The organism is Parafrankia colletiae (genome assembly GCF_001854655.1).
Classification (GTDB): Bacteria; Actinomycetota; Actinomycetes; order Frankiales; family Frankiaceae; genus Parafrankia; species Parafrankia colletiae.
The window spans coordinates 1-57,671 of the sequence record NZ_MBLM01000139.1; the positions used below are offsets into that span (position 1 = coordinate 1).

Sequence of the window (57,671 nt, forward strand, 5' to 3'; positions counted from 1 at the left end):
GTTGCCGGTCGAGGTGACAACGGTGTCTGAAACGGTCCCGCTGTGGGTCGGGCGGCCAGAGGGACGTCGGGGCGGCCGGTCCGGGAGGGCGTCCGGGGTGTGGCGGCCGGGTGGGTGGACGCCGGTGGGGTGGGTCGGGTGATGGGGGCAGGCCTGGGCGGTCCTGCGACGCCGGCGCCGGTGGAGGGTGCGGGTGCGTCAGACCGGTGACCAGGGCTTCTGGTGTCTCCGCCGGGCGCGGAGAGGGTCCCCTCGGGGGCYGGGGTGGCGGATGGTGTCTCTTCGGGTCCGCTGTCTGTGAAGGCTTGCGAGACCCTCGTCGCCTCGATCCGTCAAGGGGTCGGCGGCAACGGACACGAGTGGCCCTTTAGCCGCGGGAACGCAACACACGACCTCGCGGCGAGAAACCGGCCACGGTGTCAGATCCCCGGGCGCGACCCGTGGGAACCAGGCCGAGATCGGGCCCACCCGRCGACAGCATCCAGCCGCTGATCATTGTGACAGTCCCGCCTCGGACTCCGGTCCGAGCACCAGGTGTTCCTTCCAGCCGTCCCGCTCCCGCTCGCGTTCGGCGAGGACAGCGAAGCCAGGACTCGGCTGTGGGAGCGAGCCTTCCGCGAACAGCCCTGCCAACCGTTTTCTGGATCAGGTCATCCAGCTGCGCGGGCCGAAGGTCTGCACGGAGCGGGCGGCGACCCGGGACGCCTCGCCGAGCGATCCGACCAGCTCGTCGGTCGCGAGCGCACCGTGGGCCATCAGCCAGGCGAACGCGCCGTGGAACACGTCGCCAGCGCCCAGGGTGTCGCGGGCGGTCACCACCGGAGGCAGGACGTAGCCGCGCCGGTCGGTGGTCGCCCAGCGGATCGGCCCCGGCCCGTCGGTCATCGCGACGAAGAACGGTCCGTACCGCAGCAACAGGTCCAGAATGTCCGCGGCCGGGTCGAAACCCGGTGGCCGGAAGGCGGTGGAGCAGATCACCACGTCGACGAACGGCAGGATCTGCTCGGTGCCCGGCTTCCAGCTGCCGCCGTCGAGCAGGACCGGGGGGCCACCGCCGCGCAGTGTCCGCAGCAGGCCGACCGCGGCGTCCACCTGGTGGCCGTCCACGAGCACCACGTCGGCGTCGGCGACGGCCGCCGCCGCGGCGGTGTTCGCCGTGCACCGCGGCACCATGCCGTGGGTGGACGTCACGGCCCGCTCCCCGGTCACGGATGTCACCATCACCGCCGACATGGGCAGCGCGTAGGACATCGGGGACGCCCCGGTCGGGTGGGCCGCGGCCAGCTTCGACCCGGCGGGCCCGCTTCCGGCGGGCGCGCCCGCCGCCACGCTGTGCCCGCCCGCACCGCCGTGCCCGTTCACGCCGCCAGGGCCGCCAGGGCCGCCGTACCCCGGGTGCCCGCCGTACCCCGGGTGCGCGCCGTGCCCGGCACCGTTGTGCCCGGCACCGCCGGGCCCGCCCATGCCGCTGTGCCCGAGGGTGCCGCCATGGCCGACCGGGCCGAGGGGAGCACCGCCGGGTGCCACCGGTCCTGTCGGGCCCCGGCTGGAGCGGATGCCGCTGGCCCTGACCACCGATGGCTTGTGTAGCCGGCCGCTGCGCGGCCCGCCGCCGGCCGCGCCCGGCGCGGCGAGCGCCCCGTAGGCACCTGCCGCCGGGTCGGCCCCGGCCCCGGCACCGCCCGGTTCCGGCACCAGTTCGATGTGCCGGACCCCGGAGCGGGCGAGATCGTCGTGCACGAGCGCCGCGGCCGGCGAGGTGCCGATCGCGCTCACCAGACAGGCCCGTCCGCCGAGGTAGGCGAACGTGACCGCCGCGTTCGTCGCCGGCCCGCCCGCGTTCATCACGAAATCCCGGGCCACACACTTCTCGTCGGCACCCGGAAGCTGGTCCACCAGGTAGATGGAATCCAGCGTCGTCAGGCCGACGAACACGCCTTTCATGGGCCCATTATCCGGCCTGGGCGGGAGTGGGCGGCCTGTTCAGGCGGGGGTGTCGAAACCGGCGAACAGGTCGCGAGGCCGCAGGACACGGGCCGCTTCCGTGATGGATCCGGACAAGGAGGGATAGATCGAGAAGGTGTGTGCGACCTGGTCCACTGTCAGACCGTTCTCTACTGCGAGTGAAATTGAGAGGATCAGTTCACTTGCACGCGGAGCAACGATGACGCCACCGAGGACGCTGCCACTTCCGGGCCTACAGAACAACTTCACGAAACCATCCGTAATCCCCATCATCTTCGCGCGGGGATTGCGGGCCAGTGGCACCGTCGTGACCTCGGCGGCGATCGCGCCGGAATCCTTCATCCGCTGGGTCACACCGACGGTGGCGATCTCGGGTTCGGTGAAGATGTTCGACGAGACGGTGCCGAGGCGCAGCGGGGTGACGGCCTCGCCGAGCGCGTGCCACATGGCGATGCGCCCCTGCATCGCCGCGACCGACGCCAGCGGCAGCACCCCGGTGCAGTCACCGGCCGCGTACACGCCCGGCACCGATGTCCGGGACATGCGGTCGACCACGATGTGGCCCCCCGAGCCGAGGCGGACGCCGACCTCGGTGAGGCCGAGGCCCTTTGTGCGCGGCACCGAACCCACCGCCATCAGGGCGTGGCTGCCGGTCACCGTCCGGCCGTCGGTCAGCTCGACGAGCACACCGTCGCCGATCCGGCGGACGGACGCCGCCCGGGACCGGTTGAGCACCTGGATGCCGCGGCGGACGAAGACGTCCTCGATCACCCGGGCGGCGTCGGAGTCCTCACCAGGCAGCACCCGCTCGCGGGACGAGACGAGGGTCACCTCCGCACCGAGCGCCCGGTAGGCGCTGGCGAACTCGGCGCCGGTGACCCCGGACCCCACGACCACCAGGTGCTCGGGGATCTCCTTCAGGTCGTAGAGGTGCCGCCAGGTGAGGATCCGCTCGCCGTCCGGCTCGCACCCCGGCACCTCACGGGGGGACGCCCCGGTGGCGACCAGGACCACGTCACCGACGAAGGTCTCACCGTCCGCGGTCTCCACGGCGTGCGGGCCGACCAGCCGCCCCGCGCCGTGCACCACCTTGACCTGCTCGCGCTCCAGATGGCGCTGGATGTCGGAGGACTGGGCCAGGGCCAGCGCGCGGACCCGCTCGTTGACCTGCTCCGGGTCGACCGAGACCACATCCGGCGGGGTCAGGTGGCCGCGCGCGGTGGACTCCCAGCTGCCCGCCTCGACCGCCGGGTCGCCGTGCGGGCGCACGCCGAGCGCCGGCGCCATCGCGAAGTTCGTCATCGTCTCGGACGTGGCGATCAGCGCCTTGGACGGCACACAGTCCGTCAGGACGCAGGCGCCGCCGATCCCGTCCGAGTCGATCACGGTCACGGCCGCGCCCAGGGAGGCTGCGACCAGCGCCGCCTCGTAGCCGCCCGGCCCGCCGCCGAGGATGACGATGCGCGTCACGTGTGGTCCTCCCAATGCTCGTGGTACCCCTCTAGTCTGCCCCTCTTCCGACGTCCCTCTCGTTCCGGTCCGGGCGGCTCCGTAGTATCTGCACCGACGTCGGACGACCTGGAGTGACGTCGTTCATCCCGTGACCCATCCTCGCGACCCAGTCCCCGCGCGCCGGCGGCCGCTCCCGGCGTGGCAGCCACCCCGCGCAGCAGCACCGAGCGGGGAGATCGGAAGATCCCGACGATGACGAAGTACGCCGCCTACGCGAGCAACCTCGWTCCGGCGCACATGAAGGAACGTGCGCCGCACTCCCCGGTGATCGGTACCGGCTGGATCCGAGGCTGGCGCCTGACCTTCGGCGGTGAGAACGTGGGCTGGGACGGGGCGCTCTCGACCATCGTCGAATCCCCCGGCTCGCACGTGTATGTGCTGCTCTACGACCTCGACCGCTACGACCTGGAGCGTCTCGACGTCTGGGAGGGCGCCGACACCGGCCTGTACACCCGCATCCGGGTGCGCGTGTCCACGCTCGACGGCGAGAGCCTGGCCTGGACCTACATCCTCAACGCCTACGAGGGCGGGCTGCCGTCGCGCAACCACGTGGAGATGATCGCGGACGCGGCGGAGAAGGCCGGGGCGCCGTCCGAGTACGTCCAGGAGCTGCGGGGCCGCCCGAACGCCTGAGCGCCCGCCCCGGGCCGGCGTCCCCGTCCCCAGGCGGCGTCCGTCTCAGGGGTGGCGTCCGTCTCAGACGGCGTCCGGGCCCGGCCCGGCGGGGTCCGCGTAGCGGTCGAGCAGCTCGCAGGCCGCGGCGGAGAGAAAACGCACACCGACCCCGATGGCCCGCTCGTCGACGTCGAAGGTGCCCTGATGCAGGTCGAAGGTGGTGCCACCGGGGGTGCGGGTGCCCAGCCGGGCCAGGCCACCCGGCACGTGCGTCAGGTACCAGCCGAAGTCCTCGCCGCCCAGCGACTGGGCGACGGTCGTCGACGCCCCGTGCCCGAGCACGGTGTCGACGGCCGCGCCGAAGGCGTCGACGACCTCGGCGGTGTTGACCACCGGTGGCACCCCTCGCACGTAGTCGACGGCGATCTCCGCGCCGTAGGGCGCGACGATCTGCTCCGCCAGCCGCTCGACCAGCTCCGGCGCCGTCTCCCAGGTCTCCCGGGAGAGGGTGCGGATCGTCCCGCGCAGCTTCCCCGTCCGCGGGATGGCGTTCGTGACCGTGCCCGCCTGGACCTGGCCCCAGACCAGCGACAGCGCCGATCGGGGGTCGACCCGGCGGGACAGCGCCGCCGGCAGGTCGACGGCGAGCCGGGCCAGCGCGTAGACCAGGTCCACCGTGTTCTGCGGGCGGGAGGTGTGCCCGCCCGGCCCGGCCAGTGTGATCTCCACCGCGTCGGCGGCGGAGGTGATCGGGCCGGAGCGCAGGCCGATGGTGCCGACGTCGAGTGCCGGGTCGCAGTGCACGGTGATCGCGGCCGTCACGGGCTTGAGTACCCCGGCGTCGATCACGTCCAGGGCGCCGCCGGGCATGGTCTCCTCCGCCGGCTGGAAGAGCAGCCGGACGGTCCCGGACAGCGGGTGGAGCCGGGCGTGCGCGGCGAGGGCGAGGCCGGCGCCGAGCGCCACTGTGGTGTGCACGTCATGCCCGCAGGCGTGCGTCACCCCGGGCACCGTCGAGCGGTACGGGACGTCCTTGAGGTCGGCGAGCGGCAGCGCGTCCAGGTCGGCACGGAGCATCACCACCGGGGCCTCGGCGTCGACGCCCGGCCCCGCGTCGACGCCTGCCCCGATGTCGCACCACAGGCCCGGCACGTCGGGGAACCGCTGCGGGCTCAGCCCGGCGGCGAGCAGTCGGGCCTCGATGGCAGCTGTGGTGCGGTGCTCCTGGCGGCCGAGCTCGGGGTGGGCGTGCAGGTCACGCCGCAGCGCGATCAGCTCGCCCTCGTGCTCCGCCAGCCAGGCAGCCGCGGTCGGCGCCATCGCCGCGGCGGTCCTGTGTGCCATGTCCGCTGTGTCCGCTGTCATCTACCGGGCCGGGCCCTCCGCCGAAATGTTCCGGCCGGCTACCCGGGGGTAACCGGCCGGCCCACGTTCATCTCACTCAGCAGCGTATCGACCACGGCGGTGAGGTCACCGCCGGCCCGCCGCGCGGCCTCCTCCTGACGCGTGTGGCTGGCGCCCGCGTGCAGGATGCGGTGGACGTCACCCAGCTCCCTGGCACAGCCGAGCCGGCGGGCCACCGGAAGCAGGTCCTCGACCAGATCCTCGATGTCGGCGCGGACCGGGCGCAGCCCGCCGTGGCCGTCCACCACGATCTCGGCGTCCAGCCCGTGGCGGGCGGCGCGCCACTTGTTCTCCTGCACCACCCACCGGGGCGGCGCGGGCAGGGTGTACCCCCGGTCGAGCTGGGTGTTCATCCGGTCGACGAGGCACTGCGCGAGCGCCGCGACCGCGCCGATCTCCATCAGCGTCGGCAGCCCGTCGCACATCCGCAGTTCCACCGTGCCGAAGTTCGGGTGCGGGCGGATATCCCACCACACTTCCCGAATGGTCTCGATGGTGCCGGCGGCGATCAGGGTCTCCATGAACCCCTCGAACGCGGCCCAGTCGTCGAGCGTGTAAGGGAGTCCGGCGGTCGGCAGGCATTCGAAGATCTGCGACCGCGAGGACGCCAGTCCGGTGTGCGCGCCCTTCCAGTAGGGCGACGACGCGGAGAGTGCCAGGAAATGCGGAATGTACGCCATCAGCGCGTTCATGATCGGCATTGCCTTGTCCGGCGAGCGCACCCCGACATGCACGTGCACCCCGAAGATGAGCAGGCGACGGGCCAGCCACTGCATCTGCCCCACCAGGCGCTCGTAGCGCTCGTCCGCGGTGATGCGCTGCGTCGCGTAGTCGCTGGTCGGGTGGGTGCCGGAGCACATCAGCCCGAGACCGCGCCGGTCAGCGAGGTCGCGCAGCAGGTCGACGGTGCCGCGCAGGTCGTCGAGCGCCTCCGGCACCGTCGAGCAGACTCCGGTGATCACCTCGATCGTCGACTCGAACAGTTYGTGCTTGGCCTTTGCCGCGCCTTCGTCGCCGACCTTCGCGCGCAGGTCGTCAAGGATCTCGGACGCGCCACAGCGCAGGTCGCGACTGCGGAGATCGACGAGTTCGAGCTCCCACTCGATTCCCAGGCTAGAACTCGGCGACGACGAGAAGGGAATGTGCACCGCGGCTCCTCCGGGTGAGCGGGCACGCCCCAGGGCGGACCCGGAACTCGGGCAGCGAGCTCTCCGGGCTGGTTACCCAGATCGCGCGGTCGTACCCCCCGACGGATGCCGACAACTGGCCACTTCGTGACCAMGCTCACGGCATCCCGCGGCCGCCGTTCCCGGAGCTGCCCCGCTGAGAGCGATATTAAGGTCACATTTCGTGCGGGTAGCCGGGAACGCCGGAACGGCGGACTTTTTACCCGGCGGGACGACCTACGGCGCCGGCTTCGCGGGCGCGGCGGCCGGGACGACCGGCGCGCCCGGCGCGACCACGCGGATGCCGAGCTCGCGAAGCTGCCGGTCGTCGACGGTGGTCGGTGCGCCTGTCATCGGGTCGAGCCCGGACTGGGTCTTGGGGAAGGCGATGACCTCGCGGATGTTGTCCTCACCGGCGAGGATCGCAACCAGCCGGTCGATACCGAACGCGAAACCGCCATGCGGCGRCGCGCCGTACCCGAACGGGGTCAGGAAGAACCCGAAACGGGCCTTCGCCTCCTCCGGTGAGACGCCCAGCAGCCCGAAGATCCGCTGCTGCAGGTCGCTCTCATGGATYCGGATCGACCCCGAACCCAGCTCCCACCCGTTCAGGACCAGGTCGTACGCCAGGCTGCGCACAGCCAGCGGGTCGGACTCCATCTTCTCGACGTCGCTGGGATGCGGCCGTGTGAACGGGTGGTGCCCCGGCTTGGGCCGCCCGGTGGTCGCGTCGACCCCGACGAACAGYGGAAAGTCGACGACCCAGGCGAAACGCAGATCACCCTCGCCGGCCGGCGGGCGGCCCAGGTCGTTGCGGAGCTGGCCGAGCACCTCGCAGGCGGTCTCCCACTCGTCCGCGACGAGAAGCAGCAGGTCACCCTCGCGCGCCTCGGTGGCCGTGACGATCGCGGTGAGCTCCTCGGGGGAGAGGAACTTCGCCACCGGTGACTCGAGCGCCCCGGCGGCGGCGACCCGCATCCACACCAGGCCCTTCGCCCCCAGCTTCTTCGCGCGGTCGGTGAGGGTGTCCAGCGCCTTGCGGTTGTGGCTGGCGGAACCACCCGGCACCCGGATGCCCTTGACCGCCGGCGCACCGGAGAACGCCTTGAAACCACTGTTGCCGAAGATCGCGGTGAGCTCGACCAGCTCCATGCCGAACCGCAGGTCCGGCTTGTCGACGCCGAACCGGTTCATCGCCTCGTGCCAGGTCAGCCGCTCGATCTCGGGCACCGCCCGGCCGGAGCCCGCGACGGCCGCCCCCGCCGCGGTGAGAACCGCCGCGGAGACCACGCCGAGGACGTCGTCGACGTCCACGAAGCTCATCTCCAGGTCGAGCTGGGTGAACTCGTACTGGCGGTCGGCCCGCAGGTCCTCGTCCCGCAGACAGCGGGCGAGCTGGAAGTACCGGTCGACCCCGCCGACCATCAGCAGCTGCTTGAACAGCTGCGGCGACTGCGGCAGGGCGTAGAAGCTGCCCGGGAACTGCCGGGACGGCACCACGAACTCCCGTGCGCCCTCCGGCGTCGACGGCATGAGCAGCGGAGTCTCCACCTCGACGAACCCGTTGCCGGCGAACGCGGCCCGCAGCGCACCGAGGACCGACGAGCGGGTGCGCAGGTTGCGCTGCATCCGCTCGCGGCGCAGGTCCAGATAACGGTAGGCGAGCCGGGTGCTCTCCTCCACGGAGTCGGCGCGGTCGTCCAGCGGGAAGGGCGGCGGCGTGGCCACGGAGAGGACCTCGACCGAACAGTCCGTCAGCTCGACGGCACCGGTCGCCAGCGCCGGGTTCGCGGTGCCCTCCGGGCGGGCGGAGACCGTGCCGGTGATCCGCAGGACGTACTCCGAGCGGGCGTCCACCGAGCCGTCGACGACGCACTGCAGCAGACCCGAATGGTCGCGCAGGTCGACGAACATCAGGGACTGGCCGTGCTGGCGCCGGTGGGCGACCCAGCCGCAGACCGTCACCCGCTGGCCGGCATTGTCGGCCCTCAGATCACCGCACAGGTGGGTACGCATCGCGGTGCTGTGCGTTCCGGGCGTGCTGGCGGCCGCCGACATTGCCATCTGTGTTGCCATCCGTCCTGTGTCACCGCTGTTCGAGCCTGTGCCACCGCTGTTCGAGGTCACCGCTGTTCGAGATGACTGCTGTTCGAGGTGACCGAGCCGCGCTCCCCGACGATGTCACCGAGCTGGACGTCGTCGAGCCGCGCTCATCGCCGACCCTATCGGACGGTGCAACCGATGATCGCCGCCTCCGAACCCGGCCCGCCGGCGGAAGGGTGCGGGTGCCGCGACGGGAGGTGAGCGGGAGCCGGCTTCGCGTCCCTGGTCAGCGGCGCAGGGCGCGGATGAAACGTGCGGCCTCCGACCGCAGGCGGTTCGGAATGCGCAGGATCTGGCGGCCGCTGGGCGTCGTCAGCTCCACCACGATCACCTCGCCGTGGCGGAGGCCACGAGAGGCAGACACGTCCCGCCGGTCGAAGGACACGTCGAACCAGTCGCCCTCGCGGGGGAACGGCGCGACGACGAGCAGCCGACGGGTCGTCAGCAGAATCCAGCGCGACATGCCCAGCCGGTGGCCGACGAAGCGCTCCGCCTTCGCCATCGCGCGCCCGCCGCCGCCGGGGTCGGTCATCCGGCCACGGAGCACGACCTCGATGAACTCGCCCTCTTCCAGAGGGACCCGCGGCGGCTTGCGCACGGACGGCACGAGGGACACACCCACAGTGTGCTCCGTGGATGCCGCCCCGTGCCGTGCCGTGCCGCACCCCGGCGTGGTCGGACCGTGCCCGTACAGTCGCCTGGTGGCGGAACGCGGCCGCGCCGGCGGCTCCCCCGGAGGACACAGTCACGCCAGCGGCCTGCCTGAACGCGCTGACGGACCTGGCAGCGCGGTGACGCAGGCGCAGGGCCCGGGCCCGGGGCCGGGGCCCGAGGCGGAGTCCGCCGCGGCGAGACTGGCCGAGATCACCGGAGTGGCACGCCACGAGGTGGCGATCGTGCTGGGGTCGGGCTGGCGGCCCGCGGCGGAGATGATCAGCGGCGCCGGCGGGGAGACCGTCGACGTCCCGTTCGCCGAACTGGGTGGTTTCCCCCCGACGGACGTGTCCGGGCACACCCCGGCCGCCCGCTCCGTCCTGCTCGGCGGGCGCCGGGCGCTGCTGTTCCTCGGCCGGGTGCATCCCTACGAGGGCCATGACCTGTCGCGGGTCGTGCACAACGTCCGCACCGCCCGCGCGGCCGGGGCGCACACGGTGATCCTCACCAACGCGGCCGGCGGCCTGCGGTCGGACATGTACGTCGGCCAGCCGGTCCTGATCGCCGACCATCTCAACCTGACCGGCCGCTCGCCGCTGGTCGGCCCGCTGTTCACCGACCTCACCGACGCCTACTCGCCCCGACTGCGCTCGCTGGCCCGCAGCATCGAACCCGGCCTGACCGAAGGGGTCTACGCGGCCATGCCCGGCCCGAACTACGAGACGCCGGCCGAGATCCGGATGCTGCGCGGCCTCGGCGCCGACCTCGTCGGCATGTCGACGGTGCACGAGACGATCGCCGCCCGCACGCTCGGGATGGAGGTGCTCGCCGTGTCGCTGGTGTCGAACCTGGCGGCGGGCATGACCAGCAAGCCGCTGAACCACGCCGAGGTGCTCGCCGCGGGTGCCGCCGCGGCCGGCCGAGTCGGCGAGATCCTGGCGAAGCTCGTCACAGCGCTGTGACCGGCTCCGGCTCCACCCGGCCAGAACGCCGGCCGGAACGTCTGCCGGAGCCCCTGGCGGCGCGGGTCGCGGCCTGGCTCGCCGCCGACCCCGACCCGCAGGACCGGGCGGAGCTGACCCGCCTCGCCGCCGCCGGGGACGTCCAGGCTGTCTCGGAGCGGTTCGCCGGCCCGCTGACCTTCGGCACTGCCGGTCTGCGCGGGCCGTTACGGGCCGGGCCCGCCGGTATGAACACCGCCGTCGTGCGGCGGACCACCGCCGGCCTCGCGGTCTGGCTGCGCCGCTCCACTCCACGCCCCGTCGTCGTGATCGGCTATGACGCCCGGCGACGCAGTGACCGGTTCGCCCTCGACGCCGCCAGGGTCCTCACGGGCGCGGGGGCGCGCGCCCTCCTGCTGCCGGCCCCCACGCCCACCCCCGTGGTGGCCTTCGCCGTCCGCCATCTCGACGCGGACGCCGGCATCGTGATCACTGCCAGTCACAACCCGGCCGCCGACAACGGCTACAAGGTGTACCTGGGCGGCCGGGGGGAGGACGCCGGTCGCGGGGCCCAGCTGGTGACGCCGGCCGACGGGGAGATCGAGCAGGCGATCGCCACCGTCGGCGCGGCCGCGGACATCCCGCTCTCCGACGGATGGGAACGCCTCGACCGGTCGCTCGTCGACGCGTATGTCGACGAGGCCGTGCGAGCGGTCGACGGCCTGCCGGACCTGCTGTCGGGCGGGCCGCCGGACCTGCTGCCGGGTGCTCAGGTGGGCGGAGGCCCGCTGCTCGTGGCCTACACCCCGCTGCACGGAGTGGGGGCGGCGGTTCTCGAGGCGGTGTTCGCCCGGGCCGGGCTGGCCGCGCCGGTGACCGTGCCGGAGCAGCGGGAACCGGACCCGGCGTTTCCGACCGCCCCGTTCCCGAACCCGGAGGAACCGGGGGTGCTCGACGCCGTCCTCGCGCTGGGCCGGCGGATCGGTGCCGACCTGGTCCTGGCGAACGACCCGGACGCCGACCGCTGCGCGGCGGCGGTCGGTGGGCAGGTGCTGACCGGGGACGAGGTCGGCCTGCTGCTCGCCGACCACGTGCTGCGCCGGCGGCCCGGACCGGTCGCGACAACGGTGGTCAGCTCCGCCGCGCTCGCGGCGCTCGCCCGGCTGTACGGGGTCCCCTGCACGGAGACCCTGACCGGCTTCAAGTGGATCATGAGGGCGCACCCGCGCCTCGCCTTCGGCTATGAAGAGGCCCTCGGCTACGCCGTCGCGCCGGACCTGGTGCGGGACAAGGACGGCCTCACCGCCGCGCTGGCGCTCGCCCGCGCGGCCCAGCACGCGAAGCGGTCCGGCCGGACCCTGCTGGACGTCCTCGACGACCTGCACCGCCGCGTCGGCGTCCACGCCACCGGCCAGGTCTCGGCCCGGTTCGCAGACCTGGCCGCGATCGGCGCGGCGATGCGCGGCCTGCGCGCCGCCCCGCCGCCACGGCTGGGCGGCCGGGCGGTGACCGCCGTCCGCGATCTGCTCGGCGGGACGGACGGCCTACCGCCCGCCGACGTCCTGATCCTGCAGCTGGACGGGGCTGCCCGGGTCGTCGCCCGGCCGAGCGGGACCGAACCGAAGCTCAAGGTCTACCTGCAGGCCGTGGTCGGCCCCGCGGAGGTGGCGGCAGCCGGCCTGGCGGCGGCGCGTGAGCGTGCCCGAACGGAGCTGGCCGTCCTGCGCACCGCCGTCAGCGACCTGCTGGACCTGCCACCAGGCTGAGCGCGGCGCGGCCGCCTGTCCGTGCCGCCGCAGCCCTGTCCGTGCCATAGCCCCGCCCGTGCCGGACGGGATCAGACGGGGAGTTCGGCCAGGATGTCCTTCGTCGCGGAGAGCCCGAGCCGGGTGGCGCCGGCCTCGACGAACGCCAGCGCCTGCTGCGAGGTGCGGATGCCGCCGGAGGCCTTCACCCCGAGCCGGCCGCCGACGGCGGCGACCATCGCCCGCACCGCCCGCAGTGACGCGCCGCCGGCCGCGTGGAAACCGGTCGAGGTCTTCACGAACTCGGCCCCACCGCTCTCCGCGGCCCGGCAGGCGGCGGTGATGCTCTCGTCGGGCAGGAGCGCCGTCTCCAGGATCACCTTGAGGAGCACATGCGGCGGCACCGACAACCGGACCTCGGTGATCTCGGTCTCGATGGCGCGCCAGTTCTCGTCCATCGCGTTGGCGATGTCGATGACCATGTCGATCTCGCTGGCGCCGTCGGCGACCGCGCGGCGCGCCTCCTCGGCCTTGATCACCGTGAGGTGTGTCCCGTGCGGGAAGCCGATGACCGAGGCCACCGCGAACGCCGGCTCGACGTCCTTCCCGTCCTGCCGGGCACTCGCCGCGGCCAGGTACACATGGGTCGGGGCGACGCAGACCGTGCCGACGCCGAGCTTCGCCGCGTCCGCACACAGGGTGACGATCTCCTCGCCGGTCGCCTCGGGGCGCAGCAGCGTGTGGTCGATGATCCGCGCGAGCTCGGCGCGGCGCGGCGGTGCCGGACTCGGCGCCGGGCCCGCGCCCGAGCCCGGCGCCGCGCCCGTGTCCGGCGCGGGACGGCCGGGAACGGCGGGGTCCGTTGTCATAGCGTGCATTCTTGCCCATCGCCGGCCCGTTCTGCCGGCCGGATCCGTCCACCTCCCGGCTAGGAGCAACACCGTGCAGGTACAGGTCGTCGATCATCCGTTGGCAGCCGTGGCACTCACCGTGCTGCGCGACGAGCGGACGGCGCGGCCACAGTTCCGCGCGGCCCTGGACGACCTGGCATCGATCCTGGTCTACGAGGCGGCCCGTGGGCTGCCCACGATGCCGGTCTCGGTCACCACTCCGCTGGCCACCACCACCGGCACGGTGCTCGCCGCCGAACCGGTCGTGGCGCCGGTGCTGCGGGCCGGGCTCGGCATGCTGCCGGCAGCGCTGGGTCTGATGCCGGACGCTCGCACCGCCTTCATCGGGCTCTCCCGCGACGAGATCACGTTTCAGCCCACGGTCTACCTGGAGTCGGTGCCGGCGGACCTGGCAGGGCGGCCGGTGTTCCTGCTAGACCCGATGCTGGCGACCGGCGGGTCGGCGCTGCACGCCCTCTCGCTGCTGACCGCCCGGGGCGCCACCGGCATCGTCGTGGTCTCTGTCGTGGCCGCTCCGGAGGGGCTCGACGCGCTGGAGCGGAGCGGGCTGGACATCCGTCTCGTGGCCGCGGCGGTGGACGAGCGCCTGAACGACGTCGCCTACATCGTCCCGGGCCTCGGTGACGCAGGCGACCGCATCTACGGCGCCGTCTGAATCTCCGCGCGACCGGGCGGACCGGGCGCCGGCAGCGCCTGGCCGGTGGCTGGCGGCTGGCTGGCGGCTGGCTGGCGGAGGGGGGCGGACGGCGACTAGTCGGAGGGCGGGAAGACCGGCGGGAAGTTGTGCTGCTCCAGCCGGCGGTTGCGGAAGTAGCCGCTCGTGGCAAGACCCAGCCCGACGCCGGACAACAGCAGGAAGACAACGATCGTGACCCGCACGCCGACCTGGCCGGGTAGCAGCGCGAACACCACGGCGAACGGCAGCATGAGGAAGAAGGGCCGCAGCGCCTGGCGATACCGCCAGCCCGGGCCGGTCAGGTCGTGTGAGACCCAGGCGCTGTACCGCGGCGGCAGCGTGCCGCCGAGCAGGTAGTGGATCCGGCCCCCGAGCGGCGGCGCCTCGCGCCCGACCACATCGCCGGCTGCGTCCCCAGCCGGGCCTTCGGCTGCCTTTCCGGCGGGTTCTTCGGCAGGGTCCACGACCGCGTCGTCCACCAGCGCGGAGGGCGCTTGCCCGCTGGCCACCGGGGCCTGCTCTGCCGCGGCCAGGCCACCTCCGGACCCGCCGTCGGCGGGACGCTCGTCCGCGGGCTGAGCAGCCGCGGGCTGAGATCCCGAGACCTGTGCTTCCGTCTTGTCGGTGTCGGGATGCTGTCCCTGGCCGTTCATGGGCTAGAGCCTACGGACGGCACGGCCGCCGGGGTGCGCCACGCGGTGTGGCGCTCCGCGAACCCGGCGGTAGCGACGTGGCCGTGGCCCGCGTCCCGTGATCTGACAGCAACCGGCGGCGCCCCCGGACTCGGGAGCGCCGCCGGCAGATGGCTGGTGCTGCGGTCAGTCCTTGATCTCGCAGAGCACTGCTCCGCTGGTCACGACAGCCCCGACCTCTGCCGTGAGCCCACTGATGGTGCCCGCGCGGTGGGCGTTGAGAGGCTGCTCCATCTTCATCGCCTCGAGGACGACGATCAGGTCGCCCGCCTCGACGGTGTCACCGTCGCTGACCGCGACCTTGACGATGGTGCCCTGCATCGGGCTGGTCAGCGCGTCACCGGTGACCTTCGCCGCGGCCCTGCCACCGGCCGAGCGGCGCTTCGGTGCCCCGGCCGCGGCGGCCGGAGCCGCACCGCCGCCCGCGCCGAACCCGGCCGGCAGGACGACCTCGAGGCGCTTCCCGCCGACCTCGACGACCACGGTCTCCCGGGGCTCGGTGTCGGTGTCGGCGTCGGTGCCACCGCTGAACGGCGGGATCGTGTTGTCGAACTCGGTCTCGATCCAGCGGTTGTGCACGCGGAACGGCTCGTCGGCGGCCTCCGGCGCGAACGCCGGGTCGCGCACCACCGCGCGGTGGAACGGGAGCGCGGTGGCCATGCCCTCGACGACCATCTCGTCGAGGGCGCGGCGGGCCCGGTCCAGAGCCTCCTGGCGGGTCGCGCCGGTGATGATGAGCTTGGCGAGCAGCGAGTCGAACGCGCCGCCGATGACGCTGCCGCTCTCGATGCCGGTGTCGAGCCGGACGCCGGGGCCCGCCGGGGCGGTGAAAGTCGTCACCGTGCCGGGCGCGGGGAGGAAGTTGCGGCCCGGGTCCTCGCCGTTGATGCGGAACTCGATCGAGTGGCCACGTGGGGCCGGGTCGACCGGGTCGAGCGCCTCACCCTCGGCGATGCGGAACTGGGCCCGGACGAGGTCGACGCCGGACGTCTCCTCGGTGACCGGGTGCTCGACCTGGAGCCGGGTGTTGACCTCCAGGAAGCTGATCAGCCCGTCCTTGGCGACGAGGAACTCCACCGTGCCCGCGCCGACGTAGCCGGCCTCGCGCACGATCTTCTTGGACGCCTCGTAGAGCGCGGTGTTCTGCTCGTCGGTGAGGAACGGTGCGGGGGCCTCCTCGACGAGCTTCTGGTAGCGGCGCTGCAGGGAGCAGTCGCGGGTGCCGACGACGACCACGTTGCCGTGGGTGTCGGCGAGGACCTGCGTCTCCACGTGCCGTGGCTGGTCGAGGTACCGCTCGACGAAGCACTCGCCGCGGCCGAAGGCGGCGACGGCCTCGCGGACGGCGCTGTCGAACAGCTCGGGCAGCTCCTCGGCGGTCCAGGCGACCTTGAGACCGCGGCCACCGCCGCCGAAGGCGGCCTTGATCGCGACCGGCAGGCCGTACTCGTTCGCGAAGGTGACGACCTCGTCCACGCCGCCCACCGGATCGGCGGTGCCCGGAGCGAGCGGGGCGCCGACGGCGAGGGCGATATGCCGGGCGGCGGTCTTGTCACCGAGGCGGCGGATGGCCTCCGGTGGCGGGCCGATCCAGGTCAGCCCCGCCGAGATCACGGCTTCGGCGAAATCCGCGTTCTCGGAGAGGAATCCGTAGCCCGGGTGTACCGCGTCGGCTCCGGAGAGTTCACATGCCTGCAGAATCTTGTCGATTCGCAGATACGAGTCGCCGGGGGTTGTGCCGCCCAGGGCATACGCCTCGTCGGCGACCCGGACATGCATTGCGTCGATGTCGGGCTCTGCATACACGGCGACACTTGAATACCCCGCGTCGCGGCAGGCCCGCGCCACCCGGACTGCAATTTCACCCCGGTTGGCGATGAGGATCTTACGCACGTTCCTCCCGTCTCGTCCGGCCTGAGTCTAGGCGAGTCGGGCCGCACCATGTTCCTTCATTGCCGGAGAAGGTGAAACAACGACTGGCCAGCCACCGGCAGCCGGGCCCGTCGTTACCTGCCGTCTTCCGCCTGCTGGCGTCATCCGCCTGCCGGCGTCATCCGCCTGCCGGGGAGCGTATGCCGCCGGTGCGGGCCGAGCGGGCCCATGCACCCGGGCCGGAGGGCAGCCTGCCACGCACCGAGTGCGCCGGATCGGCCCACGTCGACCGGGTCCGGGGCACCGGCGGTGCCGCCGCCGCCCGCGCGGTGAGGACGGCCACGAGCGCGGCGATCTCCTCCGGCGTCGCGTCACCCCGGACCAGCCGCAGGTGTGGCCGGGCCGGGGGCCCTTCGGGTCTGTCGGCCACCGGCCGCCCTCCTCCGTCCGTCATCCGTCCGTCGTCCCTGATCGCCTGACGCCGCGGCACCCGCCTGGTGGCCGGCCGCACGCCCGCTACAGCGGGATGTTGCCGTGCTTCTTCGGGGGCAGCGTCTCGCGCTTGGTCCGCAGCAGACGCAACGCGCGGATCACCTCGCGCCTGGTGACCGACGGCTGGATCACGGCGTCCAGGTAGCCGCGCTCCGCCGCGATGTAGGGGGTCGCGAAGTGGTCGGTGTAGTCCTGGATCAGCTCCGCGCGGCGCTCGTCGGGCGCGTCCGAGCCGGCCAGCTCACGGCGATAGATGATGTTGACGGCGCCGCGGGCACCCATGACGGCGATCTCGGCGGTCGGCCACGCCAGGTTGATGTCGGCGCGCAGGTGCTTGGAGCCCATGACGTCGTAGGCGCCGCCGTAGGCCTTCCGGGTGATGACAGTCACCTTCGGAACGGTCGCCTCGGCGTACGCGTAGATGAGCTTCGCACCGCGCCGGATGATCCCGTTCCATTCCTGTGACGTCCCCGGAAGGAAACCGGGGACGTCGACGAAGGTCAGCACCGGAATGTTGAAGGCGTCACAGGTCCGCACGAAGCGCGCGGCCTTCTCGCTGGCGTCGATGTCCAGGGTGCCGGCGAACTGCATCGGCTGGTTGGCGACGACACCGACCGAACGCCCGTCGATGCGACCGAATCCGACGATCATGTTCTGGGCGAACTGGGCGTGGACCTCGAGGAAGTCCTCCTCGTCCAGCACCCGCTCGATCACCTGGTGCATGTCGTACGGGGTGTTCGCGGAGTCCGGGATGAAGGTGTCGAGCTCGGGGTCCACCTCGGCCTCGACGTCGGCCACCTCGGCGTACGCCGGCACCTCGTCCATGTTGTTCGAGGGCAGGTAGGAGAGCAGGGCCCGGGCGAGCTCCAGACAGTCGTTCTCGTCCGCGGCCTGGAAGTGCGCGACGCCGCTGCGCGAGTTGTGCGTGTGCGCTCCGCCGAGCTCCTCCATGCCGACGTCCTCACCGGTGACCTCTTTGATCACGTCGGGACCGGTGATGAACATGTGGCTGGTCTGGTCGACCATGAGCGTGAAGTCGGTGATCGCGGGGGAGTACACCGCGCCGCCCGCACACGGGCCCATGATGAGCGACAGCTGCGGCACCACGCCGGACGCCATCACGTTGCGGTAGAAGATCTCGCCGTACAGCCCGAGCGCGACGACGCCCTCCTGGATGCGGGCACCGCCGGAGTCGTTGATGCCGACGACCGGAACCCCGGTCTTCAGCGCCAGGTCCATGATCTTGACGATCTTCTCACCGAAGACCTCACCGAGGCTCCCGCCGATCACGGTGAAGTCCTGACTGAAGACGCAGATCTGGCGGCCGTCGACCGTCCCGTACCCGGTGATCACGCCGTCGCCGTACGGGCGGTTCCGCTCCAGCCCGAAGTCGTGCGAGCGATGCCGGGCGAACGCGTCCGTCTCGACGAACGAGCCGGGGTCGAGGAAGGCCTCGATCCGCTCGCGCGCGGTCATGATGCCCTTGGCGTGCCGCGCGTCCACCGCGCGCTGGGAACCGGCGTGCACAGCTTCCTCGGTCACGGCCTGCAGTCGGGCGAGGCGACCAGCCGTGCTGTGCGGTTCGGGCGTCGGTTCGGGAACGGAAGCCGGGAGAGCCATAGTGCGAAGCGTACGGCGGTCGGTGGTCCACGTGCGCGATTGATGTGGAGACCGTCTCACCTCGGCCACACCAGGGCTCTGGGAGGGTGGTCCCGTGCCTGTAGAGCCGACCGCGTCCGACGGACGACCAACGCCTCCTTCCGTAGCCGTCCCGAAGACTCCCTCTGCAGGTGAGAGGCCTGGCAGGGGGTCGGCTGGGGTCTCCGACGCAGCGCTCTCCGGGGCCCTGGCCGACGTGGTCACGGCCCGCGTGGAGGCGGCCGTCGGCAGGTCGCGCCGCCCCCTTGACGCCGCCGCGCTGAGCCCTCTCGCCGCCGGCCTCGGACTGGCCCTCGCCGTCGTGGACGAGATCGACTCGACCAACGCCGAACTCGGGCGGCTCGCTCGCGGGCTTCCCGGCAGCGTGCCGGCACTGTCCGTGACGGCGCGGACGGGTCAGGCCGTCCTCGTCGCCGAGCGGCAGACCGCAGGCCGCGGACGCCTCGACCGGTCATGGCAGTCCGCGGACGGCGCCGGGCTGATGGTGTCCGTGCTCGTCCGCCCCGCGGTCGAGGCCCGGCAGCTCGGCTGGCTGCCGCTGGTCGTCGGCACCTCGCTGGTACGCACCCTGCGCGCTCACGCCGGGGTGCCCGCGGTGCTCAAGTGGCCCAACGACGTCCAGGTGGACGGGGCGAAGATCGCCGGCATCCTGGTGGAGCTCGCGCCCAGCCCGACCGCGCCGCCGGCCGCCGTCATCGGCTTCGGTCTGAACGTCACCGCCCGCGCCGGGGAGCTCCCGCCGAACTCGACCAGCCTGCTGCTGCTGGACGTCGACCCGTCCCGGCTGGACCGCACGGAGCTGCTCGGCGCCGTCCTCACCGACCTCGCCGACGCGGTCTCCCGGTGGGTGTCCGCACCCGGGCAGGCCCGGGACGACTACCGCGGCGTGTGCGCGACGCTCGGGCGGCCGGTCCGGGTCGAGCTTCCCGACGGGACGTCGGTCGTGGGCATCGCCACCGACGTCGACGAGTTCGGCCGGCTGCTGGTCGACGGCCGCGCGTTCAGTGCCGCCGATGTGGTCCACCTGCGCTGACCGGCTGGCCCGACACCCGCCCACGCCCAGCCCGCCCGTCTCCCGCGCGCCCGCCTGGTCCGTCCGCCGCCTGCCGGACCGGGCCCGTCGTGGCCCGCTCGTCCGGGATGCGACGATCGGGCGGTGGCGTTCCCGGACGACGAGCTGACCGACGGCGAAGAAGTCGCCCTCCACCTGCATCCGCACTGGGGCAGCCTGGTGGTGCCGGCACTCTCCGTCGTCGCCGCGCTCGCACTCATGACCCTCGGCGTGTTCTTCGTGCCTGACGGCTTCCTGAGGGAGGCGGTCCAGTACCTCGTCCTGGCGCTCGGCCTGGCCGCCATCGGGTACTACGGCGTGGCCCCGTGGCTACGCTGGATCACCACCCACTACGTGGTCACCACAGAGCGGATCATGATTCGTGAGGGTGTTGTGAACCGCTCCGGGCGGGACATCCCGCTGGTCTGGCTCAGTGACGTGTCCTTCGCCCAGTCGCTGTCCGACCGGGTGGTCGGCTCCGGCACGCTCTCCATCGAGAGCGCCGGTGAGCGCGGGCGGACGGTGCTCTCCCACATGCCGCGGGTCGAAGCCGTGCACGCCACCCTGTACGAGCTGGCCGAGGAGGCCGACATCCGCCGGCGCTCCGGGGGAGGGCACCCCGGCTGACCGGCCCGGGCGCGTGGGTCAGAGCGGGTCGAAGGCGCGCCACCAGGTGAGCAGGCCGGTCGGATCGTCGGACCCGGCGATGAACCCCGCCTGCTCGCGGTCAATCRTCCAGTAGGCGGTGAAATCGCCGGGGCGCGCGTCGCAGACGAACGTCCCGGTACGGCGGGACGGCAGGAGGTACGCCTCACTGCTCGTCTGGCCGTTCTCGCAGGAACCGACGTCGACCACGGCGGACGACCGCCGTGCCGCATCGGCGGCCATCGCCGCGCTGTCGGCGTAGCCGAGGACAACCACCTCGGCCGGCGGCCGCCCCGCCCCGGCTACACCAGGAACGCACCGCAGTGCGGCCGTTACACCACGTGCCCGGACGTCGGTCGCGCCGCCTGCCCCGCCCGTCCCGCCGGCCTCTCCGGTTGCGGACCGGCAGTCGGTCAGCTCGAAGGAGGACAGCCGGTCCCGCAGCTCCTGCTCGGCGTCGTCCAGCGCCGCGGGCGCGGTGGACGACGCCGTGACCGCCGGCCCGGGCGTCGAGGGAGTGGTGCCCGCGGCCGGCGGGGACCCGCTCGCCGCCGGCCGCTCCGGGGACGTGCCCCGGGTGGCCGCGAGGACGATCAGCAGCACCGCGCCGATCAGCGCGGCCGTGGCCAGCGCCACGATGACCAGCAGGCGCGGCGGGCGCAGTCTCACCGGCGGATCGGGTCGAACCCGTGCCACCAGGCGATCAGACGGGCCGGGTTCGGGTCAGAGGCGGCGAAGGCGACCAGGGAGTCGCTGATGCTCCAGAAGGTCACGAACCGGTCGGCGTACTTGTAGCACAGGCGCGCCCCGCCGTTCGGCTCCTGCAGGGATGTCCACTCCTCGGCGCTCTCCTGGCCGCTGTCACAGTTGCCGGCATCGGCGTAGTAGGTCGCGCGGGCGCCGACCTGGCGCTCCAGGGCGGAACGGTCGGGGAAGTGGAACGCCAGTACCTCGATGCCGCCGGCGCCGATGCAGCTCAGGGTGGCGTCCGCGTAGATGATGTCGCTCTGTGCCGACGCGGAGCAGCCGGTCATCGTGACGGTGTTGAGTAGCCCGCGCAGGGTGTCCTCGGGGCTGAGCTGCGATGGCGGCGCGCCCGGGGCGGGCCCGGCACCGGCCGGGTCCGCGGGGCCGGTCGGGCCCGCGGGGGCGGGCGCGGCGGACGTCGTGTCCCCTCCGCTGTCGGTCCGGGTACCCAGAATGATGCCGACCACCGCGATCACGACGACGATCGCCGCCGCGGCGGCTATCAGGGTCAGCACCTGCGGCCTGCGCGGCGACGACCCGGACCCGTCCGGTGCGCCGGGGCCTGCGAACCCTCCGGGGGTGCCAGGCGCACCCGAGGTGCCAGGCGCGTGGCCGGGACCGGCCTGCCCGACGCGGGCAGGGGGCTCCCCGCCCAGCGGACCGCCCGGCGAGGTGATCCTCGGTGGGATGGCCGGGAGAAGACCACCGCCGGAGGGCGAGTCGAGATAGCTCGGTGGCGGAGACGGCCAGGACGGCCCGTCAGCGATGCGCCCGGGAGGCGGGAGGGGCGTCCGCCGCACGGTGAATGACTCCTGCGGCGGTGGGGGCAGCGGGTGCGGGCCGGTCAGCGGTGGCAGCTCGGGCGCCTCCCCGTCACGCTGCCCGCCGTGGCTGCTGCCGGCGTCGTGGCCGCTTGCTCCGCGTTCGCCGACACCGCGTTCGCCGGCTCTACGCTCGCCGACACCCGGCAGCGAGCCGGGCGGGGTGGGGCCCACGGGCCCGCGGGCGGCGGACGCCGGCCCGGGGGGCGCCAGGCGGTAGGTCAGCTCCTCCGCGGGCGACTCCGGGCCGCCGCGGGACGGCTGCCCCGGCGGTGGGGACACCCCGGGCCAGGCCGGACCGCTCGCCGCTCCCGTCATGTGCGGCGGCCCGAACGAGCCGGGCGGGCCGAAGCCTCCGGGCGGCGGACCGCCCGGCCCGAAACCGTCGGGCGGCGGACCGAAGTGGCCAGGTGGGCCGGCAGGCGGGCCGGAATGGCCGGGCGGGAAGCCGGGGCCGGGGCCGGGAGCCGGCGGCGGCCAGCCCTGGTTGGCCGGGGCGGGCGGATACGGCGCCGGGAAGTAGAGACCTGGGCGACCGGCCTGGCCGGGTGGGCCCGGGGGCACCGGCGGAACGGGGGGGCCGGCCGGGCCTGGCGGTGGGGCGGCGTGGAGACCGGGAAAGCCGCTCGCTGCGGGCGCCAACGGGAAGGCGTCCGGCCGCAGAACCTGCGTGCTGTCCGCCGAGCCCTCGGCGTCCTCCGGGTCAGGGATGTGGCTGACCGGCGGGAAAGGGCCAGGCGGCTCGGGGACGGGCGACGCGCCGTCGCCGGGACTCTGGCTGGGCACGATTCCTCCTGGGAGGGTATCCGGCCGGACGTATGGAAACCGGGATGAATGGAGACGCCTGGGTGACGATGGCGTGCGTCACAGGGTAGGCGCACATGTCACGCCGGATCTGCCGGTACCACCCCGCAACGTCAGCTGTTGATGCGGCGGCGGGTGGTCCGCGGCGTGGGCGCGGGTGTGCGGAGGGCGTCCGGCGGGCGTGCCGGACAACTGCCCGGCCGCCCTCCGGACGTCACATCCGAAGTCGAGTCCGCGGTCAGCTCCGCGGCACCGGGTCGAACCGGGTCCACCATTCGTAGAGCGCGCCGGCGTCGTCATCCAGTGCCATGAAGGAGACCAGCTCGTCGTCGTACGTCCAGAAGATGAAGAAGTCGTTCTGGTAGTAGTAGCAAAGGGCTGTTCCCTCGGTGTGGCCTTCGTCGAAGTTCCAGGTGAAGATGTCCGGGTCACCGTTCTTGCAGTCACCCTGGTCGGTGACGAGCCCTTCCCGGGCGTCCACGTCATTGGTGAGCGAGGCCGAGTCCCGGTAGTGGTAGGCCGCGACGAGCTGACCGTTGTCCGCGGTGCAGAACAACGACGCGTCGATGTCCTCGTCCTCACCCTCGGGGTTGGCCTCACAGTCGGTCATCGTCGTCGTGTCCAGCTTTGCGAGCAGCGCCGACTGCGTGGGTGTGAAGGCGCCGGAACTCGGGGACGCGCTCGGGCTCGGCGTCGCGCTGGTCGGGGGTGCGCTCGGCGTGGCGCTGGCGGTGGCGCTGGTCGCCGGGGCGGACGGGGCCAGCGTCGTGGCGACCACCGGCCCGTCCGGATCGTCGTCGGAGCCGCTGGTCGCGACCAGGGCCACCGGGATGGCGATGGCCAGCGCGGCCGCCGCGGCCACCGCCACGATGATGATGTTGCGACGCCGGTTCGGGTTCGCCCCACCCGGGCCACCTGGGCCACCGGGATAGCCCTGGGGCGGGTAACCGCCGCCGTACCCGGGCTGCTGCTGGTAACCCTCGCCCTGGTAGCCGCCGCCCTGCTGGTAGCCGCCGGTCTGCTGGTAGCCGCCCTGCTGGTAGCCGCCGGTCTGCGGGTAGCCGCCCTGGTCATATCCCGGCTGGTCGTAGCCGGGCTGCTGGTAGCCCTCGGTGGGGTAGCCCTGCTGGTATCCGCCGGTCTGCGGGTAGCCGCCCTGCTGGTTGTAGCCGGTCTGCGGGTAGCCGCCCTGGTCGTAGCCGGGTTGCTGGTAGCCGCCGGGCTGCGCGTACGGCGCGGTCTGCTGGTAGCCCTGCTGGCCCGCGGGCTGGCCCTGGCCGGCGCCCGCRCCCTGGCCGGGCTGGCCGTACCCACCGCCGGCTGGCGGCTGGTAGCCGCCGCCGTCGTTCACGAGCTGGGTCTCGRCATCGTCGCCGAATCCATGACCACCGCTGTCGACCCGCCGAGTCTCGGCGTCCGGGTCGTGCGGACCCGGGTTCGGTGGCTGCATGACGTCCCTCCTGGTGTTCCTGTGCCGCCCGCGTCCACGATCCGAGTGACCGTGCCGGCGGTGGAGCGGTTGACCCTGGTCAGCCCCGCGTGACGGCGCCGCGTGACGGGATGTCCAGGTGCCGGGCGTCGAGCTGCTGGGCGTGCGTGAGCGCCCGGTCGACCCCGAATCCGCGAGCTGACAGGTATGCCTACGGAGGATTCGCTGGGGGTTCGATGACAGGTGCCCGCCCAAGAGTAGGAGTTCGCCCCGGTCCGGGCGGGCGCGGGTCGCATTCCGGACATGGCTGTCCGGATCCGACTCCGGAATCGTCACCGCGCGGAGCCGTGGCAGTAACCGCTCTCCGCGGAGGGGTGGTCGTCCCGCCACGTCCCGGCGCGATGCCGGCCGGAACGGATTGTGCGGGTGCGGATCAGTTGCGCGCCGCGTAGGGGATGATCAGGTCGTCGACGATGTGCTCGACAAAGGACCGGTCGACCGGGTCCCCGGTGATGAGCAGACGCTGCAGGATCAGCGCGGTGCCGAGCTCGATCAGGATGGCGGGATCCGCCTCCGGGCTGACCTCGCCGCGCGCGATCCCGCGGTTGACGATGGACTCGGATGAGGACCTGCGCTGACTCCACATGCGTTCGCGTACCGCGGACCGCAGCTCCGGATTGCGCGGCATCTCGGAGACCATCTCGGCCATGATCCGGCCCTGTTCGCTCCCGGCCAGCTCCACGAACGACAGCAGGAAGGTGACCATTTCGTTGCGCAGGGACCCGGCATCCGGAACCTGCATGGTCTGTTCGGTGAACTGGGTCAGCGCGTCCATCACCAGGGCGATCTTGGATGGCCATCGCCGGTAGATGGTGGCCTTCCCGGCCTTGGCCCGGGTTGCCACCCGATCCATTGTCACGCCGTCGTAGCCGTGCTCGGCGAGGAGTTCGAGGGCCGCCTGGCGAATCGTGTGGTCGCGGCTCTCATCTCGGGGGCGACCGCCTGGTCTGGGCGATGCGAGTGTCGGCCGTGCCACGGCGCACCCTCCTGGACCTCGAGCCGGTCGCGCCGCGGACCCAGGTGACGGCGTCACCTCAGGTGGAGAACTCGGCACGCTGTGCATGGGCTGGTCACGAGAGCCTAGCGCAGCCGGTCTCCGGGAGAACTGATCGGTACCGGAACCGTCATGTCCCTCGGGGTGACCCCTGTGTCCCGCTGGGACCAGGGCCGAGCGGAATGCCGCCCGGCCCCGCCGGCACCTGACGGCCTGACACAGACCTTCCGCTCGAACCAGACCACCTGGTGAGCCGACCGATCCGCCGCGGCGGATCAGGCCTGAGCGGCCGGCTCGGGAATCCGCTGGTCCTTGACCGGCAGGACTGCCACCTTCGGGTGGTCCGGGTGCAGGAACACGTACTTCTTATAGGTCCAGAACCGGAAGATCGTGCCGAGGCCCGTGCCGAGAACGTTGCCGAAGAGGTTGAACGCGAGGACCCCTTCGAGATGGAGCACGTACTTCGCGAAGCCCAGGCAGGCGAGCGCGATCACCAGGCCGATCGCGTTGAGGATCACGAAGAGGGTGTACTCGCGGCGAATGCCGGTACGTGCCCGGTGGTTGAACGACCATTGCCGGTTGCCGACGTAGGCGCAGGTCGCCGCGATGACCGTCGATACGGTCTTGGCGCTGAGCGGCCCCATCCCCAGAAGGGTGTGACACAGGTTCGAGACGGCGAAGTCGATCGCGTAGCAGATCGCGCCGACGACGCCGAACTTGCCCACCTCATGGATGAGTACCTGAAGTGGTGAACGTGCCATCCGGTGGCTCACCACAGGCGGCGCCGATCGACTTTGCGAGCATCGATTTTGACCACCAGGAGAGACTACCGACGACTGATCCGCGCCCGGCCGCCACCCCCGCGCACGAGGCCGATGAGTGCCGGTCGCGTCGCCGTCCCGAATCGTCCGTTTACGTACCGGCGTCCGTTGCTTGTGGAAAGCGGCGCGTGCCGGGCGGGCCGGGCGCCGGCGGGATCGCGCTGGGTGATGGCTCACCGCCTCAGTGTTCCCGGCGTGCCGACGGTCGATACACCCCGCCCCCCTGTCCGTGATCCGACTCGTGTCCGTGACGGGACGTCGTCCTCGTGTTGACCTGTGACGCTGGGCGAACTCGGCAATGTGGGTGGCGGCGGCGGTCCGCGCGCTGCATGCTTGTGCCACTGGCTTTCCCGCGGCCCGTCCGCCGCGTGAGCGACGTACCCGACGGAGGTGACCTGCGGTGACGAGCGCGCCCGACAATGTCGGACCCGCCCAGGATGCGACCGGCGCCCTACTGTCCCGGGCAGCGGACTTCGCCGCGCTGCGGCGCGCCACCGGCCCGGGCCAGGCGGTACCGACCCGGCCCGCGACCGGTGTGGCGGTGGTGGCCTGCATGGACGCCCGCATCAACATCGAGGCCCTTTTCGGCCTCGCGGAGGGCGACGCGCACATCATGCGCAACGCCGGCGGGGTCGTCACGGAGGACATCGAGCGCTCGCTGGCCGTGAGCCAGCACGCGCTCGGCACGACCGAGATCATTCTGCTCCACCACACGAAGTGCGGCATGGAGCAGCTCACCGACGAGGGGTTCAGTGCCTCGCTGGCGGAGCAGACCGGGGTGCGACCGTCCTGGCGCCTGCGCTCGTTCACCAACGTCGCCGAGGACGTCTGGGCCTGCATGCAGACGCTGCGCTCGTCGCCGTTCCTGCGGGCGTCGACCTCCGTCCGCGGCTTCGTCTACGACGTCGACACCAGCGAGCTCACCGAGGTCACCGAGGAGTCGCTGGCGGCCCACAAGCAGGTCACCAGCTCCTCCTGAACGCCTGTGCCTGTTCCTGAGAGCCCCTGAGCGCCACTGAGCGCCACTGAGAACCCGGGCGCTCCGGGGCTCGTGGGCCACGCGCCGCCGCCCGGCCATGTCGCCGGGCGGCACGAGCGATGCAGGTGTCAACCGGGGGGCGCACCCGCGTCCAGGACGTCGAGCCGGCGGACCCGGGCGGGTAGCACCTCGGCAAGCGGCCGCGGGACGGACCAGTCGACGGCGGTGACCCGCTCCGTGTCGACCCGGCGCGCCAGCGTCGCGGCGTCGGTGCCATGCAGGTTGCGGCACAGCACCACCGACGCTCCGCTCACCAGCGGCACCAGCGTCGCGATCAGCAGCCCGGCCACGGTGGCGGGGCCGCCCGCGGTGAGGATCCGGTCGTCGGGGCCCAGCGCGTCGCGGCGGGCGACGATGGCGGCGAGGCGGAGCAGTTCGGCCTGCCCCGGAGGCGGGGGTGGGGGCAGGAAACGGTCACCGTGCGGTGGGACCTCGACGGCATAGTCGAGGACGCCGGGCACAGCGTCGCGCATCCTGCCGCCGAGCGGGCGCAGGGAGAGGCCGACGATCTCGTCGATGCCGAGCGCGGTCGCGATGTCGATCCGGTCCTCGCTGACGAAGACCACACCGGGACTGCCCGGGGCGGCCCCCRGGCCCGTCCGAGCTCCGGCCGGGTCGTCGGCGCCGTCCTCCGGACCGATGACGACCTCGACATCCAGGCCGGCCGACCAGGCCGCCAGCAGGATGACGCAGCTGGTCCAGTGCGCCGGCAGGTCGACCCCGACGACATCCCCGGCGGCGAGCCCGAGCGTGTCGACCAGCAGGTTCGCCGTCTTGGCGACCCAGTTGTCCAGCGTCGTCGTGGAGAACTCCACCCGTTCGCCGGTCGCGTCGTCGTAGAAAGTGATCATCGGGCGGCCCGGGTCGCGGGTGAGACGGGCGGCCAGTGCCGCCGCGACGCCGGGAAACGGGGCGGCGGGCGCGGCGTCGGCGGGTGCGGTGCCGGCGGGTGCGGTGCCGGCGGGTGCCGCGGGGCGCAGGCGCGAGGATGCGGGGACGAACCGGACGTCCAACGGTTTCCGGTCTCCAATCCGTTGTTCGGCAGCGGGCGGACCCGGCGGCGACCGGGTTGCCGGGTGTCCCGGGCGCCGGTGACCCGCCGCGGGGGTAACGCTACCGACTCGGGCGCCCGGCCCGCCCCGTCCGCGGTGGCGACACGATCGCGAGCTCCGTTCGGGTCTGCCGGATCGGCAGTGCTCAGGGCGTGCAGGACGTGTCGGCGGCCGGTGGGGGCACGGCTGCCGCCCTCGTCCCCCCGGTGTCCGTGCCTGCTGTGCCCATGGCTGGTTGCGCGGTGCCGGTCATGCCGTGCGGTGCGGTGGTGGGCGCGGCGCCGCCGGGCAGCGGTCGAGCCAGCATGAGGCGGTCGGGGGGTGGGGCAGTGGTGGAGCCTCCGGCGCCGGGGGCCCGCATCGGGCCGAGGAGGGCCTCCAGCCCGGCCGGGTCGTGAAGCAGCACCATCCCGTGCGGGGGGATCGAGCCCATGCCGTCGACCRCCCCCTCGCCGGGCAGCGGTACGTGGGTCGGGATCGTCACGAACCGCAGGCCGCCCGGCCCGAGCTCGGCGACCCGCCGCGCCAGGCGCAGCATCTCGGCCTGGGAGAGGCTCCGGCTGATCTCCAGTGCGCCGCCGACCGCGCCCAGCAGGCTGGCGATCCGCGACGGGCTGGTGAGCACACCGGTGCTGGTCGCGGCGTCCAGGAGACGGGACAGGAACTGCTGCTGGCGCAGGATGCGCAGGCGTTCCTCACCGAGAGCCTTGCGGGTGCGGACGAACGCGAGCGCCTGCCCGCCGTCCAATCGGTTCTCGCCAAGCTGGCCCCGCCATCCGGACTCGGCGTCCCGCAGGTTGCGGGTGCTGCCGTCGGGTAGCGGCTGGACGCACACGGTGACACCGCCGACCGCATCCGTCATCGCGCGGAAGCCGGCCAGGTTGATCGACACGGTGTGGTCGATCTTGAGGCCGGTGAACCCCTCCAGGGTCGAGATCAGCCCGGGCACGCCGACGAGCGGGACGACATCCGCGATCTTCGACAGTCCGTCGCGGGCGATGGCGGCGGACGTCGGCACGATCGGCACCAGGGTGTCCCGCGGGAAGGAGACCAGGGTCGCGCTGCCGTCCGCGTCGAAGTGCGCGATGATCGTCGTGTCCGCCCGCATGCCGCCGGGGTCGCCGAACTCGCCGTGCGTCCCCTCCCGGCTGTCGTTGCCGAGCAGAAGAATGTTCAGGTCGCCGGGGACCTCCGCCGGCCGGGCGCCGGCCGTGGGCTCCCAGTTGTTGCGGTCGATGGCGCTGTCGAAATGTCGGTAGGCCGCCCAGCCGACGGACGTGACGGCCAGGACCGTCAGCGAGACCAGCGCCACGAGGGTGACGGACAGCCGGCGCAGTGGTGATCGCCGCCGGTGGGTGATCCGCGGGTCCAGGTTCGGCGGCAGCACCCGGCCCGTACCGCGTGTGCACGCAGCGTGCCGGCGGGCCGGCGTGGCCGGTTCTGGCAGGTGCGACTGATCCAGAGCGTTCCACGCCATCAGGACAGTTCGACGTCGAGGACCACCGTGTGGTTGTCCGGACCAGTCCGATCCGACCCCACAGCTGGCACCAACGGGCGTCGCCCTGGTCCGGGCCGGCGTTCCTGGCCCGCCCGGACCAGGGCTGGTGTCGCGATCGGCTCAGTACGTGCAGCCGGTGGTCAGCTGCGTCGCGGTGACGGGCGCTGTCGACCGGGGGGCGACACTCGGCGCGGAGCCCGGGCGGTCACCTCCCGCGCCGCCGCCCTGGGGCCGCACGATGCCCGCCGCGCCGCCCTGGCCCTGGGCGCCCGTGGCGGCCTTCACCTGCCTGAAGGACGTCCCGAGCACCAGCGACACACGATCGGTCAGGCGGCCGTCGCGTACCAGGCGGGAGCCCGGCACCACGGCGGCGACCGCGCGGGCCGCGGCCTCCTTCCCGGGGCCGTAGCGGACCTCGGTGGCCGGGCTGGTGCCGTCCGGCCAGTCGCGCGGCGCGCCGACGCGGAAGCCCAGTCGGGCCAGATCGTCGCTGGCCGTGCTGGCCAGACCGCCGACCTGCGCGGCGTTGAAGACATCGATCGCGACGTCCCGCGGCGGCATGGCTACCGGGTCCGCCGGTGCGGGCCGGGCGGGTGCGCCTCCGCGCAGGGGGGTGAGGAAGGTGTCCAGCTGCGCTGGGTCGTACAGCTGCACCGAGCCGAACCGCGGCAGCTCGCCGAGGGAGTTCCCGCCCTCGGCGGGCGTCGGCGCGTGCACCGGAATCGTGACGAACCGGATCTGGTCGGTGCTCATCGCGCTCATCCGCTTCGCGAGCAGCCGGATGTCGTCGATGTCCGTGCCGTCGTCGATGGTCAGCGATTTCGTCGTCGCGCTGATGAGGTTCTCCAGCCGGGCCGGGTTCGTCAGCACCCCGTCGCTGGTGGCCTTGCGGAACACCGCCCCGATGAACTGCTGCTGGCGGCGGATGCGGTCGAAGTCGTTGTCGGGCAGCCCGTGACGCTGGCGGACGAAGGCGAGGGCCTGGTCGCCGCTGAGATGGTTCTCGCCGACCCGGCCCCGCCACTGCGACCACTCGTCGCGCAGGTTGCTCCGCGAGCCGTTCGGCAGCGCCTTGACGCAGACGGTCACCCCGCCGATGGCGTCGGTCATGTCGCGGAATCCGGCGAGGTCGACGGAGACGTAGTGGTCGACGCGGATGTCGGTCAGGTTCTCGATCGTCCGGATGAGCAGGGACGGCCCGCCGATGGAGATCGCCTGGGTCAGCTTGTCCCGGCCGTGGCCCGGGATGTGGACGAGGGTGTCGCGGGGGAACGAGACCAGGGTCGTTGTCCCGTTCGCGTCCAGGTGGGCGAGGATCGTGGTGTCCGAGCGCTGACCGGCAACCTCCCCGCCGCGCTGGAACTCGCCGCCTGTGCCGGCCCGGCTGTCCGAGCCGACCAGCAGGAAGTTCGTCGTCCCCTCGATCGGGTTGGCGGGGCGCTCACCGTCCAGGGTCAGCCGCAGCCGGTTGATCTGGCGGTCGAAGTGCTCGTAGAGCGCGAACCCGCCGACGGCGAAGGCGAAGATCAGGCAGGACATGACGGCGCAGATCGTGGCGACGAGCCGGGCGGCGAACCCACGGCGGCGGGACGGTGGGCCCGGCAGCCGACGGCGCCGCGGCGCCAGACCGGTCCCGGTACCCGCGAGTGCGCCGCGGCCGGGCCTGGTTCCGCCGGCACGGGTGCCCGCGGCACGGGCGGCACCGCCACCCCTGCCGGAACCGCCACCCCTGCCGGAACCGCCACCCCTGCCGGAACCGCCACCCCTGCCGGAACCGCCACCCCTGCCGGAACCGCCACCCCTGCCGGAACCGCCACCCCTGCCGGAACCGCCATCCCCGCTCCCGCTGGAGCCGGCATCCGTGCCGGCGCCGTCGCGGGGCCTGCCGCGGCCGGTCACCGCTCTCGCCCTGTCGCCGGCCGGGCGACCGCGAAGGTCCTGGTCCCTGCCACCGGAAGCGGCAGCCTGGCTTCCGCTGGCAGTGGCCTGGCTGACGTCCCCCGTACGGGTCGGATCCGGCGAGGCCGGTTCGTGCGAACGTGCCCGCGACCGGGAGCGCGGCCGGCGCCGGCCGCCCGCCGCGGCGGCAAGGCCGAGGCGAGACGACTCGGGGCCAGGCCTGGGCCCGGTCGAGGCGCGCGGTCCAGCGCCGGTCACCGCGTCCCCCTCGGTGGTGAATGCCGGGTATTCGGCGTGCCCGTTGATGTCCGGCTGGGGCGGGGCCCGGCACGCGGCGCGTCGTCGCGGTTCCGCGTTCCGGGCGGTGGACACCCAGCCTTCGATTACAGAAAGTACCCGCAGGGTCACGCCACATGCGATTCGGGGTCGGAGTCTTTGCGGCGCGCGGCCGGCACGGCGGGGCCGAACGCCGCAGAACGAGCCAGGCAGAGCGAGGCGTTCGGCGTGAGGCGCTCGGGGTGAGGCGGTTCCGGACGAGGCGCTCAGGAACGCGCCGGCGTCTCCTGCCTGGCGAGGTGCGCGGCCGGATCCTCGGCAGCCGGGCCTGCCTCGGCTCCGTCGGCCCGGCCGCCGCCCGCGGCTGCGCGTGCGGCGAGCGTGAGGGCGGCGATCCAGCCCAGTGCGGTCAGGACGAACACGGTCACGGTGACACCGAAGGGCAGGGGTGCCCAGCGGGCGGCCGCGGAGACGATGTCCGGCACCTGGGCGGGGGTGAAGGCGACGCCGCGCGGAAGCCAGTAGTAGCTGCACACCGCGAGCAGCGCGAGCCCCTGCATGAGCGCCGCGCCTGCGAGAACGGTCAACGGTGCCAGGCGGGCCCGGCCGCCGAGCATGCGCCCGAGCCCGGCGGCGGTGACCACCGCCAGCCCGACCAGGCCCAGGTACAGGTAGCGGCCCTGGACCGCGATGCCCCGGGTGTAACGCTCGTACTCGGCCCAGCTCCGCTGGCCGACCATGAGATACGCGAAGGCCACCGGGGCGAGGAGTACGAGCGGTGCGCCCAGGCGCGCGATCCGTCCGGGTTCGCCCGCTGCCGGCTGACCGCGCCGAGCGGCCGCGACGACCGCGGTCACGCACAGACCGACCACGGCCACGGTGGCGGCGACGATCGCCACCGGGGAGAGCTGCGGTGGCTCGAACATCCCGAGACCGCCCCAGAACCGGCTGATCATTGTCCGGAAGAAGTACCCGAACCAGGTGAGGAACGAGTCGGGAAGCAACAGCGCCTCGCGGCGCGGCGGGTTCGTCGCCCAGCCGTTGGGCTGGAGGGCGTCGTAGAGCACGAAGTTGCGCACCCACCACCAGCCGCCGATCACCAGCCCCAGCCCGACCGCGATGGTCGCGGGCAGGACGGGAAGATCACGCAGAACAGGCAGGCGGCGCAGAACAGGCAGGCGGTGCGGCGAGGGAACGCGCGCCGGGCTCCCGTCGTCCGTGGCCTGGACGCGCCGCCGGAGGCGGAGCCAGCCGACGAGGTAGGCCGCGGCGATCGTCACGGGCAGCGCGAACGCGAACGCCTTGGACAGCATCGCCACGCCGAACCAGAGCCCGGCCCAGGCAGCAGTCCGCCGGCGCAGGTCGCCTCGCACGACCCCGGCCAGCATGACGGTGAGCGCCCCGGTCGCAAGAATGAGGATGCCGTCGTTGTTGAAGGTCGCGCCGACCCGGGTGAAGCCGGGTACCGCCAGCGGCAGCGCCGCCGCCGCCGTGGCGAGCGGCCCGGGCAGGCCGAACCGGCGCGCGGCCGCCCAGGCGAGCAGCGGCAGTGGGGCGACGATCAGGATGTTCAGCAGCCGCAGCGCGAGGACCTGCTGGTCGTAGGCCCAGCCGGCGGAACCGGGCAGGATCTCCAGCAGGCCCGCGCCGACGGCGTAGACGAGCGGCGGGTGCTGGATCATCTGGTTCGACAGCCGCCCGTCGTCGACCGGCGTCGCCCCCCCGAGTTCGTCGAAGGACCGGCGCTCGCCGCGCGGGGTGGGCGCGATCTCGGCGAAGGACGGCGACCCGCGGCGCTTGCCTCCGGACTGGAACATGTCCTGGTACCGGCCCCGGTCGAAGTCGTCGGACGTCGCCGCGACCCCGGTTGCGATCATCTTCTCGCCGGGCGCGGGCCACCCGGCGCCGTGCTGCAGGCCGTAGACCATGTCGACGTGCTGTGCCTCGTCGTAGCCCGTCCAGGTCGGGTAGACGAACGCATAGGTCACCAGAAGTGCCACATGCAGGGCTGTGATGAGGAGGACCAGCGCGGGGACGGCGGGGCGCCGGCCGGCTACCCCACCACCCGATCCGGTTCCCGCTTCCGTGCCGGTTCCGGCGGTGGAAGCGGTGCCCGTCCCGGTGGTCGCACCGGTGCCCGCCGGATGGTCCGCGGCGTCCGCCGCCAGCGGCTCTTCCCCGCGCGGTTCGGGTTTGTCCGTCGTGGGCGTCTCGGGCGTCATCAGGGAGCAGGGTAGTCTCACGCCCCTCGCGTCGATCGATGCCGGTCCGGCCCGGCGGGTGCGGCCCCGGCGACGCCGCTGACGGGGCGTCACCAGTCGTTCGTCCACGTCTGCCAGACTCGCGGGGTGCGCATCCTCGTCACTGGTGCCGGTGGACAGCTTGGTCATGATCTGTGTCGTCTCCTCGACGCGGAGTCACGCACCGAGCGCACGCGCGACACGCGCGTGCTCGCCTGGGCCGGGCTGACCCGCTCCGACCTCGATCTCTCCGACGCGGCCCGGGTACGCGCGGTCATCGCCGACCAGGCCCGGCCGGCCAAGGTGCAGGGCGGGCTCGTCGTCATCAACACCGCCGCGTGGACGGACGTCGACGGCGCCGAGGCGGACGAGACCGGTGCCTATGCCGTGAACGCCACCGGCCCGGCGCACCTGGCGGCGGCGTGCGCCGAGGCCGGCGCGGCCCTCGTCCACCTCTCCACCGACTACGTCTTCGACGGCACCGCCTCGAAGCCGTACGAGACGAACGACCCGCCGGGCCCCGTCTCCGCCTACGGGCGCACGAAACTCGCCGGCGAGGAGGCCGTGCTGGCCCTGTGCCCGGCGTCGTACGTGGTGCGCACGGCCTGGGTCTACGGGCGGTCGGGCAACAACTTCGTGAAGACGATCGCGCGACTGGCCCGGGAGCGTGACGAGCTCAGCGTCGTTGCCGACCAGCACGGCAGCCCGACCTGGTCGGCCGACCTGGCCGCCGGCCTGCTCGACCTGGTGACGGCGCGCCCCGCCCCGGGGATCTACCACTGCACAGGCGGCGGCGAGACGACCTGGTTCGGCTTCGCCCGCGCGATCGTCGCCGCGATCGGCGAGGATCCGGCCAAGGTGGCGCCGACCACCACGGCGGAGTTCCCGCGCCCGGCCCAGCGCCCGGCCTACTCGGTGCTCTCCGCCCGGTCGTGGCAGGACGCCGGCCTGCGCCCGCTGCGCTCCTGGGACGAGGCGTTCGCCGCCGCGGTCGCCGACTTCGGCCCGGAGCTGCCCGGCTGAGCTGCCCGGCTGAGCTGGATGTGCTGAGCTGCGGGTTCCGGTGGGCCGAGGGTCCGGGCCGGGGCTCGCGACCGCCGTCCCGCGCCTGTGGATCTCGACTGTCATACGGCGGGTAGGTTGATGTGGTGAGCACTCAGACCCCTGGCACGGCGGCGCGGCCCGAGGGCCGTCCCGTCCTTGTCGCCGTCGCGTGGCCGTACGCCAACGGGCAGCCGCACCTCGGGCATATCGCCGGTGCCTACCTGCCTGCGGACATCTTCGCCCGCTACCAGCGCATGGCGGGCAACCGGGTGCTGATGGTCTCGGGGTCCGACGCGCACGGCACACCGATCACCGTGCGGGCGGACGAGGAGGGCGTCACCCCGCAGGAGATCGTCGACCGGTACCACCCGGAGTTCCTGCGGATCTGGTCCGGGCTGGGGATCAGCTTCGACCTCTTCACGACCACCCGCACGAAGAACCACGAGGCCACCGCGCAGGACGTGTTCACCCGCCTGCAGGCGGCCGGGTACATCTACCCGAAGGAGACCTCGCAGTTCTTCGACCCTGACGCGGGCCGCTTCCTGCCGGACCGGTACGTCGTCGGCACCTGTCCGCACTGCTCCTACCCGCAGGCGCGCGGTGACCAGTGCGAGAACTGCGGGCGCACGCTCGACCCGGAGCTGCTGATCGACCCGCGCAGCAAGGTCACCGGCGCGGTGCCGCAGATGCGGGAGACGACGCACTTCTTCCTGCGTCTTTCCGGCCTCTCCGACCAGCTGCTCGACTGGCTGCAGACCCGTCAGGGCTGGCGCCGGCACGTCCTGAACTGGTCGGTGCAGTTCGTCAAGGACGGCCTGCACGACCGTGCGATCACCCGTGACCTGGACTGGGGCGTCCCGCTGCCGACCGACGAGCTCGGCCCGGGCAAGCGGCTGTACGTCTGGTTCGAGGCGGTCATCGGCTACCTGTCGGCGAGCAAGGAGTGGGCGGCCGGCACGGACGACCCGCAGGCGTGGCGTGCCTGGTGGGAAGATCCGCAGGCGTTGGCGTACTACTTCGTCGGCAAGGACAACATTCCCTTCCACACCGTCATCTGGCCGGCGATGCTGCTCGGCTACGGCGGGCTGAACCTGCCGACGGACGTCCCGGCGAACCAGTACGTCACCTTCGGGGGAGCCAAGGCGTCCAAGTCGRCCGGGATCGGCCGCGGCGTGCGCGAGTACCTCGACCTCCTGCAGCCGGACGCGCTGCGTTTCGCCCTCGCCTCGGTGCTGCCCGAGCAGAACGACACCGAGATCTCGGACGCCGACATCGTCCGCCGGGTGAACGACGAACTGATCGCGAACTGGGGCAACCTGGTCAACCGCGTGATGGCGCAGATCAACAAGTTCTTCGGCGGTGAGCTGCCGGCCACCGGCGAACTCGACGGCGTGCACGCCGAGCTGCTCGCCTCCGTCGACGCCGGGCTGGTGCGGGTCGCCGAGCTGCTCGGCCGGGTCGAGCTGCGGGCGGCGCTGCGCGCGGCGATGGAGATCTCCGCCGAGGTCAACGCCTACCTCTACCGCGAGGAGCCCTGGAAGACCGTCAAGGTCGACAAGGACGCGGCGGCGCACAGCCTCGCGGTCTCGGTCCAGGCGATCTCCGGCATCACGACCGCGCTGGCACCGTTCCTGCCGTTCAGCTCGGCGCGGGTCGCCGAGGTTCTCGGCATCGACCTGGACGTCTGGGCCCGCCAGCCGGTGCCGGCCGGGCGGCGTCTCGAGTGGTCCGGCGGGCTGTTCACCAAACTGGACGCCGACGCGCTGGGCCCCGAGCCCTCCGCGGGCGCAGAAGCCCACGCCTGACCCCGCCGAGCCGCTGGCCGCAGGACGCACGGCGTGGGCCGGGAACCCCCGGGGGCTGGATCGCGGCGGTCGCGGCGGGGCTGGGAGACTGACGGGTAATGGCCAGCTCATCCGCGGACCGCGGCCGCGGGACCGTCGGGCGGCTGCTGCGCCGGCACGCCGCGTTCGTCGCGGTGCTGGTACTGGCCGTCGCCGCCCGGGTGGTCGTCATCGCGGCCTACCGGCCCGCGCTGCTCTACCACGGTGACTCACCCGCCTACCTGGACCAGGCGGGCCGGCGGCTGTGGGCCGGTGACTGGCGCCCGTCGGGCTATCCGATGTTCCTGCGGGTCATCGGCGCGCCCGATCACCTGACCCGGCTGGTCGTCGTCCAGCACATGCTGACGCTGCTGGCCGGCGTCGCCCTGTATGCCGCGGTGCGGCGGCTGTTCGACCGGTATGACCCGGCGGCCCTGACCCTGGCCCGGGGGCGGGGTGGCTGGCCGGCGGCGCTGGTGGCGGCGCCGGCGCTGCTGGCGCCCTGGGTGCTCGACCTCGGCCAGTTCGTCCTTGCCGACAGCCTGTTCGGGACGCTGGTTCTGGGCGGCGTCCTGGCACTGGCCTGGCCGGGGTCTCCGGCCGGATGGCGGTGGGCTCTCGGTGGGCTCCTCCTCGGCGCCAGCGTCACCGTCCGGACGGTCGGCTACGGCCCGATCGCGCTGGGCGCGCTGGGCGCGATCGTCCTCGCCCTGCGCGCCCGCACCGCCCGCACCGACCGCTCCCCCCACGCTGGCCGCACCGGTCGTTCTCGCCGCCTTCCTGCCGGCACCGGCAGCCGCGGGGCAGGTGCCGGCGCCGGCACCTGGAGGGAGGCCGGTCTCCGGCTGATGGCCGGAGGCGCTCCGGTGGCCGCGTTCGTCCTGGCGGCGGCCGTGCCGGTGGTCGCCTACTCGGCCTGGAGCGCCAGCCAGGGCAAGGGGTTCACCGTCTCCGCCCATTCGGGGTTCTTCCTCTACGGGCGGGTCGCACCGTTCGCCGACTGCGCCCGGCTCCCCGACGACGAGGATCTGCGGTCGCTGTGCGATCCCCGGCCGGTCGGCGAGCGCGGTTCCCCGGTGACCTACCTGTGGCCCGACGACTCGCTGCTGCGGCAGGGCAACGACCTCGTCCCGCCGGGCCGGGAGGAGCTGGCGGGCGAGTTCGCGGGCGAGATGATCCGCACCCAGCCGTGGACGATGGTCACCAGCACCGCCCGCTACCTCGGCGGGTACTTCTGGCCCGTCCGTTACGAGACGGTGCTCACCAGCCGCGCCGACACCTGGGAACTGCCACAGAGCAGCAGCAACCGACTGCCTGACGGCCAGCCCCACGCCACCGACGGCTACTTCACCGTCCGGGACCTGAACGACCACCTCGCCGGCCCGCTCGCGAGCTACTCCGGGCTGTCCTACGCGGCGATGCCGCTGGTCGGCCTGGGGCTCCTCGGTGGGCTGGCAGCCGGCGCCGTGGGCTGGCGGCGCGGGCGTCCCGGCCCCGGCCGCCTGTTCTGGCTCACGGCCGGCGCGGGCCTGTCGACCCTGCTCCTGGCCTCCTTGACCTCGGCTTTCGACTACCGCTACCTGGGTTCCGTCACCGGCCTGCTCGGCCCGGCCGCGGTGCTCGGCGGACTCGGCCTCTTCCGGGTGCTTCCAGCGTCGTCCCGGCCGCGGCCGGCGGTGCGGGGCACGCTGCCTGCAGACATCGGCTCGCCGCCGGGCTCGCCTCGGCCGCTGGCGACGCCGCGGGTAGAACAGGCGCATCAGGACGACGCCGTGCTTCGCGGGAAGGCGGCTGCGACGACGGATGGGGGAACCAGATGAGGGTCGCGTTTCTCGGCCTGGGACGCATGGGCGGCCGGATGGCCCGCCACATCCTGACCGCCGGGCATGACCTGGTCGTCTGGAACCGCACCCCGGGCCGCGCCGGGGAGCTGACGGCCGCCGGCGCGACCGAGGCCGCGGATCCCGCCGCCGCCGTCCGCGGGGCCGACGCCGCCGTGCTGATGCTGTTCGACCCGCAGTCGGCCGCCGACGTGCTCGCCGCGGTCATCCCGGCCGCGGCCCCGGGCCTGCTGCTGGTCAACTGCACCACGGTCGGCCCCGAACCCGCCCGTGAACTGGGACGGACGGCCGCCGCCGCCGGGCTGCGCTACCTGGACGCCCCGGTGATCGGCACCGTGGGCCCAGCCGAAGCCGGGACGCTGCGAGTGCTGGTCGGCGGCACCGACGCCGATCTGGCCGCGGCCCGCAGCCTCCTCGAGACCTTCGGCGATACCGAGCGTATCGACCATGTGGGCCCCGTCGGCGCCGCGAGTGCGCTCAAAACCGTCTTCAATCTCGGCCTCGCCGAAGGCATGGCCGCCGTCGCCGAGGTGCTCCGCTACGGCACCGAACTCGGTGTCGACCGCGGGCTGCTGCTGACCGAGCTCGCCGCCGGGCCGCTCGGGTTCCTCGTCACCTACAAGCGGGCCATGCTGGAGTCGGGCGACTACTCCCCGGCCGCGTTCACCGTCACCGGTATCGCGAAGGACGTCCGGCTCGCGACGGCGTCCGTCCCGGGCCGGCTGCCGATCGCGGAGGCGACGCTGGGCCTCGCCGCCGCCGCCGAACGTGCCGGCCATGCCCAGGACGACTTCGCCGCACTGGCCGCGGCGGATGTCCCCAGCCCCGCCTGAGCGGCCCGGCCCGACGGCGGCCCCCGGACACCAACGGCCTGGTCCGACGGCGTCCGGGCGCTGGCTGGCGCTCGGCGTCGTCGCCGCGGGCCTGCTGCTCGGCGCGCTCGGGCTGACCGGCGCGTTCGCGACGAAGCCCTTCGCCGCGGCGGACGAGGCCCAGCACACCGCCTACGCGCTGGAGCTCACCGAAGGCCGGCTGCCCGAACTGGACACACTCGTCCGCTCCACTGTTCCGGGGATGCCCGGCCTGCCGCCGGACTGCCGGGTAGCGCCCGCGGACGCCCGCGCCGCCATCGGCCGGCGGGACGTCTCGGTGCTCCCGGCGTGCGCACAGCGGTCGGGTGCCCTGCTGACCACCTTCGACCTGATGTACACGGCGAACCACCCGCCGCTGTTCTACCTGCTGGAGGCGTTGCCACTGGGCGCAGGTCGGGCGCTGGACCATCCGGTGGCCGGCTTCTACGCGGCCCGGGTGCTGAACCTCGCGGTCGGGATCGCGGCCGTGGTGGCCACCGCCGGTCTGGTGCGGATCCTGCTGCCCGGCCGCCCGGACCTCGCGGTCGGGGCGGCCGCCGTCATCGCGGTGGCGCCGATCCTGATCGCGGTCACGTCCCAGGTCTACAACGACGCGTTCGCGGTCGCGCTGATCACCGCGGCGACCGCGGCCGCGCTCGCGCTCGCGCGCCGAGGCCTGTCCGTCCGCAGACTGCTCCCGGTAGTCCTGCTCGTCCCCGCCGTGGCGCTCAGCCGCGCCAGCGGTGCACTGGCCGCGGCGGTGCTCGTGCCCGCGGTCGGCATCGCCGCGGTACTCGGGAGCCGGTCCGGTCCCGCGGCTGGTCCGGCCTGGCGCCGGCCGCTGCTTGCGGGCTTCGGCGCGAGCGCGGCCACCGGGCTGCTCACGGTCGCCGCGGCCGGCTGGTTCTACGCGCGCAACAACCGGCTGTACGGCGACCCGGCGGGCAGCGAACGCGTCGCGTCGATGTTCCCCACCGGCTACGGCCACCGGTCGGTGTGGGAGGTGCTCACGGCCCGGGATTTCTGGTGGACGATCTACCAGGGCCTTTTCGGCCGACTCAGTCTTCAGCACGGCGTGCCGCACCGGATCGTGATCGGCGTCGGGCTGCTCACGGTGCTGGGCCTGCTCGCCGCGGCCGCCCGTGCCCTGCTGGCCGTGCGGGCCCGCCGGGTGTCGGGCCGGCGCGACTGGGCGGTGGACGTCTTCTGCTGGCTCGTGGTGGCTGCGCAGGCCGCGCTGGCCCTGGCGACGCTGGTCGGGTACGTCGCCGCCGGCGGCGCGACGTTCACACGCTACCTGCTGCCGGCCCTGCCCGTCCTCGCCCTGGCCGTGGCCGCCGGCTGCTCGGCGCTCCCGCTGGCCCGCCGCGGCATCCCGACGCTGCTGGTGGTCCTGGCCCTCGGCGGCAACATCGTGATCATGCTCGGCCGGGAGCTCGTCCGGCGTGATCCGCGCCTGGACGGACTCGGCCCGTTCGCCCAGCTGCGCGGGGCGCTCGAGGTGACCGCGGTCGGGACGGGCCGCACACCACTGATCCTGGCCATCGTGATCACTCTGGGCGTGCTCGGCATCTTCCTGCTCGGGCTGTCCCTGTGGAATCTCGCCGCCTGCACGGTCCCGCCGTGCCAGTGGCGCCCGGCCCCGGCCCCGGCCCCGGCCTCAGCCGGCGGCGCGGCGGTAGACGGCGGCGGTCAGTTCGGAACTGAATCGGACCGAGAGGGCCACTCGGCTGTGTGATTGTTAATGGTCCGGCCAGGACACGCCGAACAGGCGGCTGAGTCGGGCGTCCGTCCAGCGCAGGACGCACCACCAGCACTGCACTGTCAGCCTGAGAGCCGCCGGACGGGTACGGGCAATCCGGACGGACGAGAATCTGGCGTGTGCTCCTACCCACCCCGACGCCCACCCAGGCCGCCGACGTCGTTGCCATCCAGCACCTGGCCGCCTCGTATGCGGAGGCGGTCTCCCGCGGTGCGTTAGAGGAGGCGACGCAGGTCTACGCCCCCGACGGGGTGCTCGCCTCTCCCACGACCCAGGACGCCGTCGGGCCGGTGGCCATCGCCGCCCTGGTCCGGGCAACGACAGCCGATCTCGAGTTCGTGTTCCAGACTGTGCACCTCGGGCTGGTACACGTCGACGGCGACGCGGCCCGCGCCCGCTTCCCGGTCACCGAGTGGGCCCGGCGGCGTTCGGATGGCCGGCCGATCCAGTTCCTCGGCGTCTACGAGGACGACCTGGTACGCCTGCCGGAGGGCTGGCGGTTCAGCCGACGCCGGCTGATYCCCCGGATCGTGGGCCGGCCGGAGGGCCTGACCGGTCGACTCATCCCTTACAGCGGCCTGCAGGACTGGGATCTCGGTCAGTAGCCGCGGGCGCTCGGGCGGCCCTGAGCGCCGTCGACGGCGATGTCGGCTCCGTTGACCCAGCTGGCCCGATCCGACAGCAGAAAGGTCACCACGTCGGCGACTTCCTCGGCGGTGCCCAGTCGGTGCGCGGGGAGGTCCCGCTGGACGAACGTCTCGAAGTCCTCCGGGTGCTGACGGGCGTAGTTCTCCCAGCCGCCGCCGGGGAAAAGGATCGACCCGGGGCTCACCGCGTTGACCCGCACGTTGAACGGTGCCAGTTCCCGGGCGAAGGCCGCCGCCAGGTAGATCTCCGCGGCCTTGGCCGCCCCGTACTGCGCCCGCGGTGACGGCTTCGAGCCCGTGATCGACGAGACGATGACCACCGACCCGCCGCCGTTCCTCTTCAGGTGCGGGACGGCGGTGCGGATCGCCCGGACGGCGTGGCCGGCGTTGAGCTCGAACGTCTGTGCCCAGTCCTGCGGGGTGGAGTCGAGAAGATCCCCTCCGACGGTGCCGCCAACGTTCGCGACCAGCAGGTCGACGCCCCCGAAGTACTCGGCAGCCGCATCGACGAAACGCTCGACGTCGCCAGGTCTGGTCACGTCGGTCTTCAGGCTGAAGACGTCGGAGTCGGCCAGGTGGAGGTCCGCCGTGGCCTGGGTGAGGGCTTCGGAGTCGCGTCCGCAGATCCCGATCCGGGCGCCCTCGGCCGCCAGGCGGGACGCGATCGCCCGTCCGATGCCGCGGGAACCCCCGGTGACGAGCGCGACCTTACCGCCCAGATGAAGATCCACTAGAGTGTGTCCGCCTGTCGATCATGCACCGCCGAACCGGCGCTGGCGTCCGGGCGTGCTTCGGAGACGAGAAGGTAGCCCGTATTGGTGCGGGAGCTGTCCGTGCCGGCCAGTCGAAGGTCCTCGGGTTTTGTTGGCCTGGAAACCCAGCGTGGCCAGCGCCGGGATCACAGACGGGTGTGGATCCTTCCAGGGAGGTCGCCGGCCTTCCACGACTGGGCGGCCGCCGTTCTTGGTCGACATGACCGCGGCGTCAGAAACAGCTCTCTGCCAAGGGCAGGACGAGCAGCTGGACGCCGGGTGGCCGGCCCGGCCAGGTGCCCGGGCAGCGGTGGCCGAGCTGCGGGACGTCGGTGGTGCCGACGCGGCGGTGCTGGTTGGCCGAGGCGGGGTTCAGCCTCCGGTACCGGAGGCTCAGAGGAACGTCAGGCCGCGGACCAGGGCTTCTGTCGCCCCCGCCGGACGCGGACGGCCCGTCAGATTGCGCCCGCGCACCGCGCACTGCCTGCCGCAAGCCGCCTGCCGCAACCGTCCGCCGGTGTGCGCGGGAGGGCTCAGACGGCGATGCGGCGATAGATCGCGGCGGTGAGTTCGGCGGTGCGGTGCCAGGTGAAGGTGCGGGCGTGGTCGCGGCCCTGGGCGGTCGCGCTGACCCCGGCCGGTTCGGCGAGGGTGGTGGCGAGGGCGCCGGCGAGGTCGTCGGCGAAGGCGTCGGCCCGTCCGGGGGTGACCAGGCGGACGCCGGGGGCACTGCCGACTACCTCGCGCACGGCCGGGATGTCGGCGGCGATGACCCTCGTCCCGGCAGCGAGCGCCTCCAGGGGCGGTAGCCCGAAGCCCTCGTAGCGGGAAGGGAAGCACAGCGCCGCCGCTCCGGCGACGATCGTCCGCAGCTCCGCCTCGTCGAGATAGCCGAGGGTCACGACGGCGCCCGCAGGCAGGCCGGCGGTGTCGAGTGCCGGGCCCCAGCCGGGCGGGCCGACCAGCGCCAGCGGCGGGGTGTCCGGGTCGTCGGCCCGCAGCCGGCGCAGGGCTTCCAGCAGCACCGGCAGGTTCTTGCGCGGCTCCGCGGAGCCGACGAACAGGAGGTACCGCTCGGGCAGCCCGCGGGCGGCGAGCCAGCCGCGGGCCGGCGGGGCGGTGTCGAACCAGGCGGCGTCCACGCCGAGCGGGGTCGGGGTCACCAGGGCGGGGTCGAGGCGGTAGGCGGCGATGACCTCGTCCGCCACCGCCTGGCTCGGGGTCAGCACCGCGGCGGCGCGGCGCAGCCCACGCGGCACCAGCGTCGCGTAGCGGGCCGACGCCGCCGAGACCGTGTCCGGAGTGCGCAGGTAGGACAGGTCGTGCACCGTCACCACCCCGCGGGCGGACGCCAGCGGGCCCAGCACGAAGTTCGTCCCGTGCACGATGTCCGCCGGGCCGGTGAACCACTCGGTCGGCGGGTGCTCGGAGCGGGTCCAGGCATCCTGCAGCAGGCGGGCGGGGACCCGGCGGACCGCGGGTTCCACCCCGGGTGGCAGCGCCTGCGCCAGCCCGCCGCCACCGCGCCAGGTGAAGGCGGTGGCGGCCAGGTCGAGCTTCGGGTCGCCGAGCGCGGCCAGGCCGGCGAGCAGGGCGGCGGTGTAGCGCCCGACACCGGTGCGCTGCCCGAGCAGCGGGGTGCCGTCCAGAACGACGCGCACGTCAGCGGCCGATCAGGAGTACAGCCGGCGGCGCTCGACGATGTCGTGCCAGCGCTCGGCGAAGGCGGCGTCCGAGAACTGCTGCGCCCGCTCGACGGCGGCGGCGGCCAGGCGGGAACGCAGCCCGTCCTCGGCGGCGAGCCGGCGGGTGAACGAGGCGACCTGCTCGGGGCCCTCCCAGCGGTACCCGTCCCGCCCGTGCCGGACGATCTCGCGCTGGCCAGCGCGGTCGATGACCACCGGCACGCAGCCGCCGGCCATCGCCTCGACGGTCGTCATCCCGAAGTGCTCCGCCGTCCAGGGCTTCCGCCGGTCGTCCTCGCCGTAGCCGGTGGCCGACCAGAACACCGAGCTGGTGGACAGCAGCCGCTCGACCTCGGCCCGCGGCGCGTTCGGCAGCACCTCGACGGGCAGCCCCGCCCCGGCGGCACGGACCTGCTCGACATAGGGCTTCTGCGAGTCCTCACAGCCGCCGACGACGTACATCCGCCACCCGGGCAGCCCGCCGGAGCGGTACAGCTCGCCGAACCACTGGACCATCTCCAGCTGCCGCTTGGCGTGGCCGAGCCCCGGGGCGAAGAAGCGCCCGACGGTGATGACGGCCTTCTCCCGCTCCGTCGCCGGCGTGAGTCGCTCGACCTGGATCGGCGGGAACAGAACGTCGGAGTCACGCTTCCACAGCCGCTGGATCCAGCCCCGGGTGTACTGCGAGTTCGCCATCACGGTGTCGTAGCCGTCGAGGTAGCCGAGGTCCGCCGGGTCACGCAGCAGCCACGGGAAGCGCAGCGCCATCCGCTCCAGCGGGCCCTCGTCGGCGTCGGCGACCCGGGGGCGGCTCACCGCCACCCCCAGCTCGCGGACGTCCGCCTCACCCGGCGAGAAGGCGTCGCTGACCAGGGTCAGCTCGGTCCCACGGCTCGAGGACGGCAGGGCAACCTCGAACGGGGTGAACTCCTGGCTGATCGTCAGCTTCGCGAGCACCGTCCCGTCCGCGTCGAGGACCTGCAGGCGCACGCCCTCAGGCGCGCCGGGACGTCCGATGTCCGCCCGCAGGGTCCGCCCGCCGCCGGGGTTGACGGCGAGGATCCCGGCGCCGTTCGTCCAGGTCCACTGCCGGCGGCGGCCACCCTCGGGCGGGTACCAGCCCTGGCCGAAGCTGACGGCGGGGGTCGCGCCACGCAGCAGCGGGCCGGCGGTGCGCACCGCGGCCTTGCGCCAGGGCGCCATGTCGTGGTCGAACGGGGTCGGGAAGAAGCACAGGTAGGCCGAACGCGGCGAGCGCGGGGCGAGGCGGCTCATGTACGAGCCGTTGACGAACAGGTGGTAGGCGTCCGACAGGGCCGCCACCGCCTCCTCGCCGCGGTCCGGCAGCCGCCGGTAGCGGCAGCCGGAGAGGTCCAGCCCGAGGTGGCTGCCGAGCGCGGCGAGGTCGACGTCGGAATGCCCGATGATGTCGACGTCCAGGCCGTCGGCGGCCAGCACCTGGGCGATCATGCCGTTGTGGCGCTCGCCGCCGCCCATCGAGTGCCAGAAGCGGTTGTAGACGGCGGCCCGCAGGCCATCGGGCACAGCCGGGCCGCCGGCCGGGTCGACGGGGGTGCTCATCGCTCGACCAGCCAGCTCTGCAGGCTGACCCGGCGCTCGGTCGCCGCGGCGCCGATCTCGCGGCGGCGGCGCAGCATCGCGGGCAGCAGCCGCAGGTAGGAGGAGAACACGCGGACCCGCAGCACCGTCGGCCGTACCGCCGGGCGGCTCCGCGCGCGCCACGCCTGGCGCACGGTGCGGACCGCGATCGACGCCGTCGTCAGCGGGTACTGCGCCACGGCCCGCAGTGCGGTGCGGGCGGTCGCGTCCTTGGTCAGCATCAGCAGCCGGTTGCGGTCGGTGTGGAACACGAACAGGGGGGACCACTCGACACTCGACGCCGAATGGACGTGGCGCAGCACCGCGTCCGGCACGTAGCGGATCTGGTAGCCGCGCGACCGGATACGCCAGGAGAGGTCGGTGTCCTCGTAGTAGAGGAAGAAGTCGTCGTCGAACCAGCCGAGATCATGGCCGAGCTCGGTCCGCATCGCCATGCCGTTGCCGCAGGCGGTGAAGACCTCCTCGGCGTTGTCGAACTGGCCGGTGTCGATCTGCTGGTAGCCACGGTCGGCGCCGTACCCGTCGGTCAGCACGATGCCGCCGACGTTGTTGATGACGTCCACCCGCGGCGCACCGGCGTCAACGGTGAACGTGACGGTGCTCGGCTCGGCGCCCACCGGCAGGGTGCGCGACGGCCCCGCCGCTCCGGCTCCGGCCTCGGTGCCCGGCTCCGGGTCCGGCTCCCAGCCGAGGGTGACCTGCTTGGCGGTGTCCGCCGCCCAGGTGATACCGATCGTGACCGGACCGCCCTCGGGTACCGGGACGCACAGCTCGCCCTCGCCGCGGGTCCAGAAGAACGGGGCTTTCGGTGGGCCCTCCGCGCCGAAGGTGAGCTTCTCCCAGAGCACCTCGCGCAACACCTCGCGCCCGTCCACCGTCACCGAGCTGATCCGCACGCCCAGTTCGCGGGGGTCGTGCGGGCCTGGGGAGAACGTCGGCGCCGAGAAGGTGAGACGCAGGAAGCGGGGGAGGAACACGACCTTGCCGGTGACCGCGCCGAGGCGGTTGCCGCCGGCCGCGCCGAACGGGGCGAGCAGTCGCGCCAACCAGTCCGGCTCGGGGATCGCGTCATTGTTCAGCAGCACCGCGAACGGTGTGGTGACGCCCCGCAGAGCGAGGTTGTTCCCGCCGGCGAAGCCGAGGTTGCGGTCCGACGGGACGACCGTGACCCACGGGTACCGGCGGGCGAGCAGTTCCCGGGAGCCGTCGGCGGAGGCGTTGTCGACCACCTGGGTCTCGAACGGGAACGGTGCGTCCTGCTTGGCGAGCGCGTCCAGGCACGGCGGGAGCAGGTGCGCCCCGTTCCAGTTCACGATGACGACGGTGGCGAGCGGCTCGCTGCCGGCGGCCTCCAGCCCGGTCCGGGACGTGATCTGCGCCGCGACCTGTGTCGCCTCGGTGGCCGCGGCCGTGGCCGGTGCGGGCTCTGCCGCCGCGGCCGCCGCGGCCGGCGAGGTTTCCCCCGCCGCCTTCGCCGCTCCCGCTGCTGTCACGGCCTCCGTCCCCAGCGGCCGCGGGCCGTGCCCGTTGAGACCGGGGTGGGAACCGCTGTTCGGACCGACGCTCATCGAACCATCCGCCCTCGGCCGGCCGTCACCGGCGCAGCCTCGCCTCGTAGTCGACCCGGAGCAGCCCGGCGCCCTGCAGGCCGCTCACACCGAACAGGTCCTCGAACCGCCGTGCCGTCACCGGCTGACCGGTGGACGCGTCCGACACCCGGACGTTGACCGCGAACGCCCCGAGCAGCTCCGGCAGCCGGGGGACGACGAAGTCCACCACGGAGAGCCCCGGGCCGGGGCTGATCCCACCGGCCGGGGTCTCCATCATCCAGATCGGGATCTCGCCCTGACCCATGATCTCCACGTGCAGGTAGACGTGCGGAGGGGCGTGGTCAGTGAGGTCCAGCTCGACGCTGACGGTGAGCTGCTCGCCCGGGTCGTACTGCACCTGCGCCGGGCTGCCCGGACTGTGGCTGAACGTCACCGCCGTCGGTTTCACCGGCGCCAGGTCGTAGGGCACGGCCACGCCCTCGACGGGCAGGCTCCCCAGCCGCTGGCGCAGCAGTTTTGTACCGACGGCGGGCTGGCCGTCGAAGATCATGTTGCCGGACTCCAGCACGAGGATCCGGTCGCACATGCTCTCGATCAGGTCGAGGGAGTGGGTGACGAACAGGATCGTCCGCCCCTCCGACCGGAACTGCGCGATCTTGTCGAGGCACTTGCGCTGGAACGCCTCGTCACCGACCGCGAGCACCTCGTCGACGAGCAGGATGTCCGGGTCGACGTGCACCGCGACGGCGAAGCCGAGCCGTACGTACTGGCCGGACGAGTAGTGCTTCACCTCGTCGTCGATCTTGTGGCGCAGCTCGGAGAAGTCGACGATCGAGTCGAAGAGCCGGTCGATCTCGCGCTTGGACAGGCCGAGCAGCGAGGCGTTCAGGTAGACGTTGTCGCGACCGGAAAGCTCACCGTTGAACCCGGCGCCGAGCTCCAGCAGCGAGGCGATCCGCCCGTTGACCGCCACCTCGCCGTGGGTGGGGCGCAGGATGCCGGCGAGCACCTTGAGCAGCGTCGACTTGCCGGAGCCGTTGGCCCCGGCCAGGCCCACCGTCTGCCCGCGGCCGATCTGGACGTCGATGTCGCGCAGCGCCCAGAAGTCGTCCCCGTTGGCGGCCTCCCGGCGGACGAACCGTTCCTTCAGGCTGGTCGCGCGCTTGTGGTACGCGACGAACTTCTTGCCCACGCCGGACGCACGGATCACGGTCGGGGAGCCCGGCGGCGAAACCTGCGCGGCGGCCCGGCCGGGCCCGTCGGGCTGCGCCGGCTGCGCGGGCGGGGCGAGTGGCGGTGACGACACTAGAGATCCTCGGCGAAGTCGGCCTGGAAGCGGCGGAACACCCGCAGCCCCAGCCACAGCAGGGCCAGCGAGATTAGCCCGGCGATCGCCAGGTGTTCGAGGTAGAAGACGTACCCGGTGTCGGCGATGACCGACGCCGAGCCGGTGGTGTTCCCCGGTGGCGGGTCGTAGATCGCCCGCTGGAAGGTGACCACGACCACCGCCATCGGGTTCAGCAGGTACACCCAGGTCCAGTCGTTCAGCTGGTTCTGGATCAGCCCGTACGCGTAGACCATCGGGTTGATCCAGAACCAGGCCACCAGTGCGACGTCGAGCAGATGCTGGGTGTCGCGGTAGCGGACGTTGAGCGCGGCCAGCAGCACCGACAGTGCGACGGTGAACAGCAGCGCCACCGCCCCCGCCGGCACCAGCAGCAGCAGCTCGGGCCCGAACAGGCTGTAGCCCAGCCCCAGGATGACCACGAACAGCACCAGCAGCTGGAGCAGGAAGTGCACGGCGGAGAAACCGACCGCGGACAGTGGGAGTACGAGCAGCGGGAAACGTACCTTCTTCACCAGGTTGGCGTTGGCCACCACCGCACCGCACGCGGCGGAGACACTGCCCGAGAAGGCGTTCCACACCAGCAGGCCGGACATCAGATAGATGCCGAACCGGGGAATCCCCGTGTCCAGCACGACCTGGAAGACGAAGGTGTAGACGACCAGAAGGAGCAGCGGATTCGCCAGCGACCAGGCGAAACCCAGCGTGGAGCCCTTGTACTTGACCTTCAGGTCCTTGCGGACCAGGTTGCGCAGCAGCTCCCAGCGGACCCGGGTCTGCGCGCGGCTGCGGTGATCGACGTGGCGCGCGCCGGACCGCGACGTGCGCGGACGCTGCGCAGGGGACGGACCGCCCTGGCCCGGCGGCGGCGACGGGGGGAGCGTGGACAGGTCAGCGACCYGCGACATGACCTTCTTCTTCCCGCGTCGGGCGTGCAATGCGGACCCGCACCGTGCTCGGCTCCTCCTCCGCCCAGCGCAACCGTCACCGGCTCGCGTCGAGTGCCGTCACCGTGTTCGGTGACGATGGCCGTAGACCGTACCGCGAAGCCACCCGACGACGGTGCCCCCAGTCCGGTGACTGCTACTCCGGCGGTGGTTCATAGTATCGAGCCGTCTATCTGGCTCCGGCCGGCAGCCGCTCCACGGGTGAACCGCCATCGACAGCTGGTGGCCTCACGCCGACGGGGTGCCTGGCCGGCCCAGAATGGGCGACCGGGGATCGGTCGTCCGGGGGAGGGGCGGGCAGTGTTCACCGACGTCCGGCTTCGCGAGGTCTGGTCGCATCTGGAGTCGGGCGGTGCCCAGGCCCTGACTCTCGATGTGTTCGACACCCTGTTGTGGCGCATGGTTCCCGAACCGGTGCATGCGTTCATCACCCTGGGGCACCGGTTGGCCGAGGTCGGCCAGCTGCCGTCCGGCGTCACCCCCGGGGAGTTCRCCCGACTACGGATCTACGCGGAGCACAAGGCCCGCGACCACTCCCACGAGGTCCGGGGCACCTACGAGGTGCGGCTGGACGAGATCTGGCAGGTCCTGGTGCCGGCGCTGCCGGGCGCCGGCAGCCTCGGCGACCTGATGGACATCGAGCTCGCCGTCGAGCGCGACCTGTGCCGGGCCGACCTCGCGGTCGTCGAGCTCGCCGAGCTGGCCATGACCAAGCTCGGCCTGCCGGTCTACCTGCTCTCCGACACCTACTTCTCGGCGGCCCAGCTGGAGCGCCTGCTCAGCCGCCCGGAGCTGGCCGGGGTGCCGTTCACCCAGATCTTCACCTCCTCCGACGCGGGGATCAGCAAGAGCGACGGGCTGTTCCGGCACATGCTGGCCGCCTCGAACCTGCAGCCGTCCCGGGTCGTGCACCTCGGCGACCACCCGGTCGCCGACGTCGAGAGYGCCCGCGAGCACGGGCTGGTCGCCATCCACTACCCGAAGTACTCCGGGTCGCTGAAGTCCACGATCTCGCTGGAGGGCCTGCTCACCGGCCCCGGTGACGACACCCCGCTCGACTCGGGGAACGGCGACTACGGCATGACCGCGCTGCGGGCCCGCGTGCTGCACCGGGCGGACGCCGCCGCCGTCCCGCCCGGGCTGCGCCGCTACTGGGAGTCCGGGGCGACCGTGTTCGGCCCGGTCTTCACCGGCTTCGGCGACTGGGCGGTGGAACGCACCAGGGACCACGGCGCCGACCACGTCTACTGCCTGATGCGCGAGGGCGAGTTCCTCTCCCGGCTGATCGCCGAGCCGGGCGTCGACAGCGGGGTCACCACCTCGACCCTCTGGGCGTCCCGCCAGGTGTGCGCGCTGGCGAACGTGTTCGAGGGCACCCCCGAGGAGCTGCGCGGGTTCCTCGTCCGCCGGCACGCGCCGAGCGTCGGGCAGCTGCTGCGCCAGCTCGGGGTGGCCATCGACGGCGTCGCCGGCATCTCCTCGCTGGCCGACCGGCGGCTCGACGTCCCCGGCCTGCTCGACGACACCCTCGAGGCGCTCTGCTCCGACGAGCGGATCCGCAGCGAGATCGTCCTGACCGCGGGCCGGCTGCGTGACCGGTACGTCGAGTACCTCGACACGCAGCTGCCCGAGTCCGGCCGTATCGTCCTCGCCGACCTCGGCTGGGGCGGCACCATCCAGGCCCTGCTCGCCCGGCTGCTCGCCTCCACCGGGCGTGACTTCGAGGTGATCGGCCTCTACCTGGCGACGAACGCCGCCGCCGGCACGCACCGCCTCGCCGGCCTGCAGATCGAGGGGTATGCCGCCTCCGGCGGGCAGCCCGAGCTGATGGCGAACCAGCTCATGCGCAGCCCCGAAGTGCTCGAACAGCTCTGTATGCCGGACATCGGCTCGCTGGTCTCCTTCGACGACGACGGCCGCCCGGTGCTCAGCATCGACCGCACCTCGCGTACCCAGGTCGCCCAGCGGGTGGCCGTCCAGGACGGCATCCTCGCCTTCCAGCGCGAATGGCTGCGCTACCGGCGCTCGGAGACGACGATGCCGTCGCTGTCCGAGCCCGGCGCCCGCCACGCCGCGCTGCGGATGCTCACCCGCTTCGTCGCCCGGCCCACCGCCGCCGAGGCCTCGGCGTTCGGCGCGTGGGCTCACGACGACAACTTCGGCTCCGACTCCACCGAGGGCCTGCTGCCCCCCGAGCTCGTCCGCCGCATGCCCTACCTGACCCCGGCGGACCTCGAGAAGATCACGATGCAGGAGCTGTACTGGCCTGCCGGTGTCGCCGGTGTCGCGAACCGCTCGCTGGCAGTGATCAGCGGGCTGGCGGCCGCGGCCGGAGTGCCCACCGAGGAGGTCTCCCCGGAAGCCGCCGCCGGCCCCGTCGAGGTGTACGTCGACACCGGCTCGGACTTCGTGAACGGGCCCAAGAAGTCCGTGGTCACCCGCTCCGGGCGCGACGGCGGGTCGATCGTGCGGCTGCGGGTCGAGGGCGTCGGCACCCGCCGGGTGCGGATCGACCCGGCCGGCCGGCGCGGCCTGCTCCGCATCGACTGGCTGACCCTCTCCTTCCACCTGCACAACGCGCCCGAGCCGTACAAGGTCACCATCACCTCGCTGGACGATCTCGCCGGCCAGCAGCTCGCGCTGCTCGGCCTGCGGCCGCTGCAGGCGAACCTGATGGAGATCGTCGGTGACGATCCGCAGATCATCTACTCGATCGACTTCGCGACGCAGCCGCAGCTCGGCGGGACGTACGCGATCGAGGTCGAGATGGCGTTCGGCTGGCTGGGGATCCGGGCCGACCCGCTCCAGGTGCGCACCGGCGACGTCGCCCGCACCGCTCTCCCCACCCGAGCCGCCCGGAAGATCCGTCGTGAGCTGGGAGGGCTTCGATGACGGCCGAGGCCGACGACCCGAACGACCACCACCCGAACGACCGCAGCCCCGACGACGCTGGTCCGGGCGATCGCGATCCCGGCTACCGCAGCCCTGACGGCCGCCTTCCCGGCGGCCCCGAATCCGGTGACGCCGACGGGCCGGCCGGCCGGTGGTTCCGTCCGACCCAGAACCTGTCGGAACCGGCCCGCTCCGACCCGGCCCGCTCCGACCCGGCGCAGTCGGGCGAGGCGGGCCCGGGCCAGCCGCCGTCCGATGCCATCCGCGCCGGTTCGCTCCCGTCGGTCTCTCCGCCGCCGCCGTCCCTGTTCACTCCGCGCTCCGCCCGCCGGTCCGCGGAGACCACGCAGCCCGTCTCTCCCGCAGCGCCCGGCCGGCTCGCCCCGTCGGCACCACCCGCTCCGCCAGGCCCGCCAACTCCGCCAGGCCCGCCAACTCCGCCAGGCCCGCCAACTCCGCCAGGACCGCCAACAGGACCGCTGGCAACCCCTGCGGTGCCGGGCCGGCTCGCCCCTCCTGCGTCACCCGCACCGCCGGGCCGGCTCGCTCCGCCGGAGTCGCCCTGGACCCCGGAGCCGCCGGCTCCGCAGTCGCCGTCCGGGTACCCGGTCACCCCCGGGACCTCGGCGACCTTCGACCCGCTACAGGACCCGGTCATACCTGCCCGCGCCTTCGAGGCGGCCGCGGCAGAGCGGGAACCCGCCAACCGGCGCGGCGACCGTTCCGACCGCAGGGGTGGACCTGTCGACCGCGGCGGTGACATCCATGCGGCCGGCACCCCGACCCCCACCCTCGCCGACCCGACCGGGCCGGACGCCGAGACGTCCAGCAAGGTGCACGGGAGCCTCGCCGAGATCGCCGTTGATGCGTACGACGGTGGTGACCACGCGGCCGAGCCCGGTGAGATCACGGAACGGACACTCGCGCCGCTCCTGCTGCATTCGCTGACCGACCTGCGGGAGATCTGGATCCCGCTGCTCGAGGCGTCTGGCGCGCGCAGCGTCGCCGAGGTCGGCTCGGAGAGCGGCGCGACGACCTCGCTGCTGGTCAACCTGCTGCGCCGCGGCGGCGGTGGGCGTCTCGTCGTCATCGACCCCGAGCCGGGGGTCGCACCCACCTCCGGCGGCGGCCTCGACGTCGAGGTGATCCGCGGCTACAGCCCGGAAGCGCTCGACGGCCACGCGCCGACCGACGCCTACCTGATCGACGGTGACCACAACTACGCCACCGTCCACGGTGAGCTCGAGGCCATCGGCGCCGCCGTCCGCGACTTCGACCGCGCCTACTTCCCGCTGGTGATCCTGCACGACGTCGGCTGGCCCGCCGGCCGCCGGGACCAGTACTACTCTCCGGACCGCATCCCCGAAGCCGACCGCCAGCCGAACTCGTGGGACGTCGGCGTGGAGATCGACAAGGCCGACGCGATCCCCGGCCGCGGCTTCCGCGGGATGGGCGCCTTCTCCTGGGCGCTCACCGAAGGCGGGCCCCGTAACGGCGTGCGGACGGCCGTCGAGGACTTCGCGGCGGACCATCCCGACCTGCGCTTCATCACCGTGGCGCCGGTCTTCGGCCTCGGCGTGCTGCTCGACCGGCGTGCCCCCTGGGCCCGCCGCGTCGCGGACCTGCTCGCCCCGTGGGTGTCCAACACCCTGCTCTCCCGGATGGAACGCAACCGGATCGACCTCTACCTGCGCGTCCTGGCACTGCAGGACGACGCGGTCGCCGCGGCCCGCGGCCGCCAGCGGGAATGGGCCCGCCTGGACGCCGAGCGCAGCGAGCTCGCCGCCCGTGACCTGCAGCGGCTGAACCGGATCGGCGAGCTCGAACAGGAGCTCGCGGCGGCGCGCCGGCAACCCCGGCCACCCTGGGCACCCGCCTCCCCGGACGAACGAAAGATCGTCACCGCCGCCCGCATCGCCCGCGCCGCCCTGCGTTCACGCCTCGGCGATGACCCCGCCACCCGTGACCCCGCGGCTCCGGCTGGCGGCGGCCGGCCCGGCAGCGCCGCGGTCGTCCGCCTGGGCGCAGGCCTGTCCCGCTTCGTCGAGCACCGCGCACCCGGCGGATTCAACGGAAAGTCCACCGGCAGCGACCCGGGACGCCGGACTCCAGGGAGCTGATGGCCGACACCACCGCCGGGCGCGAGATCTGAACGAGAGCGAGGCCTGGACGAGAGCGAGGCCATGGACACGGACTCCGGTCACGGCACCGCGCCGGATACGAGTGGTGCGGGCAGGCGCCTCGACGTTCGCGTGCTCCCGAACATGGAGATGGACACCTGGTGGTCCCGCGCCGACAGTCCGATCCACCCGGTCCGGCACCGCTGGCAGTCCACGGTCCGTTCCTGCTCGGTCACGCTCGATGGCCACGAGCTGTCGTTCACGGTGAGCAGCTACCGGGACGAGGTGCTCGCCGGTTTCGACGTCGAGGAAACTCCCGGACGTGTCGCCGTCCGCGCCTGGCTCTCGAGCGCCCGAACTGAAGCCGCTCCGGTCCCCGCGCAGCGCGGGTGTGTGGGTTGTCGTGGCGTCTACTGGCCGAACGTGTAACGCAGGTTCGCGTTGATGAGCTGGTTGAGACGCCTGCGCATGTGGCCGACGAGACTTTCGTCCGGAACGGGCTCCTCGACGTGGAGGATCCAGCACAGGTCGGTGCCCCCGTCGGCGCTGCGTTCCAGCTGGAAGCGGACCACTGCGTCCGGACGTCGGCGCCACAGCGAGGACCAGGTCAGTTCGGTGGGCGGCGTGGACGTGAGGATGCGCGGGCGCTGTTCGTCGCCCAGGAGCACCAGCCAGGGGCGGTACGGGTCCCGGCCGGGCTCGGCCAGCGCCTCGAACACGACGCGGGGCGGGGGCGGCTGCCGCCGGCACCGGTTCCCGATCTCGATCACGCCCCCGAGCGTATGAGACCGTGCGGTTACCGGCTAAGGCCGGGCGAGGTCGGCCGGATCGATGTCGACCGAGAACGGGGCGTTCAGGTGGGCGGTCGCGCCGGCGAGGGCCGTGATCCGCTCGACGTACCGACCACTGTCGAGCTCGTAGGCGACGAGAGCCGGCGCCGGGGCGAGCTCGACGCGCCAGAACCGCGGGATGGCGGCCTCGGCATAGAGCATCGGCTTGAACTTCCGGTCGACGGTGCGGCTCCCGGGCGAGACCAGCTCGATCGCGAGCTGGACGGCCTCGGCGTCGACGCTGACGGCATCCTCCGTGGCCGCGGCGGCGTCGAGCACCACCAGGTCAGGCACCACCAGACCGGAAGGCAGGATGACGTTGACGGCCTCCAGGACCTCGACCGGCGCGTCGGCGGCGCGGGCAGCCGCGTGCAGGATCATGGCCAGCCGGAGCGAGGCACGCTGATGACGCAGGCCTGGCGCGGGAGACATCACGAGGGATTCCCCCAGGAGCTCGAAGCGGGTGGTCCGCTCCTCGGGCAGAGCGAGGACGTCGGCGACGGTCCACGGCCCGACGTGGTCGATGGCAATGCTCATCGCCTGGTCACCCCTCGCCCATCTGCACCTCGCGCGCCGGACGGCCCTTCTCAGGGTAGCTCGGCGTTCTCCGGCAGCACCGGAGTTGTTGATCTAGGCGTGTGCCTGTCTGTGTCCCGTGGGCGGGCCCACGCCGATCAGCAGACAGGTTGGTAGGGGACGTCGACGATGTCGCGTTGCCATTCGGCCTGGGTGATCTGGTTGACCGGGTCGGCGCAGGCGCGGGCGACGAGGCCGGCGTCGTCGATGCGGGAGATGCGGGCCGAGTAGTCGTCGCTGATGGTCACAAGGGACGCGCTGTCCGGTGTGAACTCGACGCCCTGGACCCAGTCGCCGTGGCCGGAGATCCGCCCGGCAGACGTCGCCTGGCCCGGAGTGGTCAGGTCCCACAGATGGGTGGTGGTGTCCCAGCCGGCGGTGGCCAGGGTGCGGCCGTCCGGGCTGTAGGCGAGATCGAAGATCCATTTCTCGTCGGCGGGGACCGACGCGGTCGCGCGGGGCCTGGCCGGGTCGGTCACGTCCCAGAGCTTGACCAGCCCGTCGTAGGCGCCGGTGGCCAGCTGCCGCCCGTCCGGGCTGAAGGCCACCGCCCAGACGTAGTCCGTGTGGGCGGTGATGGCGGCCAGCGGACGCGGCCGGCGCGGGCTGGTGATGTCCCAGAGCCGGGCGGTGCGGTCGGCGCTGGCGGTGGCCAGCAGCTTCCCGTCCGGGCTGAACGCCACCTCGTTGACCCAGCTGGTGTGCCGGTCGAGGACGGCGAGCTCGCTCGGCTCGGCCGGATCGCTGACATCCCACAGCCGGGCGGTGTTGTCGTAACCCGAGGTGGCCAGCATCCCCCCATCGGGGGAGAACTCGGCGTCGAGGACATAGCCGTTGTGACCCAGCAGGACTGAGAGCTGCTGTGGCCGGGCCAGGTCGCTGATGTCCCACAGGCGCACGGTGCGGTCGTAGCTGGCGGTCGCGAGCAGCTTTCCGTCCGGGCTGAACGTCGCGTCGAGCACCCAGCCGGTGTGCGCGGTGATGGTGGAGAGCTTCTCGGGGCGCGCGCGATCGGTGACGTCCCACAGCTGCACCAGGTTGTCGGCAGCACCGGTGGCGACGGTGCGCCCGTCCGGRCTGACTCCCAGGCCGAGGACGGAGGAACTGTGCCCGCTCAGCACGCTCGCGGTGGCGGGCGAGAAGGACGTCCRCAGGCTCGCGCGGGCCTCCAGCGCGGGGCTGATCCGGAACGCCGCGAGACTCAGGCGCGCGGCGCGTTCGGAGTCCGAGTCGCGGATCGCCTCGGCCATGGACACGACACGACGAGCCACCTCCTCTCGTGTGTTCTCGTCGCTTCCGCCACCGGTGAAGGCCAGCGGGACGAGGGCGGCGATCAGCAGCAGCGCGAGCACCGGCGCGGCGAACAGCGCGATCCGGCGACGCGCCGTCGGCGTGAGGAACCGGGTGACACCCGTGCCACCGTGGCCCGCGTCACCATGACTCCCGCTCCCGCTCCCGGTGCCGGCCGGGTGCCGGGGACCGGTGGCGAGGTCGTGCTCTGGAGCGGGCTGCGCCGGCACGTCGGCGAGCGAGCGTGCCGACGGGGTACCGGTAGYGGCCGGTCCGCCCGGCATCCCGACTGATCCCGGCAGATCGGCAGTGG

46 protein-coding genes (1 of these 46 running past the window's edge) are annotated in these 57,671 nt (G+C 73.0%); 16 read left to right on the forward strand and 30 right to left on the reverse strand.

Annotated features, from left to right (window positions below; all coding sequences use genetic code 11):
• Nucleotides 1-492: 492 nt before the first annotated feature.
• From CC117_RS37545 to CC117_RS23940, 3 genes are read right to left on the reverse strand one after another with little or no spacing between them, the layout of a single operon-like run.
• On the reverse strand, nucleotides 493-633 hold the full coding sequence (locus CC117_RS37545) for a hypothetical protein (RefSeq protein ID WP_157905447.1): 141 nt from the start codon (nucleotides 631-633) through the stop codon (nucleotides 493-495).
• A gap of 12 nt (nucleotides 634-645) precedes the next feature.
• Nucleotides 646-1,944 carry a PfkB family carbohydrate kinase gene (locus CC117_RS23935; RefSeq protein ID WP_071087875.1) on the reverse strand — a complete coding sequence of 433 codons (1,299 nt, stop codon included), beginning with the start codon at nucleotides 1,942-1,944 and terminating at the stop codon, nucleotides 646-648.
• Nucleotides 1,945-1,983: 39 nt separating this feature from the next.
• Nucleotides 1,984-3,435 carry an NAD(P)H-quinone dehydrogenase gene (locus CC117_RS23940; RefSeq protein WP_071087877.1) on the reverse strand — a complete coding sequence of 484 codons (1,452 nt, stop codon included), beginning with the start codon at nucleotides 3,433-3,435 and terminating at the stop codon, nucleotides 1,984-1,986.
• 234 nt (nucleotides 3,436-3,669) lie between these two features.
• Between CC117_RS23940 and CC117_RS23945 the strand changes: the two genes are divergently transcribed.
• Entirely contained in the window at nucleotides 3,670-4,110 is a 441-nt protein-coding gene (locus CC117_RS23945) for a gamma-glutamylcyclotransferase (RefSeq protein ID WP_071087960.1), read from the forward strand.
• Between the two features lie 63 nt (nucleotides 4,111-4,173).
• On the opposite strand, the gene CC117_RS23950 is transcribed toward CC117_RS23945, so the two are convergent.
• From CC117_RS23950 to CC117_RS23965, 4 genes are all read right to left on the reverse strand, one after another.
• Nucleotides 4,174-5,412, reverse strand: coding sequence for an amidohydrolase (locus CC117_RS23950; RefSeq protein WP_116287884.1), 1,239 nt, complete (start codon nucleotides 5,410-5,412; stop codon nucleotides 4,174-4,176).
• An 83-nt stretch (nucleotides 5,413-5,495) separates the two neighbouring features.
• Nucleotides 5,496-6,644, reverse strand: coding sequence for a glutamate--cysteine ligase (locus CC117_RS23955; protein WP_071087879.1), 1,149 nt, complete (start codon nucleotides 6,642-6,644; stop codon nucleotides 5,496-5,498).
• 255 nt (nucleotides 6,645-6,899) lie between these two features.
• Entirely contained in the window at nucleotides 6,900-8,720 is a 1,821-nt protein-coding gene (gene aspS / locus CC117_RS23960) for an aspartate--tRNA ligase (protein WP_071087882.1), read from the reverse strand.
• 271 nt (nucleotides 8,721-8,991) lie between these two features.
• Nucleotides 8,992-9,381: a PH domain-containing protein gene (locus CC117_RS23965; RefSeq protein WP_071087964.1), complete on the reverse strand. Its 390-nt coding sequence runs from the start codon at nucleotides 9,379-9,381 to the stop codon at nucleotides 8,992-8,994.
• A gap of 175 nt (nucleotides 9,382-9,556) precedes the next feature.
• Between CC117_RS23965 and CC117_RS23970 the strand changes: the two genes are divergently transcribed.
• Together CC117_RS23970 and CC117_RS23975 are read left to right on the forward strand one after the other, a co-directional pair.
• Complete coding sequence (locus CC117_RS23970; protein ID WP_071087884.1) at nucleotides 9,557-10,381, forward strand: purine-nucleoside phosphorylase; 825 nt, start codon at nucleotides 9,557-9,559, stop codon at nucleotides 10,379-10,381.
• Nucleotides 10,378-12,126: a phospho-sugar mutase gene (locus CC117_RS23975; protein ID WP_084132697.1), complete on the forward strand. Its 1,749-nt coding sequence runs from the start codon at nucleotides 10,378-10,380 to the stop codon at nucleotides 12,124-12,126. The genes CC117_RS23970 and CC117_RS23975 overlap by 4 nt, the downstream gene beginning before the upstream one ends.
• 71 nt (nucleotides 12,127-12,197) lie before the next feature.
• Here CC117_RS23975 and deoC read toward each other — a convergent pair whose 3' ends face one another.
• Nucleotides 12,198-12,983, reverse strand: a complete 786-nt coding sequence (gene deoC, locus CC117_RS23980; RefSeq protein WP_071087886.1) for a deoxyribose-phosphate aldolase — start codon at nucleotides 12,981-12,983, stop codon at nucleotides 12,198-12,200.
• A 64-nt stretch (nucleotides 12,984-13,047) separates the two neighbouring features.
• On the opposite strand from deoC, the gene upp reads away from it, so the two are divergent.
• Complete coding sequence (gene upp, locus CC117_RS23985; protein ID WP_071087888.1) at nucleotides 13,048-13,671, forward strand: uracil phosphoribosyltransferase; 624 nt, start codon at nucleotides 13,048-13,050, stop codon at nucleotides 13,669-13,671.
• Between the two features lie 95 nt (nucleotides 13,672-13,766).
• Here the strand turns inward: upp and CC117_RS23990 are convergent, their stop codons facing one another.
• From CC117_RS23990 to CC117_RS24005, 4 genes are all read right to left on the reverse strand, one after another.
• Nucleotides 13,767-14,345, reverse strand: coding sequence for a DUF5313 family protein (locus CC117_RS23990; protein ID WP_071087890.1), 579 nt, complete (start codon nucleotides 14,343-14,345; stop codon nucleotides 13,767-13,769).
• A gap of 165 nt (nucleotides 14,346-14,510) precedes the next feature.
• Entirely contained in the window at nucleotides 14,511-16,277 is a 1,767-nt protein-coding gene (locus CC117_RS23995; RefSeq protein ID WP_071087892.1) for an acetyl/propionyl/methylcrotonyl-CoA carboxylase subunit alpha, read from the reverse strand.
• A gap of 157 nt (nucleotides 16,278-16,434) precedes the next feature.
• Nucleotides 16,435-16,686 carry an acyl-CoA carboxylase subunit epsilon gene (locus tag CC117_RS24000; RefSeq protein ID WP_071087894.1) on the reverse strand — a complete coding sequence of 84 codons (252 nt, stop codon included), beginning with the start codon at nucleotides 16,684-16,686 and terminating at the stop codon, nucleotides 16,435-16,437.
• A gap of 86 nt (nucleotides 16,687-16,772) precedes the next feature.
• A complete protein-coding gene (locus tag CC117_RS24005; RefSeq protein WP_071087895.1) occupies nucleotides 16,773-18,368 on the reverse strand; it encodes an acyl-CoA carboxylase subunit beta in 1,596 nt (531 codons plus the stop codon).
• Nucleotides 18,369-18,603: 235 nt separating this feature from the next.
• Between CC117_RS24005 and CC117_RS24010 the strand changes: the two genes are divergently transcribed.
• Entirely contained in the window at nucleotides 18,604-19,440 is an 837-nt protein-coding gene (locus tag CC117_RS24010; RefSeq protein ID WP_241830369.1) for a biotin--[acetyl-CoA-carboxylase] ligase, read from the forward strand.
• Nucleotides 19,441-19,563: 123 nt separating this feature from the next.
• A complete protein-coding gene (locus tag CC117_RS24015; RefSeq protein ID WP_071087897.1) occupies nucleotides 19,564-20,085 on the forward strand; it encodes a PH domain-containing protein in 522 nt (173 codons plus the stop codon).
• Between the two features lie 18 nt (nucleotides 20,086-20,103).
• Here the strand turns inward: CC117_RS24015 and CC117_RS24020 are convergent, their stop codons facing one another.
• The 5 genes from CC117_RS24020 to CC117_RS24040 all read right to left on the reverse strand — a co-directional run bounded on the left by CC117_RS24020 (nucleotide 20,104) and on the right by CC117_RS24040 (nucleotide 25,719).
• On the reverse strand, nucleotides 20,104-20,772 hold the full coding sequence (locus CC117_RS24020) for a hypothetical protein (RefSeq protein ID WP_071087899.1): 669 nt from the start codon (nucleotides 20,770-20,772) through the stop codon (nucleotides 20,104-20,106).
• Nucleotides 20,769-22,457 (reverse strand): hypothetical protein, encoded by a 1,689-nt coding sequence (locus CC117_RS24025; RefSeq protein ID WP_071087901.1) that lies wholly within the window; start codon nucleotides 22,455-22,457, stop codon nucleotides 20,769-20,771. The genes CC117_RS24020 and CC117_RS24025 overlap by 4 nt, the downstream gene beginning before the upstream one ends.
• Nucleotides 22,458-22,713: 256 nt before the next feature.
• Complete coding sequence (locus CC117_RS24030; RefSeq protein WP_071087903.1) at nucleotides 22,714-23,925, reverse strand: hypothetical protein; 1,212 nt, start codon at nucleotides 23,923-23,925, stop codon at nucleotides 22,714-22,716.
• 412 nt (nucleotides 23,926-24,337) lie between these two features.
• Complete coding sequence (locus CC117_RS24035) at nucleotides 24,338-24,940, reverse strand: TetR/AcrR family transcriptional regulator (protein WP_071087905.1); 603 nt, start codon at nucleotides 24,938-24,940, stop codon at nucleotides 24,338-24,340.
• A 293-nt stretch (nucleotides 24,941-25,233) separates the two neighbouring features.
• Nucleotides 25,234-25,719, reverse strand: coding sequence for a GtrA family protein (locus tag CC117_RS24040; RefSeq protein WP_071087907.1), 486 nt, complete (start codon nucleotides 25,717-25,719; stop codon nucleotides 25,234-25,236).
• A 460-nt stretch (nucleotides 25,720-26,179) separates the two neighbouring features.
• On the opposite strand from CC117_RS24040, the gene CC117_RS24045 reads away from it, so the two are divergent.
• Entirely contained in the window at nucleotides 26,180-26,758 is a 579-nt protein-coding gene (locus tag CC117_RS24045) for a beta-class carbonic anhydrase (RefSeq protein ID WP_071087909.1), read from the forward strand.
• A 128-nt stretch (nucleotides 26,759-26,886) separates the two neighbouring features.
• Here CC117_RS24045 and CC117_RS24050 read toward each other — a convergent pair whose 3' ends face one another.
• The 4 genes from CC117_RS24050 to CC117_RS24065 all read right to left on the reverse strand — a co-directional run bounded on the left by CC117_RS24050 (nucleotide 26,887) and on the right by CC117_RS24065 (nucleotide 33,765).
• Nucleotides 26,887-27,831 carry a TIGR03089 family protein gene (locus CC117_RS24050; protein ID WP_071087911.1) on the reverse strand — a complete coding sequence of 315 codons (945 nt, stop codon included), beginning with the start codon at nucleotides 27,829-27,831 and terminating at the stop codon, nucleotides 26,887-26,889.
• Between the two features lie 184 nt (nucleotides 27,832-28,015).
• A complete protein-coding gene (locus CC117_RS24055) occupies nucleotides 28,016-29,257 on the reverse strand; it encodes an LCP family protein (RefSeq protein WP_071087970.1) in 1,242 nt (413 codons plus the stop codon).
• A gap of 231 nt (nucleotides 29,258-29,488) precedes the next feature.
• Nucleotides 29,489-30,907, reverse strand: a complete 1,419-nt coding sequence (locus tag CC117_RS24060; RefSeq protein WP_071087913.1) for an LCP family protein — start codon at nucleotides 30,905-30,907, stop codon at nucleotides 29,489-29,491.
• 902 nt (nucleotides 30,908-31,809) lie between these two features.
• On the reverse strand, nucleotides 31,810-33,765 hold the full coding sequence (locus tag CC117_RS24065) for a glycosyltransferase family 39 protein (protein WP_407673578.1): 1,956 nt from the start codon (nucleotides 33,763-33,765) through the stop codon (nucleotides 31,810-31,812).
• Between the two features lie 171 nt (nucleotides 33,766-33,936).
• Here CC117_RS24065 and rfbD point away from each other — a divergent pair, with 171 nt between their 5' ends.
• From rfbD to CC117_RS24095, 6 genes are all read left to right on the forward strand, one after another.
• A complete protein-coding gene (gene rfbD, locus CC117_RS24070; protein ID WP_241830374.1) occupies nucleotides 33,937-34,806 on the forward strand; it encodes a dTDP-4-dehydrorhamnose reductase in 870 nt (289 codons plus the stop codon).
• A 125-nt stretch (nucleotides 34,807-34,931) separates the two neighbouring features.
• Nucleotides 34,932-36,632 carry a methionine--tRNA ligase gene (metG, locus tag CC117_RS24075; RefSeq protein ID WP_071087974.1) on the forward strand — a complete coding sequence of 567 codons (1,701 nt, stop codon included), beginning with the start codon at nucleotides 34,932-34,934 and terminating at the stop codon, nucleotides 36,630-36,632.
• A 98-nt stretch (nucleotides 36,633-36,730) separates the two neighbouring features.
• Entirely contained in the window at nucleotides 36,731-38,470 is a 1,740-nt protein-coding gene (locus CC117_RS24080) for a hypothetical protein (RefSeq protein WP_071087917.1), read from the forward strand.
• Nucleotides 38,467-39,324: an NAD(P)-dependent oxidoreductase gene (locus CC117_RS24085; RefSeq protein ID WP_071087919.1), complete on the forward strand. Its 858-nt coding sequence runs from the start codon at nucleotides 38,467-38,469 to the stop codon at nucleotides 39,322-39,324. The genes CC117_RS24080 and CC117_RS24085 overlap by 4 nt, the downstream gene beginning before the upstream one ends.
• The gene (locus CC117_RS24090) at nucleotides 39,269-41,080 is read left to right on the forward strand and encodes a hypothetical protein (RefSeq protein WP_198541964.1); all 1,812 of its coding nucleotides are present in this window, start codon (nucleotides 39,269-39,271) and stop codon (nucleotides 41,078-41,080) included. The genes CC117_RS24085 and CC117_RS24090 overlap by 56 nt, the downstream gene beginning before the upstream one ends.
• Nucleotides 41,081-41,223: 143 nt before the next feature.
• Nucleotides 41,224-41,709, forward strand: a complete 486-nt coding sequence (locus tag CC117_RS24095; RefSeq protein WP_071087920.1) for a nuclear transport factor 2 family protein — start codon at nucleotides 41,224-41,226, stop codon at nucleotides 41,707-41,709.
• Here the strand turns inward: CC117_RS24095 and CC117_RS24100 are convergent.
• The 6 genes from CC117_RS24100 to CC117_RS24125 form a co-directional block, all read right to left on the reverse strand.
• The gene (locus CC117_RS24100; RefSeq protein ID WP_071087922.1) at nucleotides 41,703-42,482 is read right to left on the reverse strand and encodes an SDR family NAD(P)-dependent oxidoreductase; all 780 of its coding nucleotides are present in this window, start codon (nucleotides 42,480-42,482) and stop codon (nucleotides 41,703-41,705) included. The two genes, CC117_RS24095 and CC117_RS24100, sit on opposite strands and share 7 nt — an antisense overlap.
• A 554-nt stretch (nucleotides 42,483-43,036) precedes the next feature.
• On the reverse strand, nucleotides 43,037-44,164 hold the full coding sequence (locus CC117_RS24105; protein ID WP_071087924.1) for a glycosyltransferase family 4 protein: 1,128 nt from the start codon (nucleotides 44,162-44,164) through the stop codon (nucleotides 43,037-43,039).
• A 12-nt stretch (nucleotides 44,165-44,176) separates the two neighbouring features.
• The gene (locus CC117_RS24110; protein WP_071087926.1) at nucleotides 44,177-45,769 is read right to left on the reverse strand and encodes a glycosyltransferase; all 1,593 of its coding nucleotides are present in this window, start codon (nucleotides 45,767-45,769) and stop codon (nucleotides 44,177-44,179) included.
• Complete coding sequence (locus CC117_RS24115) at nucleotides 45,766-47,376, reverse strand: glycosyltransferase family 2 protein (protein WP_241830370.1); 1,611 nt, start codon at nucleotides 47,374-47,376, stop codon at nucleotides 45,766-45,768. Before CC117_RS24115 ends, CC117_RS24110 begins: the two co-directional genes overlap by 4 nt.
• Nucleotides 47,377-47,401: 25 nt before the next feature.
• Nucleotides 47,402-48,664 (reverse strand): ABC transporter ATP-binding protein, encoded by a 1,263-nt coding sequence (locus tag CC117_RS24120; RefSeq protein ID WP_071087928.1) that lies wholly within the window; start codon nucleotides 48,662-48,664, stop codon nucleotides 47,402-47,404.
• The gene (locus CC117_RS24125) at nucleotides 48,664-49,611 is read right to left on the reverse strand and encodes an ABC transporter permease (protein ID WP_071087980.1); all 948 of its coding nucleotides are present in this window, start codon (nucleotides 49,609-49,611) and stop codon (nucleotides 48,664-48,666) included. Before CC117_RS24125 ends, CC117_RS24120 begins: the two co-directional genes overlap by 1 nt.
• A gap of 339 nt (nucleotides 49,612-49,950) precedes the next feature.
• On the opposite strand from CC117_RS24125, the gene CC117_RS24130 reads away from it, so the two are divergent.
• The 3 genes from CC117_RS24130 to CC117_RS24140 all read left to right on the forward strand — a co-directional run bounded on the left by CC117_RS24130 (nucleotide 49,951) and on the right by CC117_RS24140 (nucleotide 55,091).
• The gene (locus tag CC117_RS24130; protein WP_071087930.1) at nucleotides 49,951-52,542 is read left to right on the forward strand and encodes an HAD family hydrolase; all 2,592 of its coding nucleotides are present in this window, start codon (nucleotides 49,951-49,953) and stop codon (nucleotides 52,540-52,542) included.
• Entirely contained in the window at nucleotides 52,539-54,662 is a 2,124-nt protein-coding gene (locus CC117_RS24135; RefSeq protein ID WP_071087931.1) for a class I SAM-dependent methyltransferase, read from the forward strand. The genes CC117_RS24130 and CC117_RS24135 overlap by 4 nt, the downstream gene beginning before the upstream one ends.
• A 63-nt stretch (nucleotides 54,663-54,725) precedes the next feature.
• Nucleotides 54,726-55,091: a hypothetical protein gene (locus CC117_RS24140; protein WP_071087933.1), complete on the forward strand. Its 366-nt coding sequence runs from the start codon at nucleotides 54,726-54,728 to the stop codon at nucleotides 55,089-55,091.
• Here the strand turns inward: CC117_RS24140 and CC117_RS24145 are convergent.
• From CC117_RS24145 to CC117_RS24155, 3 genes are all read right to left on the reverse strand, one after another.
• On the reverse strand, nucleotides 55,073-55,432 hold the full coding sequence (locus CC117_RS24145) for a hypothetical protein (RefSeq protein ID WP_071087935.1): 360 nt from the start codon (nucleotides 55,430-55,432) through the stop codon (nucleotides 55,073-55,075). The genes CC117_RS24140 and CC117_RS24145 overlap by 19 nt on opposite strands.
• Before the next feature lie 33 nt (nucleotides 55,433-55,465).
• Nucleotides 55,466-56,029, reverse strand: coding sequence for a Uma2 family endonuclease (locus CC117_RS24150; RefSeq protein ID WP_071087937.1), 564 nt, complete (start codon nucleotides 56,027-56,029; stop codon nucleotides 55,466-55,468).
• A 137-nt stretch (nucleotides 56,030-56,166) separates the two neighbouring features.
• On the reverse strand, nucleotides 56,167-57,671 hold the 3' portion of the coding sequence (locus CC117_RS24155) for a WD40 repeat domain-containing serine/threonine protein kinase (RefSeq protein ID WP_116287883.1). Its footprint extends 1,090 nt past the window's final position; only the last 1,505 of its 2,595 coding nucleotides appear in the window; its start codon lies beyond the right edge, outside the window; it ends in the stop codon at nucleotides 56,167-56,169.

What these genes read in the sequence shown, in the direction of transcription:
- CC117_RS23935 (WP_071087875.1), bottom strand. Translation starts at nt 1,944, where the DNA reads ATGAAAGGCGTGTTCGTCGGCCTGACGACGCTGGATTCCATCTACCTG.
- CC117_RS23950 (WP_116287884.1), bottom strand. Translation starts at nt 5,412, where the DNA reads ATGGCGCCGACCGCGGCTGCCTGGCTGGCGGAGCACGAGGGCGAGCTG.
- deoC (WP_071087886.1), bottom strand. Translation starts at nt 12,983, where the DNA reads ATGCACGCTATGACAACGGACCCCGCCGTTCCCGGCCGTCCCGCGCCG.
- CC117_RS23990 (WP_071087890.1), bottom strand. Translation starts at nt 14,345, where the DNA reads ATGAACGGCCAGGGACAGCATCCCGACACCGACAAGACGGAAGCACAG.
- CC117_RS24005 (WP_071087895.1), bottom strand. Translation starts at nt 18,368, where the DNA reads ATGGCTCTCCCGGCTTCCGTTCCCGAACCGACGCCCGAACCGCACAGC.
- CC117_RS24040 (WP_071087907.1), bottom strand. Translation starts at nt 25,719, where the DNA reads ATGGCACGTTCACCACTTCAGGTACTCATCCATGAGGTGGGCAAGTTC.
- CC117_RS24060 (WP_071087913.1), bottom strand. Translation starts at nt 30,907, where the DNA reads ATGTCCTGCCTGATCTTCGCCTTCGCCGTCGGCGGGTTCGCGCTCTAC.
- CC117_RS24065 (WP_407673578.1), bottom strand. Translation starts at nt 33,765, where the DNA reads ATGACGCCCGAGACGCCCACGACGGACAAACCCGAACCGCGCGGGGAA.
- CC117_RS24080 (WP_071087917.1), top strand. Translation starts at nt 36,731, where the DNA reads ATGGCCAGCTCATCCGCGGACCGCGGCCGCGGGACCGTCGGGCGGCTG.
- CC117_RS24085 (WP_071087919.1), top strand. Translation starts at nt 38,467, where the DNA reads ATGAGGGTCGCGTTTCTCGGCCTGGGACGCATGGGCGGCCGGATGGCC.
- CC117_RS24090 (WP_198541964.1), top strand. Translation starts at nt 39,269, where the DNA reads ATGCCCAGGACGACTTCGCCGCACTGGCCGCGGCGGATGTCCCCAGCC.
- CC117_RS24110 (WP_071087926.1), bottom strand. Translation starts at nt 45,769, where the DNA reads ATGAGCACCCCCGTCGACCCGGCCGGCGGCCCGGCTGTGCCCGATGGC.
- CC117_RS24115 (WP_241830370.1), bottom strand. Translation starts at nt 47,376, where the DNA reads ATGAGCGTCGGTCCGAACAGCGGTTCCCACCCCGGTCTCAACGGGCAC.
- CC117_RS24135 (WP_071087931.1), top strand. Translation starts at nt 52,539, where the DNA reads ATGACGGCCGAGGCCGACGACCCGAACGACCACCACCCGAACGACCGC.
- CC117_RS24140 (WP_071087933.1), top strand. Translation starts at nt 54,726, where the DNA reads ATGGACACGGACTCCGGTCACGGCACCGCGCCGGATACGAGTGGTGCG.
- CC117_RS24150 (WP_071087937.1), bottom strand. Translation starts at nt 56,029, where the DNA reads ATGAGCATTGCCATCGACCACGTCGGGCCGTGGACCGTCGCCGACGTC.